At 54.6% G+C, this 57671-nt stretch carries 40 protein-coding genes (1 of these 40 only partly in view); 28 read left to right on the forward strand and 12 right to left on the reverse strand.

Annotation, left to right across the window (positions count from 1 at the left end):
- The 3 genes in view from VMF88_02660 to miaB are tightly spaced (at most 15 nt apart) and all read right to left on the reverse strand, a layout consistent with a single transcriptional unit that may run on beyond the window.
- Positions 1-497, reverse strand: partial view of a sigma-54 dependent transcriptional regulator gene (locus tag VMF88_02660; protein HTY09952.1) — the 5' end (the start) only. 718 nt of this gene lie to the left of the window's left edge; only the first 497 of its 1215 coding nucleotides appear in the window; the start codon lies at positions 495-497; its stop codon lies off the left edge, out of view.
- The gene (locus VMF88_02665) at positions 466-1266 is read right to left on the reverse strand and encodes an SPOR domain-containing protein (GenBank protein HTY09953.1); all 801 of its coding nucleotides are present in this window, start codon (positions 1264-1266) and stop codon (positions 466-468) included. Before VMF88_02665 ends, VMF88_02660 begins: the two co-directional genes overlap by 32 nt.
- Positions 1267-1281: 15 nt before the next feature.
- The gene (gene miaB, locus VMF88_02670; protein ID HTY09954.1) at positions 1282-2631 is read right to left on the reverse strand and encodes a tRNA (N6-isopentenyl adenosine(37)-C2)-methylthiotransferase MiaB; all 1350 of its coding nucleotides are present in this window, start codon (positions 2629-2631) and stop codon (positions 1282-1284) included.
- A 252-nt stretch (positions 2632-2883) separates the two neighbouring features.
- Here miaB and pta point away from each other — a divergent pair, with 252 nt between their 5' ends.
- Complete coding sequence (pta, locus tag VMF88_02675) at positions 2884-3870, forward strand: phosphate acetyltransferase (GenBank protein ID HTY09955.1); 987 nt, start codon at positions 2884-2886, stop codon at positions 3868-3870.
- A 50-nt stretch (positions 3871-3920) separates the two neighbouring features.
- On the opposite strand, the gene VMF88_02680 is transcribed toward pta, so the two are convergent.
- From VMF88_02680 to wecB, 8 genes are all read right to left on the reverse strand, one after another.
- Positions 3921-4766: a DUF2911 domain-containing protein gene (locus VMF88_02680; protein HTY09956.1), complete on the reverse strand. Its 846-nt coding sequence runs from the start codon at positions 4764-4766 to the stop codon at positions 3921-3923.
- A gap of 58 nt (positions 4767-4824) precedes the next feature.
- Positions 4825-5205, reverse strand: a complete 381-nt coding sequence (locus VMF88_02685) for a DUF423 domain-containing protein (GenBank protein HTY09957.1) — start codon at positions 5203-5205, stop codon at positions 4825-4827.
- Positions 5206-5249: 44 nt separating this feature from the next.
- On the reverse strand, positions 5250-7412 hold the full coding sequence (locus VMF88_02690; protein ID HTY09958.1) for a vWA domain-containing protein: 2163 nt from the start codon (positions 7410-7412) through the stop codon (positions 5250-5252).
- A gap of 6 nt (positions 7413-7418) precedes the next feature.
- Positions 7419-9482 carry a S8/S53 family peptidase gene (locus tag VMF88_02695; protein ID HTY09959.1) on the reverse strand — a complete coding sequence of 688 codons (2064 nt, stop codon included), beginning with the start codon at positions 9480-9482 and terminating at the stop codon, positions 7419-7421.
- 108 nt (positions 9483-9590) lie between these two features.
- Positions 9591-10586: a MoxR family ATPase gene (locus tag VMF88_02700; GenBank protein HTY09960.1), complete on the reverse strand. Its 996-nt coding sequence runs from the start codon at positions 10584-10586 to the stop codon at positions 9591-9593.
- Between the two features lie 196 nt (positions 10587-10782).
- Positions 10783-12060: a glycosyltransferase gene (locus tag VMF88_02705; protein ID HTY09961.1), complete on the reverse strand. Its 1278-nt coding sequence runs from the start codon at positions 12058-12060 to the stop codon at positions 10783-10785.
- A gap of 3 nt (positions 12061-12063) precedes the next feature.
- A complete protein-coding gene (locus VMF88_02710; GenBank protein HTY09962.1) occupies positions 12064-16017 on the reverse strand; it encodes a DUF2334 domain-containing protein in 3954 nt (1317 codons plus the stop codon).
- Between the two features lie 3 nt (positions 16018-16020).
- Positions 16021-17181, reverse strand: a complete 1161-nt coding sequence (gene wecB, locus VMF88_02715; protein ID HTY09963.1) for a UDP-N-acetylglucosamine 2-epimerase (non-hydrolyzing) — start codon at positions 17179-17181, stop codon at positions 16021-16023.
- A gap of 234 nt (positions 17182-17415) precedes the next feature.
- Between wecB and VMF88_02720 the strand changes: the two genes are divergently transcribed.
- The 4 genes from VMF88_02720 (at position 17416) to murI (ending at position 26021) form a co-directional block, all read left to right on the forward strand.
- Positions 17416-18951, forward strand: coding sequence for a response regulator (locus VMF88_02720; protein ID HTY09964.1), 1536 nt, complete (start codon positions 17416-17418; stop codon positions 18949-18951).
- Positions 18952-19061: 110 nt separating this feature from the next.
- The gene (locus VMF88_02725) at positions 19062-22418 is read left to right on the forward strand and encodes a lamin tail domain-containing protein (protein ID HTY09965.1); all 3357 of its coding nucleotides are present in this window, start codon (positions 19062-19064) and stop codon (positions 22416-22418) included.
- Positions 22419-22564: 146 nt separating this feature from the next.
- Entirely contained in the window at positions 22565-25210 is a 2646-nt protein-coding gene (gene glnD / locus VMF88_02730; GenBank protein HTY09966.1) for a [protein-PII] uridylyltransferase, read from the forward strand.
- 1 nt (position 25211) lies between these two features.
- Entirely contained in the window at positions 25212-26021 is an 810-nt protein-coding gene (gene murI, locus VMF88_02735; protein HTY09967.1) for a glutamate racemase, read from the forward strand.
- Between the two features lie 26 nt (positions 26022-26047).
- On the opposite strand, the gene VMF88_02740 is transcribed toward murI, so the two are convergent.
- Positions 26048-26635 carry a GNAT family protein gene (locus tag VMF88_02740; GenBank protein HTY09968.1) on the reverse strand — a complete coding sequence of 196 codons (588 nt, stop codon included), beginning with the start codon at positions 26633-26635 and terminating at the stop codon, positions 26048-26050.
- 193 nt (positions 26636-26828) lie between these two features.
- Between VMF88_02740 and VMF88_02745 the strand changes: the two genes are divergently transcribed.
- The 23 genes from VMF88_02745 to ftsA all read left to right on the forward strand — a co-directional run bounded on the left by VMF88_02745 (position 26829) and on the right by ftsA (position 57647).
- Positions 26829-28547: a tetratricopeptide repeat protein gene (locus tag VMF88_02745; protein ID HTY09969.1), complete on the forward strand. Its 1719-nt coding sequence runs from the start codon at positions 26829-26831 to the stop codon at positions 28545-28547.
- A complete protein-coding gene (locus VMF88_02750; protein HTY09970.1) occupies positions 28544-29311 on the forward strand; it encodes a DUF4292 domain-containing protein in 768 nt (255 codons plus the stop codon). The genes VMF88_02745 and VMF88_02750 overlap by 4 nt, the downstream gene beginning before the upstream one ends.
- Positions 29312-30574, forward strand: a complete 1263-nt coding sequence (locus tag VMF88_02755) for a peptidoglycan DD-metalloendopeptidase family protein (GenBank protein HTY09971.1) — start codon at positions 29312-29314, stop codon at positions 30572-30574.
- Between the two features lie 220 nt (positions 30575-30794).
- Entirely contained in the window at positions 30795-33194 is a 2400-nt protein-coding gene (gene lon / locus VMF88_02760; protein HTY09972.1) for an endopeptidase La, read from the forward strand.
- A gap of 73 nt (positions 33195-33267) precedes the next feature.
- On the forward strand, positions 33268-35031 hold the full coding sequence (gene dnaX / locus VMF88_02765) for a DNA polymerase III subunit gamma/tau (protein HTY09973.1): 1764 nt from the start codon (positions 33268-33270) through the stop codon (positions 35029-35031).
- A 33-nt stretch (positions 35032-35064) separates the two neighbouring features.
- Positions 35065-36333, forward strand: coding sequence for an asparagine synthetase B (locus VMF88_02770; protein HTY09974.1), 1269 nt, complete (start codon positions 35065-35067; stop codon positions 36331-36333).
- Positions 36334-36548: 215 nt separating this feature from the next.
- A complete protein-coding gene (gene mfd, locus VMF88_02775) occupies positions 36549-39926 on the forward strand; it encodes a transcription-repair coupling factor (GenBank protein HTY09975.1) in 3378 nt (1125 codons plus the stop codon).
- An 8-nt stretch (positions 39927-39934) separates the two neighbouring features.
- Positions 39935-40537, forward strand: coding sequence for an HAD-IA family hydrolase (locus tag VMF88_02780; protein ID HTY09976.1), 603 nt, complete (start codon positions 39935-39937; stop codon positions 40535-40537).
- A 190-nt stretch (positions 40538-40727) separates the two neighbouring features.
- Positions 40728-41186: a division/cell wall cluster transcriptional repressor MraZ gene (gene mraZ / locus VMF88_02785; GenBank protein HTY09977.1), complete on the forward strand. Its 459-nt coding sequence runs from the start codon at positions 40728-40730 to the stop codon at positions 41184-41186.
- Between the two features lie 14 nt (positions 41187-41200).
- Positions 41201-42130, forward strand: a complete 930-nt coding sequence (gene rsmH / locus VMF88_02790; protein ID HTY09978.1) for a 16S rRNA (cytosine(1402)-N(4))-methyltransferase RsmH — start codon at positions 41201-41203, stop codon at positions 42128-42130.
- On the forward strand, positions 42130-42576 hold the full coding sequence (locus tag VMF88_02795; protein ID HTY09979.1) for an FtsL-like putative cell division protein: 447 nt from the start codon (positions 42130-42132) through the stop codon (positions 42574-42576). Before rsmH ends, VMF88_02795 begins: the two co-directional genes overlap by 1 nt.
- Before the next feature lie 2 nt (positions 42577-42578).
- On the forward strand, positions 42579-44765 hold the full coding sequence (locus VMF88_02800) for a penicillin-binding transpeptidase domain-containing protein (protein ID HTY09980.1): 2187 nt from the start codon (positions 42579-42581) through the stop codon (positions 44763-44765).
- 16 nt (positions 44766-44781) lie between these two features.
- A complete protein-coding gene (locus VMF88_02805) occupies positions 44782-46305 on the forward strand; it encodes a UDP-N-acetylmuramoyl-L-alanyl-D-glutamate--2,6-diaminopimelate ligase (protein HTY09981.1) in 1524 nt (507 codons plus the stop codon).
- Positions 46302-47675, forward strand: a complete 1374-nt coding sequence (murF, locus tag VMF88_02810) for a UDP-N-acetylmuramoyl-tripeptide--D-alanyl-D-alanine ligase (GenBank protein HTY09982.1) — start codon at positions 46302-46304, stop codon at positions 47673-47675. The genes VMF88_02805 and murF overlap by 4 nt, the downstream gene beginning before the upstream one ends.
- Before the next feature lie 40 nt (positions 47676-47715).
- The gene (gene mraY / locus VMF88_02815) at positions 47716-48831 is read left to right on the forward strand and encodes a phospho-N-acetylmuramoyl-pentapeptide-transferase (GenBank protein HTY09983.1); all 1116 of its coding nucleotides are present in this window, start codon (positions 47716-47718) and stop codon (positions 48829-48831) included.
- Between the two features lie 139 nt (positions 48832-48970).
- Positions 48971-50365, forward strand: coding sequence for a UDP-N-acetylmuramoyl-L-alanine--D-glutamate ligase (murD, locus tag VMF88_02820; protein HTY09984.1), 1395 nt, complete (start codon positions 48971-48973; stop codon positions 50363-50365).
- The gene (locus VMF88_02825) at positions 50366-51544 is read left to right on the forward strand and encodes a putative peptidoglycan glycosyltransferase FtsW (GenBank protein HTY09985.1); all 1179 of its coding nucleotides are present in this window, start codon (positions 50366-50368) and stop codon (positions 51542-51544) included.
- A 23-nt stretch (positions 51545-51567) separates the two neighbouring features.
- Positions 51568-52671: an undecaprenyldiphospho-muramoylpentapeptide beta-N-acetylglucosaminyltransferase gene (gene murG, locus VMF88_02830; GenBank protein ID HTY09986.1), complete on the forward strand. Its 1104-nt coding sequence runs from the start codon at positions 51568-51570 to the stop codon at positions 52669-52671.
- A 20-nt stretch (positions 52672-52691) separates the two neighbouring features.
- A complete protein-coding gene (locus VMF88_02835; protein HTY09987.1) occupies positions 52692-53186 on the forward strand; it encodes a hypothetical protein in 495 nt (164 codons plus the stop codon).
- A 29-nt stretch (positions 53187-53215) separates the two neighbouring features.
- The gene (murC, locus tag VMF88_02840) at positions 53216-54601 is read left to right on the forward strand and encodes a UDP-N-acetylmuramate--L-alanine ligase (protein ID HTY09988.1); all 1386 of its coding nucleotides are present in this window, start codon (positions 53216-53218) and stop codon (positions 54599-54601) included.
- 40 nt (positions 54602-54641) lie between these two features.
- Entirely contained in the window at positions 54642-55562 is a 921-nt protein-coding gene (murB, locus tag VMF88_02845; protein ID HTY09989.1) for a UDP-N-acetylmuramate dehydrogenase, read from the forward strand.
- Positions 55559-56374, forward strand: coding sequence for an FtsQ-type POTRA domain-containing protein (locus VMF88_02850; protein ID HTY09990.1), 816 nt, complete (start codon positions 55559-55561; stop codon positions 56372-56374). The genes murB and VMF88_02850 overlap by 4 nt, the downstream gene beginning before the upstream one ends.
- A 34-nt stretch (positions 56375-56408) precedes the next feature.
- A complete protein-coding gene (gene ftsA, locus VMF88_02855) occupies positions 56409-57647 on the forward strand; it encodes a cell division protein FtsA (GenBank protein HTY09991.1) in 1239 nt (412 codons plus the stop codon).
- The last annotated feature ends 24 nt before the right edge of the window (positions 57648-57671 follow it).

Here is a 57671-nt window from a genome sequence, read left to right on the forward strand (position 1 = left end):
ACGCGGACGTCGACCTTCTTTGCCGTCGACGACCCGACGCGCATGAACTCGCCGTTCTCAAGGATGCGGAGAAACTTGACCTGGGTTGAGAGAGGAAGCTCTCCGATCTCGTCCAAAAAAATCGTCCCGCCGTCGGCGATTTCGAAGTAGCCCTTGCGCTGGTCGCTGGCCCCGGTAAACGACCCCTTTTCATGCCCGAACAGTTCGCTCTCCATGATGCCTTCGGGGATCGCACCGCAGTTCACTGTCACGATCGGCTTGTTCGCCCGCTTGCTCGCTGCATGGATCGCCTGGCCGATCACTTCCTTTCCCACGCCGCTCTCGCCGGTGATCAGCACGGTAATATCCGTCGGGGCAACCTGCTGGACCACCTCTACGATCTCCTGCATCTCCAGCGATTTGCCGATGATATTGTATTCGTCCTGGAACGACTTTCTTTCCACGCTTTCGTCTCCGTCTCTCACGTTATCTCGCGACGATGATTGAATCCATGCCATACTTCAATTTCAGCTCCGCAATGAAATCCCGGGCGTCCTGCTCGGTTGAAAATCCCTCCACGGTGACGACATACAGTTTCTTATCGCCGCTTATTTTTTTCGTGATGACCGCACTTCTGTTGATCGATGAAAGGAAATCAACCTGTTTCTGGGCTTTTCTCCGGGTTGAATACGCCCCCGCTTGCACGGCGAACGTATGGGACACGATTGCGGCAGGCGTGACCGCCGTCGAATCCTGTGCGGGTTGTACAGCCGGCTGGGCAACAACAGCCGGTGTTTCGACCGGTTTTTGCGCGGTCGTATCCGGCGGTTTGACTTCCGGGGCAGGTTGCCGCTCGGCCGGCGCCGGCTTTTGTTCCTTTGCCCCTCCCGTAACATACAACGAATTGGGATACTGCTGTTTCAACTGCGCAAATTTTTGATCGGCAGTCTTGTACAGGCCGACCGAATAATAATATTGATAGACCTTATAGAGCGCGGCATCCGCCCACTCGCTTTGCGGGAACAGATCCACGATCGCCTGAAATTTTTTAACGGCCGTTTCGCCGTCAGTGGTCAAAATCGCATCAAGATATGCGACGCCGGCATCGTTCGGGTACTGCTTCTCGAGGCTGGGCAGCTCGATGCGCACGCGTTCGGCCTGGCCGCTGTAGATGAAGTCCAGCCGTTTGCGCACCTCCGTTCCGGGGAGCTGACCGAAGGCGGCCGCTGCGGCGAGAAAATTCAGCGCGAGATAGATGCTTCGAAAATTCTTCAGTGAGGGGGTCATAGGGGTTTGTGTTTATCAACTGTTCACTGCAATGCGGTAGTTGCCTGCCGATCCCGCTTTCGTTGAGATAGTACCAAACAATGTCGCCGAATTGCACCGGTCGACGGCAACAGTGACGAGGTCGCCGACGAGTGCGTTCCCTTTCGGGAAAACGGTGACCTTGTTGGTGTCGGTCCGCCCCATCCACTCATCGCGCGATTTTGCGCTTTCCCGCTCGACGAGGACCTCGACCGCCGACCCGACGAGTTGTTGATTTTTCTTAAGAGAGATGCTTTGCTGCAGCTCGATGATTTCGTTTAAACGCTCGACCTTGACTTCTTCGGGAACGTCGTCGTTCATCTCCCACGCTTTCGTGTGTTCGCGCGGAGAATATTTGAACGTAAATGCCCCGTCGTAGCCGACATGCCGGATGACGTCGAGGGTTGCCCGATGATCGCCGTCCGTTTCCGTGGGGAAACCCGCGATGATATCCGTTGAAAGAGTGACTCCTGGAATTGTCGTCCGGATTTTTTCCGTGAGCGCGTAATATTGTCCGACGGTGTACGTTCTGTTCATCAACTGTAAAATCCTGTCCGACCCGGACTGAAGCGGAAGATGAATTGATTTGCAGGCGTTCTCATTCTCCGCGATGGCATCGATCAGCTTTCCGGACATATCCTGGGGATGAGGCGTCATGAACCGTATCCGGATCGACCGGTCGACGTGACTGGCTCGCCGGATCAAATCCGCAAAATCGAATTCACCATCGTGGTAGGAGTTCACATTCTGTCCGAGGAACGTAATCTCCTTAAACCCTCTTTCGCTCAGCCGCTCCACTTCCGCGACGATGTTCTGCAGCTTCCGGCTTCGCTCCCTTCCGCGGGTAAAGGGAACGACGCAGAACGTACAAAACTTGTCGCAGCCGCGCATCACCGAGATCCATGCGTTGACCCCCTCTGTGCGCAGCGGCAGAATGTCGTCGTAATTTTCAACCCGCGACAGCTTCACCGCAATGCCCCGTTCTCCGTTGAAAGCGTTCTCCACCAGCTCCGGCAGCTTTCTGTATTCGTCGGGGCCGACAACCATGTCCACCACATTCCCTTTGTCAATCAACTCGCTCCGGAGCCGCTCGGCCATACAGCCCAGAACGCCGATGAGGACCCCCGGATTCGACCGTTTGTAATTCTTAAGGGTGCTGATCCGCTGCCGCACCCGCTGCTCCGCATTATCTCGAACGCTGCACGTGTTGACAAAAATGACATCCGCAGCCTCGGGGCTTCCGGTGACACCGAACCCGTTGTCGTTCATGATGCTCAGGACGACCTCCGAATCGGCCACGTTCATTTGGCAGCCGTACGTTTCAATGTAAACTTGTTTCTTCTCCATGGGAACCAATTTTCCGCATCAAATATATTCTTTACCTGACAGATAGTCAACGGAGTCGTCGTTCATTAATGAAAATTAATAAAATAAAGGGGTTTTTTGCTGAAAACCCGCCGATTTTTGTTGACAATTCGTCACACATATATCCCGATCCATTGAATCTAAAGCAATGATGGGCTATATTGAAAATAAAGGGGCCAGGCAATAAAGTCAGGTCACTATTTTTTTTCATCTATTATCAAATTACACAGAACAATGAATCCTAAAAATTTTATATCTGATATCCATCAAAAAGCGAAGCAGCTCCACAAGACAGTCGTTTTACCCGATGCGCTTGACCCGCGGGCAATTAAGGCGGCGAGAATACTCATAGACAAAGAACTTGCCGTTCCGATACTCGTAGGCGACGAAGGCCAGATCCGTTCGAAGGCGGAATCGGAATCGGTATCGCTGCAAGGGGTGCGCGTTGTGGATCCGGCAAAATCGGACAGGCTCTCGGATTTCTCCCATCTCTATTTTAATCTCCGGAAGGAAAAGGGGATACAATTTACCGAAGCGCAGGAGGTGATGAAAAAGCCTCTCTTCTTCGGAGCGATGATGGTTCGGGAAGGACTCGCCGATGGAAGCGTCGCAGGTTCGCTATCGACGACGGGGGATGTATTGCGGGCCGGCCTGCAGATCATCGGAGTGCAAACGGGCATCAGCGTGGTCTCGAGCTTTTTTGTGATGGTGTTCCCGCTTCATATTTATACGTTCGCGGATTGTGCGGTCGTGCCCGATCCCACTCCCGAGCAGCTTGCCGACATTGCATTGACGACCGCTGAGAACCATCGGAAACTGACGGGCGAAGAGCCGCGTGTGGCGATGCTGTCATTCTCCACGAAAGGGAGCGCGTCGCACCCGCTGGTCGAGAAGGTCCAGCGTGCTACCGAGCTTGCGAAGAAAAAAAATCCGGACCTCAAGCTGGACGGAGAGCTTCAACTTGACGCGGCGATCGTCGCATCGGTGGGAAAGCAAAAAGCCCCTCAGAGCGGAGTTGCGGGGACTGCGAATGTTCTTGTCTTTCCGGATTTGAATGCGGGGAACATCGGTTACAAGCTTGCCCAGCGGCTTGGCGGCGCCGAAGCGGTCGGCCCGATCGTTCAAGGGCTGAAGCGGCCTGCGTTCGACCTTTCACGCGGGTGCAGCGTTGACGATATTGTGAACGTGGTCGCCATCAACGCGGTCATCGGAGCGGTCTAATGAAGAAGCGTGCGGCTCATTGATACGTAATGAGCCGCACGCGGAAGCTGCTATCGTCTCTTCCATTGGTCGAGGAGCTCGTCGATCTCACTCGGGTCAAAATGGGGGTTTGCAGCCTTTCCGACGGTGATCGCTTTTTGAGCGGTCGCGATCGCATCGTCGACCTTGCCGCTTTGCGCGAGCAGTTCCGCTTTCATGCGGAGGTTGGAGGCATTTTCGCTGATGGCGATCGACTTCTCAACCGCTTCCAGCCCTTTGTCGAGATTTGATTTTGAGTTGAGACAGAAAAGTCCGTAGTTGTTGTACGCCTGCCACGACATCGAAACGGCGTTCTTGCTCGCCTTCGCAAGAGCCGCCTCGGTGTTCACTTCGATCGGAACCGCGACCGACATTTTTTCCCAGTGCAGCACAAGTTTCACAGAGCTCGCCGTCAGATCGCTGAAGCTGTACGACAGCCATTCCTCATGCCAGGTCGTTTGCGGTTTGACCGAGCAGCGGAGCGCATCTTTTGTGGAATCGTACCGGAATGCCCCCCACTGGGGCTGAGCGTTGAAGATGACCGTCCAGTCTCCGTGAGTCGGAATCACAAAGAAACTGTACGATCCCGCTTTCAAGACAGTACCGGCTACAGTAACGTCATCGCTGAACGTCACCATGGTCGCTTCGTTCGCTCCCGCCCGCCAAACTTTATCGTACGGAACCAATCCTCCCCAGATAACCCTTCCTTTGACTCCGGGACGATGGTACACCACCGTCATGTCCGTTACGCCGACGGTCTGCATCACCGTTGCGGCCGGACTGATTTGAAACGATTTCTGCTGCCCGATGGCGCTTCCGCAGAGAAGAAGAACAGCGGCGGAAACACAGAGACAGAAAGTTCTGAAAGTGTTTTTCATAAGAGACCTCCGTAGATGAATGATGAATGAATAAACCTGCTGTAGGTACGATCGCGATTCACTGGACACTCTTCCACACGCTCCATGCCAGCCAGCCCCAGCCGATGAGAAATGAGAGCCCGCCGAACGGCGTGATCGCTCCGAGCCATCTCACGTCGGTGAGCGCGAGCGCATAGAGGCTTCCTGAAAAGAGAACGATGCCTGCGGTGAACCACCAGCCGGCAGCTCCAGCGCTGGCGACATTCCACGAAGACATCGCCCACGAGACAGCAAACAGCGCGAAGGCATGGTACATCTGATACCTCACGCCGGTCTCAAATACCTGGAGCAATTCAGGTGATAGTTTCTGCTTCAGCGCGTGGGCTCCGAACGCGCCGAATGCGACTCCAAGCAGAGAAAAGATACAACCGAGAAGAAAAAAGGTTTTGGGTGTAGTCATCGCAACGAGTAATTAGAATTAAAGGGTCACTTCGAAGCACGGTATCAGAGCATGCCGCTTCGCTTGCGGACGAACCACTCTGTTCCGAATAGCGCAACAATAACCGAAAGAAGGGATGGAAGGTTCCACACTTCGATCTCGCTCGTGGTTACCGCCTCTTCCGGTGTCATCGATGGACGGGACGCGAGATCACGGACAAGCCGGTCGAACTCCTTTCCGTCGGCATATTCCCCCCCGGAGACCGCGGCGATCTGCTGCAGGAGGGGCTTGTTCATTTTTGTATCGGAAAATTCGATGGACTGTTCCCCCACAGAAAACCGTCCTTCCAAGGTACCGAGGTCTGCGCCTCCGGCTTTTGCCGTCGCGGTAAACGAGTAATCGCTTTCCGGCAGGGATTCAATTTCGCCATCGTAGCGGCCGTTGTCAAGGGGGCGAAGAATTGTTTCAAACCGCTGCCGCGACGGCATGGCGGTGATCTCAACATGAATATCCGCATCGTTGACCGGATCGTAATTGGCATTATAGGCCTGCCCGAGGAACTCGATCGGTTCCCCCTGGGAAAAAATTTCCTTCAGCGGTTCAACCTTCAGCTGTTTGTTGTCCTCGCGGGTAACGAGCCAACGGACAATACGAGAAAACCACGGGTCAAAAAAATCTTCCGTTTCCGGGCTTGCGCCGGCAAGCAGCCTCCACCTCCATACGCCGTACCCGAGGATGGCGAACGACTTGAAGCGGGGGACGCTCCGCGAAGCGAGCAGCGGCGCATTGAGGGGAACGCCCTGGAACGTGACGGTTGCAAGGACAACAGCCTCCGGTTTCGCTTTGAATGTTCCGATCGAGGAATAAATGGGGGGGAGCTTACTCCAGTCGAAAGAAGAATTTTCTGACAATTGCGCAAGAATGTTGTAGCGTTGTTCCGCAGGGATGTTCGGGAACACCGTTCGTTCGTCGATGGTACCGGATGAAATTGTGAAAGGGAGAACCGGCTCGAGTTCTTTCAGTTTGCGAATATCTATGGTCCGGCTTCCGATGAACAACAGCGGTGTTCCGCGAGCGGCTACTGCGTTCGCGATCGCTTGGATCGCACCGGGGGAGGTACGTTCTGTCGGGAAACCAATGAGCACAATGCACTCCGCCGCTGGGAACCCTGCAGCCTGGGCGAGCGGCTGTCCGGCAAATTGCCCCGTCGGCTGCTGGATGGCAACCGTCGTTTCAATATTCGGGTCCGAATGCAAACTTTGCACGACGGCAGCAACGTCGGCACTCGGCGCTCCTGCTACGACGGCCACGCGCGTTTTATTTTTAAGGATCTTGACGAACACGGACCGTGCGTTGTTATTCTTCGTCACCTCACCATCCAGAGCTTGGACGCTGACGGTATATTTTTTTGTCCCGGCTTCGGCGGGACTGAACGTGAAATGGACCGGATATTCGGCGATCCTCTCCGCGCCCGATGGCGGAAGCGTGACGATCTGCCGGGCGATCTGTTTTCCGTCTTCCAGAAGAGAAACGGGGAGCTGCATGTTCTCAAAACCGGAAACTTTAATGACTGCATCGACCGGCACGGAGGACTGAACATACGCGATGGAATTGGTCAGCACTTTTTGCACCGAGACATCCTTCTGTTCCGTTGAATCGCCGATGCCGACGCAGAAAATCGGCGCGCCTGTCCTTCCTGCCTCGTCCAACGGGTTTTCTCCCGCATTATAATCCCCGTCGCTCAAAAGAAGAACTGCCTTCAGGCCGGGGAGCGGTTTCTCTTTCAGTGCGTGAAAGGCCGATGCGATATCGGTACTTGAGCCGTTCAGTCGAAATGAATCTTGCTCTATGCGCCGCAGCGAAGGCGAAAAGCTAAACAACTCAACCTGTGCGGATGAAGAGAGTCGTTTCAATGCATCCCCCGAGATGATGGATCGAAGCTGTTGTTCCCGGTCGCCCGCGCCGTCGGTAAGGGACATGCTCAAGGAATTATCGACAAGGACGGCGACAACGGGCCGAAGCAATGAACGGCGCGCGATATTCAACACCGGCTGACAGAGTGCAAGGATCAGGAGCGTAAGCGCGAGGGAGCGGAGGGAGATCAGAAGATATCGCCTGCCCGATGAGACGGGAGGAACTGTGCGCCGGTAGGTGAGGAATGAAACCGCAGCTGCGGCAGCCGCGGCAGCAAGAAAAACATACCATGGGATTTGAAATGAGAGGAACAAGAGCTTCTATTTCAACAAAACAAGTTTTTTCACGGAACTAAACTCCCCCGACTTTAATCGGTAGAAGTAGACTCCGCTTGCGAGGGGAGAACCGTCGAATCTTACGGGGGACTTTAAGCCTGCCGTTTGATACTCATTGACCAATGTTGCGACCTCGCGTCCGAGCACGTCATAGATCTTCAGCGTCGTAAAGTTGGATTTCTCCAGGTAATATTGAATGGCCGTTGAGCTGTTGAACGGGTTCGGATAATTCTGATAGAGGGCAAAGGTCGACGGCAGGGACGTCGTGCCGACGCTTGTATCCTCGCCGTTAAACGTGAACAGATGTTGCGGAGCGTGGTACGGCATTGTATAGGGTGTGTTGGTGGTGTCGACGGCGAAAATGTAGAACTGAATCTTCACCCCCGCAAAACGCGGGATCGTACCAGAATAGCTTCCCGAATTTGTGGATGCATCGATCGTATCCGTCAACGTCATCGGGGCCATGGAAAACGACGCCCCCCCGTCGGCCGAATAGAATAATTTGACAGAATCCTTTTTGATGAGGGCGTTCGATGCTGCGCATGCAACGACATTGATCGTGCCGTCCTGCTGGACCGAAACGGCAGGGTCGGTGCTGAGCACAAGGCCGGTGGAAAGGAGCGCTTTGTAGACATCGATGACCCCCCACCCGAGCGAGTCGTTCGGCGACCCAGCTCTGCTCGCAGTGTTGCGCAGAGCGTCGCGGACCTGGATCGGCGTCAATCCGGGATGGGCAGAAAGGATGAGCGCCGAGGAGCCTGCGACGAGCGGCGTTGAAAGCGAAGTCCCCTGAAAGCCGGTAGAATACTTTGAGAATGCCCGCATGGTGCAATAGTCGCCGACGCCGTCCGCCGACACGTCGGGCTTTGTCCTTCCGTCGGCGGTCGGACCGACGGAGCTGAAGCTTGCGTACACACCGTTGATGTTCACCGCCCCGACCGATATGATACTGTCGGCATCTGCCGGCGATATCATGATGTGCCAGCTTGTTTCCGCTTCGTTTCCCATCGCGTTGCACACCACAACACCGAGCCGTGCCGCCATCACCGCCGCTTTCGTCGTCGTAGCCGTACGTCCGTTCATATCCGCGGTCGTGTAGCTGTGCTGCGGCACGCCGTTCGCGTCCAAGGAATCAAACTGGCTGTAGCCGAGCGAACTGCTGACGACATCGGCTCCATTCTGTTCTTCCCATTCGATCCCGGCGACCCAGTTGTCTTCTTCGATGTTCGTCTCCGACGGCACATATTCCGTTTTCGCGAGAATAAAACTCGATTCAAACGCAGGACTCACCAATTGCCCCTCTTTGTACCCCCCGACAAGGGAAAGCGTCAACGTTCCATGCTCGTCCTGGTCGGACTCATCGATGGGTGTATTTCCGGGCTGGTTGGCGGTGACCGAATCATGTTGAACGAAGTCGTACTCTTTGATCACATCCATATTCATTTCGGATTCCGGGACTCGCCAATCAAAACCCGAATCCAGCATCCCGATCAGGATCCCCCGGCCGGTGATCCTGAGATTGTGAACGGCGACCACGTCGATCTGGGCGACCTGGGCCAGCGACGGACCGTAGTCGTGAAGGTCCTGAGTCGTCGGTGTAGAAAGCTTTTTGATGGGAGCGGAAATGGGTGGAAGTTCTTTTCGCACAAATGTGCGGACAAGTTCGATCCGGTCGACGAAGGGGAGCGCTTCAACCTGGTTAGCCTGGGCTGGCGTCAGCATTGCCGAGACGGCATTGAACCACCGCGACGTGTTGATCGCCGCGATGCCGTTTGCATTCAGCCGGTCGATATACGATTGGGTGACGGGGAGGTCCGACGCTGAGGCAAGCTGCGCTGGGGGGAGGACTTTTGCGCGCCGTTGAAGCGCGCGCTCCGTGAGGCCTGTGGCGAGAGAAAGTTCGTGTACCGTTCCGGCAGCCGACAAAGCGCGGAGCGCTGACTCGTCCTTGTCGCGGAAGTAGATCCAGTATTTTTGCGGCTTGTCTTGCGGATGCGTCGCAGAGACTACAAACAGCAGAAGGGCAAAAATTGTTTTTCTGGCATCCATCAACGTCGTGAGCCACGAAGTCTTGAAGGGACGAAACAATAGATGACATTGAGGACCATAGCTTTTCACCTTGATTGCTTAGTGACTTTGCATCCGTCTGGCGATACCCTAGACGCTTGCGAGCAGTTTCTCGACAATGGAAACAGCCGAAACACCGTCCGCCTCGGCATTGAAATTCGGAATGATGCGGTGTCTCAACACGGGGACCGCCATCGAACGGACATCGTCAACGTCCGGGGTGTAGCGTCCGGCAAGGATCGCGCGGGTTTTTGCCCCGAGGATCAGGTACTGCGATGCCCGCGGACCGGCTCCCCATGTGAGCCAGTCTTTGATGAATTTTGGAGCCTGTTCATCCTTCGGGCGAGTCCGCGCGGCAAGCTGGACAGCGTACTGGATGACCGCGTCGGCGACCGGAACGCGGCGGATCAATTCCTGAAATACAACGATCTGTTCCGCGGCGAGCACGCGGCGGAGCGACGGAGCGTACGGGCTCGTCGTCGATTTCACGATGTCGATCTCTTCCTTGAACGAAGGATAGTCCAGCCACAGGTTGAACATGAAACGGTCGAGCTGCGCCTCGGGGAGAGGGTACGTTCCCTCCTGCTCGATCGGGTTTTGCGTGGCTAGGACGAAAAAGGGCTCGTCGAGCGTGTACGTCTGCCCGGCGGCGGTCACTTTATGCTCCTGCATCGCTTCAAGAAGCGCAGCCTGCGTTTTCGGCGGGGTCCGGTTGATCTCGTCGGCAAGGATGATATTGCCGAAGATCGGCCCGCGGACGAATTTGAACGCCTTTTGACCGGTAGAGACGTTTTCCTCGATGATCTCGGTGCCGCTGATGTCGCTCGGCATCAGGTCTGGAGTGAATTGGATGCGGCTGAATTTGAGGTCGAGGACGTCGGCCAGCGTTTTGATGAGGAGCGTTTTCGCAAGACCCGGCACGCCGATCAGCAAACAATGGCCGCGCGCGAGGAGCGAGACGATCAGCTGTTCAACAACGGCATCCTGCCCGATGATGACCTTGGCGATCTCTTTTTTAATTGCGGCGTATGCAGCAGCCAGCTCACGGGCGGCTTCGACGTCGTCGGCCTTCTTTACAGGACTCATGGTGACCACGGTATTCGGCACTTTCACGTAGTGGGATGGAAAAATACTGAATGCAATTAGCGGAAAGAAAAGAAAAGAATCAAGAATGAGGCAGCGCGGGGAGTGTTACAGTTCGAGAATTTCCACTCTCGCTCCCGAACTCCGATCGGGTGGGGAGAGAAGGTCGCGCGCGGTACATTTCAACACTCTGCATTATCTAGCGCTTCGCATCGGCGGCTGTCACATCGAACCGGACAGTTTTTTCCCAGAACCGCTTATCTTTTTTGACATATTCGGTGTATGCAGCTTTCACGACGATGTAGATCCACAGTTGACAGTACGTGAAATACATCAGCACAAGAAGGGCGATCTTTCCGAAGCCGTCCTCGTTGTCGTAAGAGATGGCGAGCATGATCTCTATGAGGAAGAGAAAAAACGCCATGATCCAAACAACAGTGTATGGTCCGGGAAGCGAGATGGCGACAAGACTGAGCCCGCTGAGGAGAAAGAGAAGGTCGGAGATGATGATGGCGGCGAAGAAGATGTAATAGAGTGCGAGCGTGTACAAAAGGTCGAACGCAAGCCATTTGTTTTTGAAGTTCGGGATGTGCTTCAGAAATTTCGAAACGACATAATTGTTCCCGCGGACCCACCGCATCCGCTGCTTGATCCATACTTTCCACTCCTGCGGTTCCTGCTCATACGTGATCGCGTACGGAATGAACTTGATCTTATAGCCCGCCTCATAGATTCGGATGCTCAGTTCGGAATCTTCGGTCAGCGCCTCCTCGTCCCAGCCGTTCAGCTGCCGGATGAGCGATGTCCACATGACGAAATTCGTACCCGGAAGCGTCGCGATGCCGTGCATCTGCCAGCGGCCGGCCTGCAGCATCGATTGAAAGCTCAGCGTCTCGACGTTGATGAACTGCGTCAGGATGTTGTGGTTCTTGTTGACGGTGCGGAATTTTCCGATGACCCCGCCGAGGTCCTTGTGCAGCAAGAGCTGCGCGACAAGGTAGCGAAGCGCGTGCGGGTCGGGGGTATTGTCGGCATCGTAGATGGCAATGATGTCCGCTGCGGCTCGCTTGACGCCGAGGTTGAGCGCCCGCGATTTGCCTTTGCCCCCTTCGCCTTGGGGAATGTCGAACAGTTCCACACGCTTGTCGCGTTTGGCGTATCCCTGAATGATCTCCTTCGTCGAGTCGGTCGATCCGTCGTTGATCACAAGGATGCGCAATTTGTCTTTCGGGTACTCCAGCGCAAGCATCGAAGCGATCGTTGCCCCGATCACTTTTTCCTCGTTATGGGCCGGGATGAGGATCGCGCACGTCGGATAATCGAGCGTCAGACCGTCGACATCATTCCTCTCTTTCATCGACCGGACGTAATTTACGAACCCGTAGACCGTCAGCACGAACTGGTACGCGATCATGAACCAGATCAGGATAACGGCGATGACGAACAGAAAACTCAGATCGACTTCGAGCACGGTCATGGGTCAGGATACCTTTCGCGGGGCATAACCTCGTTTAACGACTTTAAGAGCGACGTACATCAGAAAAAGCGCGCTCACGGCAAGGACGCCGAAGATCGCAATAGCGGTCGTCGACCAGAGGCTTGTAACGTTGACGCCGAAGGAGAATTGATCCCCCGCAATGAGGTCGACCTCATGATGCCCTGCCGGAAGAAAGATGCTGAAGCAGTCGTTCCCCTTCATCACCGTAAACTGGTATTGCTCGTGATCCACCTTCACGGAGGAGGGGGCGACGTTGAACGAAGCGACCGACCGCGTCGACGATTCGTACGTGAAATCGATCGTCCGCAATCCGTGCGTTACCGACAGCAAATTGCCCGCGATCGACATGATCTTTGCCTGCAGTTCGTGCGTCGAGAAGGTGTTCACCGCCTCGCGGTTGAGCGTCACCACATGCCTGCCCGCCGGGATGAGGAACAAATTATCCCTGAACGGCGACATCGGCACGTTATCGATGTTGATCTCGGAGACGGCCTTCGGAAGCTTGCAGACGAAGGAGTACGGCGAGTTCAACTGAACTCCGTTGTCGGTGTAGCGGTACCTCACATCCGCCGCAAGAGCGTTCGAAAGAAACGCCATGTCCTGCGGGTTAATGCTCGATTCCGAATAGATCGTGAAGCGCGGCGCGCCGATCGCAGCAGCCTTCACGAGATAAAAACTCTCCGTTCCGGTCTGGATCAGCGTCGGGAACGGAGTGATCGCCTCCTTCTTCCTGAAGTTGACGATGTTGAGGTCGAGCGCAAGTTTTGCGCTGTCTCCGAGGATCCGTTCATAACGTTTTCCGATATCGATGTACCGCCCCGGATCGGTCGACCATGACGTCTCCGGGTCCTCCACTTGCAGGACGAAATGGTACTTTTTTTGCAGCGCGATGATCTGGTTCATGTCCACGCCGAGGTACTCGCGAAGCTCCGGAGAACCATACGCGTCCATCGCCGTCACCATGATCTGGAACCCCGGCTTCTCGTTCGCGATCCGGGTGAACGAAGAGAGGAATGCCTCATACGCGAGCGTGAGCTGGCCGACCCTGTAGTCGATGACGGCGTTCGTCACCGCCGGGTTCGTTTTCCAGTAATACGGCGATTGCGGGCTGAAGATCGAATCAAGGTCGAATCCGTATTTTCTTTTCACTTCCCGCTGCGCCGAAGGATGCATCGGAGCAAAAATTCCCGGATTCTCAAACCCTTTTCCCGCTTCAAAATAGACCTCGGCGAGATTCACGCCATCCCAATCGTAGCCGTTCAGGATCTTGGCATACTCGTCTGTCATCACCGCAAGGCAGCTGTCGTCTTCCAGTGCGACGGCGTATCGCCACATGGGAGGGATGTCCTCTCCTTTATAATTTTTCTCGCGCCACCAGGGATGCTCATCCCAGAATTTTTTGCTCACCTGGGGCGGTTCCAGCCACGCGTAGACCAGGATGCCGTTGGCGTGCGCGAGGGAGATGAGCCGTTTATAGTCGTAGGTGTACTTGGGGAATTGATTCCAGCCCGCGACGTGCACGATACGGATGCCCTGGTTCACCCATTGCTTGACGAGGGATTCGATGCTGTACGTCTTTCGGTAACCGGGGTCGAAGTACATCTCCAAGTTCTCGCGGCGGACGATGGGCCGGAGATGGAAATATTTCCGGATGTATTCAAGAGCGAACGGGTACTGGCTGTAACCGTGCTGCGAATAGGAATCGAACGACGAATTAAAATAGATGACCTTCCCCTTCCCGAATTTCTTCCCGATCACCATCGGCGATTCCGTGACGTCGTCGACGCAGAACACCTCGTCGACCCCCTCGGTCTCAAATTTGCTGACCAGCTCGGCATAACGCCAAGCGATCCGCTCCTCGGGGAAATAATTGTCGTGGATCCTGCCGACGCGGATCCGCGTTTGGGTGAACGTAATGCCGAGCTCTTCGGCAAGGTCGTTCTTCGTGTCGGTAATGATGTTGCCGCCGTTTTCGACAAAATCATTGATGATGTCGTAGTCCGTCTGCTTCAGCGAATCAATGAAGGCATACGGCGCGATGAGAAGATTGTACCGCGACAGGTTCAGCGGCTGGCCGATAAAGAACGTGTCGACCTGCACGTTGACGTTGCGCAGCAGCGCCGCGAGCGACGATTGGTCGTGGAACGCCGCTCCTTTCACGTGATGGTTCCACAAAATTGCCGCCCGGATGTCTCCCCATTCCTCTTCCTTCGAGAAAACATTGTCGTACAGTTTCTGGACGCTGTATTCCGTTTTCTGGATGAAAGAAAGAGGGCGTTCGCGGAATTCTGTCGGCTCGGCCTTGTACAGTTCCCCCGGCTCCAGCTCGATCGATTTTGTGATCGGTCCTTTTAACCGTTTTTCGGAGATGCTTTTGCTCTTGATCTCCCCCGTGTGGTCGTAGTACGATTCGAATAAATATTGGTCTTCAAGGCGGATGGTATAATTCTGGCTTCCCGTAAGAATTATTCTGTCCTTGGTCTTCACCCAGTTCTTTTGTTCGCGCAGATCGATGTACGTGTAGCCGAGTTTTTCGATTCCGTCCACCAGTTCTTTCAGCAGGTCGAGGTCCAGGAATGGATGGAAAAAGACCGACGCGAAACCGTCGCGCACATAAAGGTTCGTCTTGGCGTTCTTGATGATGGTCTGGATGTATGCTTCGCTTTCGGCCTTGTTCGGGTTGAGCGGAACATAGCCGAGGTTCTCCGGATAGATTTTCTGCCCGAAAAGATCTTTGTTGATGATGTACGGGAAGTACTGACTGTAATCGGCGTCCTCGATGGCCAGGCGCTGCTCCATCGCCGAACTGAAATATTTCGAGATCGTATTATAGAGAGTGAAGGATGCCGTGTAATGGGGCGTCTCCCAGATGAGCGGCGACAATCCGTTCTTCATGAACTCTTGCAGCCCCATCTCGATCTTCTTCGCATCGCCTTCCGCCGTCTCGTCCTTGATCGGCTTGTTCGTATTCCCGTCCCAGAATTCGAAATCGACCGCGGTCGTCCCTTTATACTGATGCGTGATACCGTGCATCACGATCGTGCCGCCGTTCTTCACCATGTACTTGATGGCATCGACAAAGTCGGGCTTGTCCGAGAGACTGACACGGATTCCTTCCTCAGGGTCGACATAGAACGGGATCACCCCGACGAGAAACGGGATCCCGCGGGCGGACAAGATATCGGCAATGTCGCGCAGCCGGTCGGGATTTTGCAGCGGATCGACGTCCTCGATCCGGATGAGCGCCGAATGCGACTCCTCATGCTGCTCGTGAAGGATGTCGTGGAGCATATCGGCGAAAAGAAGGTACCGGTCGTTTTCCGTCGCCGAGGCGAAGGGAGAATCGGCGAAATAAAGGAGGTTCTTTGTCCGGATGATGTACGGGATCTCCCTCCGTTTTTTTGTCGAGTATGCCGTCGCAACGACCGTCACAAGCCGCCGGTTTGCAATCTCGATGATGTTCGCATTCGGCTCCCCCTTGGTGAAAACCTTGCTGTTCGATTTCACCATGTCGAAATCGTCGAGCGAATCGATGAGGGAGACGCTGAAGCCGTACTTTTTCCGCAGGTTGTATTTCTGCGAAAACTCGATCATCCCGGTATTCATCCAGATCACCGGCTTGCTCGTTGCCAGCACGTCGTCGAGAAATCTTGCCGGGACAACGTTGCGTGCGTTGAAGCCGATGTAAAAGATGAAATCAAAGCTGTTGATCTCTCCCGGATTGTACTTGTTCACTCCTTTGATCGTCACGGCGGTATTGAAGTGGCCGAGCAGCTCCGCGAGCTGGCGCCCGTCGCCGATCGCGTAGTTCTTCAGGTCGGTGTTCCCTTCGACGACGATCAGGATTTTCTTCTGGGGATATTCCTGGCCAAGCGCAGGGTACTGGAGCACGACGGCCGCCGCTGCGAGCCAGAACAGTTGGAAAATATTTTTCATCACCTACCGTGGTCTGAATTCGTGAATGGCGCCGCCGGGCATGCCGAAATATTTTTTCATGATCAGCACCGTTCGTTCGGCAGCGCGGCCGTCTCCGTACGGGTTCGTCGCGGTCGCCATCTTGTTGTACGCCCCCTTGTTCTCAATGAGCCGTTCTGCGGACGCGATGATCTTCTTTTCATCCAGCCCGACAAGCTTGACGGTGCCATATCGGACCGCTTCGGGACGCTCCGTCACCTCCCGGAGAACAAGGATCGGCTTGCCGAGGGACGGACCTTCTTCCTGCACGCCCCCCGAATCTGTAATGATCAAATACGACCGGGCCATGAGGTTGACGAAATCAAGATAGTCGAGCGGTTCGATGAGAAAAACGTTGGCGAGCGAACCGAGCGTGCTGTAAACAACTTCGCGCACAACGGGATTGAGATGGACGGGGAAAATAAAATTCATGTCGCGGTATTGTTCAGCGAGGACTCCGACGGCGCTGCATGCGTCGCGCATCGGCTCCCCCCAGTTTTCCCTGCGGTGCATCGTCAGCAGGACGATGCGTTTGTTCTCCGACGCGAGCTGGTTGAGCGTGTGGATGCCGAACGCGTAATGTTTCTTCACGGAAATGTTCAGCGCGTCGATCACCGAGTTGCCGGTGACGAAAATTCGCTTGCGGTCGACGTGTTCGTGCAGCAACGCCTTTTTTGCCGTCGAGGTCGGCGCAAAATGAAGGTCCGCGATGCAGCTCGTCAGCCGGCGGTTGATCTCCTCGGGGAAGGGATTGTTTTTGTCGTTCGTCCGGAGGCCCGCTTCAACATGGCCGACGGGAATGCGGCGGTAGAACGCCCCCAGGCTTCCGACAAACGTCGATGTCGTGTCCCCCTGAACGAGCACCATGTCGGGCATTTCCTTTTCGAGAACGGTATCGAGGGCGGCGATCGTGTTCTGCGTCAGCGTCGCGAGCGTTTGCTTCGGCTGCATCAGGTTGAGGTCGTAGTCCGGAACGATCTTGAAGACATCGAGCACCTGGTCCAGCATTTGCCGGTGCTGCGCCGTTGCGATCGCGATGGTCTCGAAGTATTTCTTTTCCTTCTTAAGCTCGGTGATAATAGGGGCGAGCTTGATGGTATCGGGGCGCGTGCCGAAGATAACCGCTATTTTTTTCAACAACCTCACCTTAGAAATGGCACATCAAAAGAATTTATCCGGACATAAAATATGAATAATTCCGCTCTATTGCTGTTAAAAAATCTTAAGAAAGGCCCGTAAACCCGTCTGTTTGAACACGGAACGGACATCGGGAAGAAGTTGAAATTGTTCGATTGAAATGCTACCTTACAGCGTAATTCAATTGCTGCAGCCTTTGACAAGTTTTATTGAAGTACCCCGCGCCGAGAAACGCTACCGGTTATGAATCCAGCGCTCGAAAAAATCGCCAAGCATCTCCGTAATGCAGAGGACTTTGCACGTTCGAAGCGCTATTCCGAAGCGTTGCTGGAAGTCGATTATATTTTTCAGATCGACCCCAAAAATTATCAGGGGCGCACCCTGCAGGAGAGGATCCGCTCTCTTCAGAAGAAGGAAGAGGAAGCCGCCCGCAATCCCGTCGTCGCGCCGCTGTCGAAAGAAGGAGTCTTCCGGCATCTCCGGATCGCCGAAGAGCATTTTCTTGCCAACCGGTTCGATGAAGCGCTGATCGAGACCGAACGCGTGCTTCAAGCCGACCCGGATAATTATCAGGGCCGCTCGCTGCTGGACCGGATTCACACCATGCAGAAAAGAGCCGAGACCGTTTCTCAGGCCCGGACATTTACAAAAAATCTTACGCTCGAAAAGAAGATCGAGCTGATCTCCCAATATTTACGAGAGGCGGACAGATTAATTCAACTTCAGCAGTATGACCGCGCGCTTGAACAGGTGGCAAAGGTCTTCGGTCTTGATCCGACCAATCATTTTGCTCAGGCGTATTCTCAGAGCATCGAGATGCTGATGAAAAAAGGAGCGACGCCGATTCCCGCTCCCGTTACTCCTGCTGTAAAAAAACCGGCAGCGGTGCCGGTGCCCGTGCCGGCCCCGGCAGCCCCCGTGGCCGCTCCCGCGCCGCCTCCAGCGCCCGTTCCTCCTCCGCGCCCGCATGTTCCCCCGGTGGCAGCCCCATCGGCACCGGCGCATCCGGCCCCCGCGCATGTTCCAGCACAACCGCCGAAACCGGCACCGCAGCCGGCCAAGCCCGTTCCGGCTGAGGCGTCGCGTAAGCTGGAAGGCAGGCTGAAAATGTACCGCGAGATACTCGACGAGATGTGGTTTGACGGCATTCTCACAGAAAAGGAGGCCGCCGAGCTGGTCAAGATCCGCGACATGTTCAACATCTCCGACGAAGAACATGCCCGCCTGGAAAAAGAGATCAAAACTGAAGCCTACGTGCAGGCGCTCCGCATCGTCCTCCACGACGGTGTTGTGAGCGAGAACGAAGAGCGCGTGCTGGAATTGATGCGGCGGCGCTACGGTATTTCGATGGAAGAGCATAAGGATGCCGAGGCGAAAATTCTCGAAGCGCGGCATTCTCCCCCTTCGCTCGGAACGATTCTTATCGTTGACGACGAAAAGACGATCCTCCTTACCTATTCAGCGATTCTCCGCAGGCATGGGTACACCGTGCTGATCGCCGAATCGGTCGAGGCGGCGCTGGTGATCCTGGAAAAGCAAACGCCCGACCTGATTCTCTCGGATGTGATGTTTCCGTCTCCGAAGGAGGGGGGGTTTGAGTTCTATAACCAGGTGCGCAATAACCGGCGCTTTGACGGCGTTCCGTTCCTGCTGATGTCCGGCGTCAGCGACGAGTACGTCGTTCGCGCAGGAATGAGGCTTGGCGTTGACGGATATCTTTTGAAGCCGTTCGATAACGAAATGCTGCTGGCGACGCTCGAAGGGAAATTAAAGCGTTAACCCTTCATCTCCCCGCTGTAAAAATCTCCCCATGGTACTTGGATAGTTAAACACCGATGCGATGATCCGCATCGGATGGTTCTTTTCATTCTGCATCATTGGGGGGCTCCATGATTCCGACATTGCCGTATCGCGCCGCGTTATTCTTCTTTCTTTTGCAGCCGATCCTCAGGGCTCAGTCGCTATTTCCATTCAATGAAAAATTCGACACGGTCGCCGCGCCGAAGCTTCCGGCCGGATGGCTGACAAGCAGGAACAAATCTTCTTCGGGAGATTTTTCCACATCGACGTCGTCGCCGTTCAGCGGACCGAACGCTGTTGTCTCGTCGGATGCAAAGATCTCTCAAACATTGATTTCGCCGCCGGTAGATTTTACGGGAAAAATCGCAGGCACACTGCAGTTCTACGAACGCCGCACGTCGTCGCACAATTCAGGACTGTGCATCAATGCGATGCTCGATGAGGACACTGCATCTGCTGTTGGTATCGGCGACACCCTCAGGAATGCCGGGACAACAAATTATGTGCTCCGTACCTTGTTGCTCCCTTCTGTGTTGAGCGGAAAGCGCGATGTGCGGTTTCGATGGCATGTCGTCGGCGATGGTTCCGGAGCCACTGGAACGCTGAGAATTGACAATGTGACCGTAACGGTTCAGAAAAAAATTGACCTCGCAATTACCGGCCTGACCTGCACCCCCTCACGAGCGAGAGTAGGAGACCCTGTTGTTGTCCGCGCGACCGTTGCCAATAAAGCCTTGGCCGGCACACTGTCATTTACTCTTCAGTTGTTCGACGAAAGCAATTCCGACTCCCTGATATTGCCGGCCGCCAAGGTGGATGAAAGGGGGACGAAGCAGTTCTTTAACGCGGGGGATTCTGTCCTATGCACATTTGTCGGCTCCGCGTTTTCCCCGGGAAACAGGCGGATTTTCATCCGGCTGCTTCTCGAAGGGGATGAGGATTCAACAAACAATACGATGTCGAAGGTCATGAGTATCGGCTACCCATTACGCACGATGCTTATCAACGAAATTATGTTCGCCCCTTTCCGGGGACCGGAGTGGATCGAGTGCGTCAATAATTCGGCCGATACAATTTCGCCTTCGGGATGGAAGATAGGGGATAATACGTTATCCCGCGCGGCGATAAGATCTCAGGCAACCGGGATTGCACCCGGAGCGCTCTTCGTCATCGCAAAAGATTCTTCACTCCGTGGCGCTTATCCGTCAATCCGCGCGCCCATCATGACCTCCGATTTTCCGACACTGAACAACGACTTCGATGCTGTCGTTGTGTGCGATCCGGCGGGGTTTGCGGTTGACAGCGTGGCGTACAGTTCGTCGTGGGGCGGAACCGCCGGAAGGTCTCTTGAGCGGATTGACACAGCGGGGGACTCGAACCAGCAGACAAATTGGGGAAGTTCGTGCGATCCTCTCGGCGCTACGCCGGGCGCAGTGAATAGTCTTACGAAGAAAGAATACGATGCGGCAATTGCGGAATTTTTTCCATCAACACCTTTTCCCGTTGCGCGAGAATCTTTCGAGCTTGAAGCGGTAGTGAAAAACTGCGGCCGCCAGGTCCTGTCGAACATTGCTGTAAAGTTTTTTATCGATGCAAATAAAGACTCGATCCCCCAGCCGAATGAACTTATCGGTGAAGAGTTCGTCGGTTCGCTCGCGCCGGCGGATTCTCAAACCGTTTCGCATGCCCTTCTCATTGACTCCCAGGGAGACGAACGCTCATTGGTTACCGTGACGGCTCAGCAGGATGATGACTCGACGAACAATACGCTGAGCACCCGGTTCTCTGTCGGTGTTGAGCGTCATTCCATTGTCATCAACGAGATCATGTACGCCCCTCCGGACAACATGCCGGAGTGGATCGAATTTTACAATGGAAGCGCACAGGCAATCGACATGAACGGGTGGAAGGTGTCGAACTCGAACATAAGGTCGAAAGCGGTTCTTGCGGCATCATCATTCATTGTCCGTCCGGGGGAATATTTCTTGGCGTCGTCTGATTCCACAGTGAGAAATTACTTCACGGTCACTGGTCCCATATGTGTGACACCATTTTCATCATTAAAGAATACGGCCCCCGATGCCGTGGTCTTGTATGATGACCGCGGTGTCACGATGGACAGCGTCTGGTACAAACCGTCGTGGGGAGGCGCGAACGGGAAAACCCTTGAAAGAGTAGATTACCTTGCTTCCTCGGTGGATTCGTCAAATTGGAAAAGTTCTCCGCCGACACCGGGAGCAGAAAATATCTCGGCGAAAAAAAATTACGACCTCGCCGTTTCATCAGCATCCGGGGTCTCTGCAAATGGCGGCTTCGATCTCACGGCGATCATCCGCAATATCGGGAGAAATGCCGCCAACGGATTTGCCGTCCGATTTTATCATGACGCTAACGGTGACAGCATTGCATCCTCCGGCGAACTGATCGGAACTGCGAATTACTCATCGCTGGCTGCGGGGGATTCACTCCCGGTGCGATGCGCATGGAGAACTCAGGTGCGTGGCATTGTTCCCGTCATTTGCTCCGTCGATTTTTCTTTGGATCAACGAAGTTCGAACAATTCACTCATTTTTCAAACAACGGCCGCGTTCGAACCGCAGTCGGTCGTCATCAATGAAATAATGTACGACCCTCTGCCCGGTCGTTCGGAATTTGTCGAACTGTTCAATCGCAGCGTGGATACCGTCGATCTCCATGGCTGGTCGATGATGGACGCACCGTCAGGTTCAGGGAACAGGGCCGTGGTCAACATTTCGAATCGTCCTCTCTTGCTCTCCCCGAATAATTACCTGGTTATCGGAGCGGATTCATCGATGATTCTGCAATTTTCGAGCTTTCTTCCCCCGGGATCAAGCAATTTGATCATTGCGAATAAGGACCTATCGCTGAATAACTCCGGCGATGATGTCATCCTCCTCGACGAAACGAAAGCACAAATCGACAGCGTTCGGTATTCTCCGTCATGGCACAATCCCATGCTCAACACATCAACGTCGGGAAAATCGCTTGAGCGGATCAATCCTTCCCTTGCGAGCAACAACAGAAACAACTGGAGCACCTCGATTGCGCCGGAAGGGGGGACCCCGGGGGAACGGAACAGCATCTTCACGGCTTCGATACCCTCCGCTGCGGGTCTCACGCTTTCGCCGAATCCATTTTCCCCCGACAACGACGGCTTTCAGGACTATCTTGCCATCGGGTATTCCTTGCCGGCGGCGACGTCGATGATTCGAGTCCGGTGTTTCGACGTTCAGGGAAGGTTGGTGAGGACCCTTGCGAACAATGAACCGGCGGCTGCATCCGGCACACTCTTATGGAACGGCCTCGACGACAACAACAAGCGGGTGAGAGTCGGGATGTATATCATCTTGTTCGAAGCGCTTGATGCCGGCGGCGGAGTCGTCCACGTGATGAAGGACGTCGCCGTTGTGGCTACGAAATTGTGAACGCGGAAGAAACGCAGTTCATGATCGCGGTTGTGGTCCATCGTGTCCCGGTATCCCCGCCGGGAACACGGCCGACGGCGCGGTTCATTTGTAAATCGGTGCGCTCTTCTTTATATTAGTTCTTTTGTGATTCTCCTTCGCCTTCGGTGACAATCAAAGATCGCTACACTTCAGAATCTGCCGAAATTTTTCAACTGCACCGCAGCGGCGCGGACGGCTTTGCCGTCAGCGCGCGGCTGACGTCTCTGGTGGATACCACCCTTGCGGAGATCTGGAAGCTGAACCCGGCCGCCGGTGAGTTCGCCGTCGTTGCGCTTGGAGGATACGGCCGCTCCGAGCTTTGTCCCCATTCGGACTTCGACCTGATGATCCTTGCCGAGAACGAGAAGTCAAAACTCTCCGGCACCGAGCCGATCCAGCAATTTCTTCGCGCGCTCTGGGATGCCGGGTTCAACGTCGGGCATAGCGTGCGGACGGTCGAAGACTGCGTGAATCTGTATGAGACCGATGTCGACTCGTGGGCTTCGATTCTTGAGAGCAGATACGTCTGCGGAAGCCGGCGCGTACTCGATCATTATGCCGATGCTGTTTTCCGCCAGATCCACAAGAAATTCGACCTTGTGTTTGTGAAGGCGATCGTCGTCGGCATGGACGAGCGCCACGAAAAGTACGGCAACTCGGTAAAGCTGCTCGAACCGAACCTGAAGAACAGCGCCGGAGGGTTGCGCGACCTTCACAATCTCCTCTGGGTGTACCGTTCAACGGACAGTGAATATTTCACCGAATCCCCCTTCCTGAACGGCGAGTCCTCATGCAAGCTGATGATCGACACGCTGTACCGGAAGAGCGTCATCTCCCGCGAAGAGCGGGATGCGGTGATTGACGCCCTGAACTTTTTGCTCCGCACGCGGCACGAGACCCACTACTTTGCGAAAACGATCCACGACTCGCTCGATTTTTCCATTCAGCGGGAGATCGCCAAAGGACTCGGGTTCGGCGAGGACCCGGAGCTGAAGTATGTGGAGAAATTTATGCGCGAGTATTTCCTTCACGCGCGAAGCATCTTCCGCCTGAACCAGCGCCTGATCAATCATTTCAGAAAAAGCGTCGAACCGTCCCCATGGCGCAAGCAAAAGGAACAGTCCCTGGACGCGCATTTTATCGCGCGCGGCGATGAATTGCTGCAGCGGAATACCGCCGTCGAAATTTCAACGCCGGCGGAGATCCTCAAGGCGTTCTACTGGTGCGGCAGGCATTCGCTGGTGCTGGGGCATTCTCTGCAGGGAAGGATCGCGTCCATCGGACGGTCGTCGTATGTCTTCAACGCGCAGAATATCGCATCGGACGAGGCGGCAAAAATATTTCTCGACATTCTCCGCCTGCCGGCCAACGTTGCGTCGACATTGATGCTGATGAACGACTTCGACGTTCTCGGCAAATACATTCCCGAATGGGGAGAACTCGTCGCGTTCTTTCAGCACAGCGTCTACCACTATTATACTGCCGATGCGCACACGCTGATCGCGATCGAGCACGCGGAGCGGCTTGCGGACGGGAAAGGGGTTCTCGCCGCGGCATACAAGAGACTGGAGAAGAAGGAAATTCTCTACCTTGGGCTTCTCTTCCATGACATCGAGAAGCCGCACGGCATCGAGGATCACGAGATTCGCGGAGTGGAGATCGCCCGCCGGATCCTTGAGCGGCTGCACTACGACGATGCGGACGGCGACATCGCGTTTCTGATCCGCAACCATCTGCTGATGGAGCAGATAGCGTTCCGCCGGAACATCAGCGACCCGAAGACCGTCGCGGAATTTGCCGAGATGTTTCACAAACCCGAACAGCTCGACCTTCTCTTCCTTGTGACGTACTGCGATCTCTCCGCCGTGAACAAGAATGTCTGGACGTCGTGGAAAGAGATGCTCCTGCAGGAGCTCTACCTTCAGACGCGCGGAGTGCTGGAGCGGAAACTTCCGTTCAAAGAAGCGGTCTCGTTCCAGCAGGAACAGCACGGAAAATTGGTCCGTTCGGTCGTTCAAAAGGTTTCCGAGCGGTTTCCCCGGGAAGAGGTCGAGCGGCACGTCCTGTCGATTCACAACGAGGCGTACGTCAAGCTTTTTTCCCCGGACGATATCGCCGACCATCTTGCCGGCATCCGCGGATTGGAGACCGTTTCGCCGATCGTTCGTCACGAGGACTCGCACAGCGCGGTCACGGCGATCACCCGCGACGCGCCGTTTCTTCTTTCCAGTCTGTGCGGCGTCCTGTCGGCGAACGATGCGAATATTTTCGACGCGCAGATTTTTACCCGCGACGACGGCATCGTGATCGACCAGTTCCGCGTCGTCAACGTCGCGACGAAGGGGCGGCTGCTCGACGACCAGGCGGAGAAGATCAAGCAGGATTTCGACGACGTGCTCCGCGGCAAGGTCACGCTCGAGCACCTTTTTGAGCGGCACCACCGGCGCTGGAAACGGAGGCCCAAGCCCCTCTTCCATCCGAATATCCGTATCGACGTGACGTTCGAGGACGCGCAGGATTTCACGATCATCGACGTCTATGCGCCGGACACGGTCGGGTTTTTGTACAAAGTGACATGGACCTTCTCGCAGCTGGGGCTGAACATTCATTTTGCGAAGATCGCGACGCGCATCGACGGCATCGTCGATTCATTCTACGTGCTCGACGGAGACAATGCCCGAATTCTCAACGGCGAACGAAAGAAGCAAATCAAGGAACGGCTGTTGCACAGAATTTATCAGCTCATCAACATGCAGCTTTCATCCCAATAATATGAACACGAGCAAACCTATCGGCGTTTTCGATTCCGGCATCGGAGGGCTGACGGTCGTCCGGGCCCTCCTCCGGCGGCTTCCCCAGGAGAACATCGTGTACTTCGGCGACACCGCGCGCGTTCCGTACGGCCCGAAATCGCCGCAGGTCGTCCGCGAGTACGCGGAAGAGGACACGGATTTTCTTCTTTCAAAGAACGTGAAGATGATCGTCGTCGCCTGCAACACCGTCTCGGCGGTCGCGCTCGATGTCGTGCAGAAGCGGGCGAAGATCCCGGTCGTCGGCGTCATTATACCCGGGGCAAAATCGGCGGCGGCGGCATCCAAGAATAAAAGAGTCGGCATCATCGGAACCATCGGCACAATTTCCAGCAACGCGTACGCAAATGCGATCCGGCAGATCGATGCCTCCGTTTCCGTCTTCAGCCGGCCGTGCCCGCTCTTCGTGCCGCTTGTCGAGGAGGGATGGATCGGGCACAAGGCCACGGAGATGATCGCCAAGGAATATCTTTTCCCCTTCACGCAGGAAAAAATCGATACGCTCGTGCTCGGATGCACGCATTACCCGCTGCTGAAAGAAGTGATCTCGAGTGCTTTGAAAGGGAGTGCGATGCTGATCGATTCGGGCGACGCGGCCGCCGTTGAAGTGGAGCAAGCGCTGGAGGAACAACGCCTGAAGAATGCCAGCAAGGAAAAGCCGAACCTTCAATTCTTTGTAAGCGACATTCCCGCCAAATTCACCGAAATCGGGGAGCGGTTCCTCGGAGCGAAGATGGGAGTTGTGAAGAAGGTGGGAGTAGGAAGAGCATAACGAGGGATGGATGGGAACATAGCACATCAAACCGCCGCCAGCTTTTTCTCCAGTTCCTTTTTGACCTCCCCCCACTCTGAATCGATGATGCTGAAATAGACCGAATGGCGGATCCGTCCCCCGGGGACGATCATATGGTTGCGGAAGATGCCTTCTTCTTGCGCGCCGATGCGTTTCAACGCGGCGCGTGAGCGGTTGTTGGTCGAATCCGTCTTGAATTCAACGCGCATACACCCGAGCGTTTCAAAGGCATGCGAGAGGAGAAGATATTTTGTCTCAGTGTTGATGAATGTCCGCTGCCATTGCCGCGCGATCCACGTCCATCCGATCTCAACCCGCCGGTGGACTGTTTCGATGTTGCCGAACCGCGTGCTGCCGACGGCCTTGTTGGAATTTTTTTCGATGATGGCGAACGGCAACGCTTTTCCGTCCGAAAGATCTTTGAGCGCGGCGTCGATGTACTTTCTCATGTCGTCGGGAGAGCGGATGATCGTGGTTGTCAGCCTCCACAGATCATCGTCCAGCCCGATTTCACAGAGCTGTGAGAGGTGAGCGTGGGACAACGGCTCCAGCCGAACCCGTTCCCCGTCCAATGTTACCGGTTGAATTTTCACAAGCGTAGATTTGTTCTTAAAAATGCGGGCGCTTCTTGTTCAGGGCCGCTTTTACTTATTGGTGAGATCGGTTGTCTAATACGAAAGATAGGATAGCAGCAGATAATAATCCAATGCGGGGACTCGTTGGCCGTATTGTAACTCATTCGCGGAAGTGATATATTTTCAAAGGATACGGGAAGGAAGCCACAGTATGAACACAAAGATTTACGGCGCTGCAGTGTTGCTGATGATGGTTGTCGCAGCAGGGTGTTCTTCGCAAAAGGAAACCCAGGTAGCGAAGAAGCTGACCGAGGCCGAAGAGCAGGCACGCAGTGATCAGAAATCTCTCGCGTTGCAGCATTTCATTGACGGCTCGCTGCTTGAGAGCAAGAATCAATACGCCGAAGCGATCATCGAATTTCAGGATGCGCTCCGCTACGACAACGACCCGGCGATCTACTACGCGATGGCAAAGGATTACTCCGCTTTGAATAAACCTGCCCTCGCGGCCGAGATGGCGTTGCAGGCGGTGAACCTTGATTCGGCCAACATCACCTACCGCGAAACGCTGGCAGACATTTACGTAAAGGCCCTCCAGGTCGACTCCGCGATCGCAGAGTACAAGCTGATCCTGAAGATCGATTCTACCCATGTCCAGAGCATGTTCAATCTCGCGCAGCTGCTGGCGCCGAAATATCCTCTGCAAGCGCTCGACATGTACGACAAGATCATCCAGCGCAACGGCCCGGAGTGGGAAGTCCTCTTCAAAGTTGCCGAGCTGAATTCGCTCCTTCATCGTTACGACAAAGCCGCCGCCGCCTTCGAGCAGATGGCGAAACTCGACCCGAGCAATGTCTCGCTCAAACAAAACCTCGGCGAGATGTACATCCGCTCCGGCCAATTCGACAAAGCGCTTGCGTTGTACAGCGATCTCCTGGAATTGGACCCCCGCAACATTGAACTGCGGGGAGCCGTCGCGGAAATCTATTTGCAGCAGAGTAAATGGGACAGCGCTCGCACGCAATTTGAAACGATCCTGAAGAGCGATTCGATCTCAGCCGATACCCGCTTCAGGATCGCCGTTGCGTATCTCGAACAAAGCCAAAAGGATTCCACGCTTCTTACCGACGCGAAAGAACAATTCGAGGAGTTTCTTAAGAAATATCCGGACGATTGGCGCCCGATGTTTTACCTCGGCCGGATGGCCATTCTTGAAAAAAATGACAGCGCCGCATACGGGTATTTCGACAAGGTCACCAAAGTTGCCAACTGGAATGCGGAAGCCTGGTGGTACCTCGGATCGATCCTGTTCGACAAGAAGGATTTTAATCAGGCGGTGAGCATCCTTGAAAAAGCGCAGAAGATCGTGCCCAACGACGGCGGAATAAATTTTCTGCTCGGATACGGGTACACGCGCGTTGACCGGAACGAGGATGCGGTTGCACCGCTGCAGCGCGCCATCGAGATCAACCCGAAGGACATCAACGCGCTTTCGTCGCTGGCGTCGACGTACGATGCCCTGAAACGGTATCCCGAAGCGGACAAGACCTTCGAAGCGGCCCTGAAAGTCGATTCAGCCAATGCGATGGTGCTCAACAATTACGCGTACAGCCTGTCGGAACGGGGAGAGCAGCTCGACCGCGCCTACGCGATGTCGAAGGAATCGCTCGCGAAGGATTCTGCGAACGGTTCGTATCTCGACACGTTCGGCTGGATCTATTTCAAGCTCGGCAACTATGTCGAGGCAGAAAAGTATGTGAAGCAGGCGATCGACGCTGGGGAGACAAGTTCCGTTGTCTACGAACATCTCGGCGATATCTATGCGAAACTGAGCCAGACCGACAAGGCGAAAGAATACTGGGCGAAGGCGCTGGAGCAGGATTCGAAGAACATGCAGCTCAAGGAAAAATTGGCGCGCGGCTCGTTATGAAAAAAGCGCTGGTTGTCTGGTCGCTGATCGCACTCTCGGGCTGTGCACCGACCAGAGAGCTTCGCAGGACGCCGGCGAATGAGTCGGCGCAGCAGGTCATCGACGCCGTCAACTCCCGCCGGTCCGCCATCACCACACTCGAAGCGAAAGGGTCCATTTCGGTCGAGTCCCCGTCATTCATCAATTCAGGTTCTTTCGAGCTCCGGTTGAAACGGCCGGACTCCGTTCTCGTCGATGTCGAAGGGCCGTTCGGCATCCACGTCGCATCCGCTTTGTTTGCCAAAGGGCATTACAAATTCTACAACAGTTTCAAGAACGAGGTGATGGAAGGGGAAGTGGACAAAGGGCATTTGCCCGAGTTCATGAACATCCGCATCGACCCGAAGGATGTGGTTGATATGTTCTGCGGCACGCGGGCGTTCCTGCCGGAAGAAACGTCGCCCGACAGTTTCACCGTGGCCGACGATTCGTATATTCTCTTCTTCCGGCAGAAAGACGGGGCGACGCGCTACACGATCGACGATCAGTCGCTGTGCATCACCGGCATCGAGCATGTTGATTCTGCAGGCGACGTCTGGAGCGAAGAGCATTTTGACTACGACAGGCGCGACGACGGGACCATGGTGCTGCAATCCATCAGGCTGGTCGAAGATAAAATGCAGTCTTCAATCTCGCTCTTTTACGACAAGCTCCACCTTAATGCCCCTGTCGGCCCCTTGACCATTCAAGTTCCGGACGATGCCCGCCGTGTGACAAAGGAATAAATGCTGCGCCTTGATGCCGTAAAATATGCCGTTAAACGTCTGCCGATGATCATTCTCCTGGCCGCGTTGATCTGCCCCGCTGTGAACGGCGGCGAGCAGGACATTAAAAAGAAAGAGCGGGCGCTGGAGAAGCTCCGGAAAGAAATCGACGACTACGAACAGCGCATCCAGGCAAGCGAGAAAAGAGAGAAGGTCACCCTCGAACGGCTCGATAATTACGAGAAACAGAGCAACCTCGTTCGCACGCTTCTCTCGGAGCTTCTTGACGAGGAAGAACAGATCCAGGCGTCGATCGCTCTTGCATCGGACAACATCAGTTTCCTTGAAAAGCAGCTCTCCTTTCTGAAACTCCACTACGCCAAGTACATTACGGCGGTCTATAAATTTGGACGGGTCTACGACCTCGAAACGCTCCTCTCCTCGAATTCCATCAACCAGCTCTACATCCGCATCGAGTACCTGAAGCGATTTTCCGAGCAGCGCAAAAGGGATCTGGAAAAGATCCAAGAGAAACGGACGGTCCTGGAAACCGAGAAGGCCGACCTGCAGGAAAAGCTCGACGAGCAGCAGGAGATCATCGCGAACAAAGAGAAGGAAGAGCAGTTTTTGCAGAACAAAAGGCATAAACGGGCGCAGGCGCTGAAAGAGATCCGGAAAGACAAAGCGGCGATGAAGAAAGAGCTGGTGAGAAAAACGCAGGCGGCCCAGGAACTGGAAGGTCTGATCGCCGACCTTGTGGAAAAGGAGCGCATCCGGAAGGAGCACGAAGAAACCCTTGCCCGCGAGCGGGCGGCCGAACGGCAACGGATGAAGGAGAAAGCCGTTGAAGAAACGCCGGCTGAAACGGGGACGCCGTTCTTGTCGTTGAAAGGAAAATTGCCGTGGCCCGTTTCCGCGGGAGCTGTCGTTGCCCACTTTGGCAACCATATTCATCCGGTGATGAAAACCGTCACGCAGAACACCGGCATCGATATCTCGATCGAAAGCGGGTCGCCGGTGAAATCGGTCGCCGACGGAGAGGTTGCAATGATTCACTGGCTGCCGTCGTACGGCAATCTGGTGATCCTTAAGCACGCCGGCGGATTCCATACGGTCTATGCGCATCTCTCCGACATTGCGGTGACGGAAGGGGAGCAGGTGTCGCACGGCACCGTCATCGCGCACAGCGGCGATTCCGTTTCAGGAAGCATCCTTCATTTTGAAGTGTGGAAGGAAAAGGAAAAGCAGAATCCGGAAGCGTGGCTGGCGAAGAGACGAAGATAGGTATAGAGCGGGATGGAATCCGGAGCAAAAATCTGTAGGGCGATTTGAAAAATCGCCCTGGCGCGAGAAGAATTCCCGCACTGCAAATCCCTTACCTTGACATCCCTTCAATTTATCAGTACCTTTTAACCACACAACAGAATCAAGACCAAAACCAAGCGGATCGTTTTCCCGCTTTTTCTGTCTATATTCATGGTCATCGAGACAAAACGAATTTGAAATGGCGATTGAAAAGGTAAAAGAAAAAGAGTCAAAGACCGTCAGCGTTGATTCCATTCCGACGACGCTTCCCGTTCTCCCGCTGCGCGATGTCGTCATCTTCCCGTATATGATCTTTCCGGTCCTGGTCGGACGTGAATCGTCCCTTCGCGCCGCGAATTTTGCGCTGGAGAATGAAAAATTTATTTTTCTCTCTGCACAGCAGGATCCGTCCACCGACGAGCCGGGGGCCGACGACATCTACAAAGAGGGAGTCGTCGCAAAAATTGTTCAGATCCTCAAACTTCCCAACGGCTTGTTGAAGATCCTCGTGGACGGCATTGTGCAGGCGACGATCAAACAATTTCTGCCGAACGAAAAATATCTTCAGGCGGAAATAGAAATTCACGCCGGCGTTCCGGAAGAGAACAATGAAATGGAAGCGATCATCCGGCACGCCTCGACCCTTTTTTCGGAGTATGTCCGCGCCAATAGGGCCATTCCGCCGGAGGTGCTTGCGGCGTACGAAAACATCAAAGACGGGCAGCGCCGCCTCTATTATATCGCGGCGAACATCGTGCAGAGCGTCGAAGTGAAACAAAAGGTGCTGCGCATCCACAACACCCGCGAGCAGTTCATGGAGCTGATCCGCATCCTCAACGGCGAGATCAGCATGCTGAAGATCGAACGGGAGATCGATTCAAAGGTCCACGACAACATTCAGAAATCGCAGCGAAAATTCTTCATCCAGGAGCAGATAAAGATCTTGCAGGACGAACTCGGGGAAGACGAAGCGTCCCCCGAGATGGCAAAGCTGAAGCAGGATATTGAAAAAGCGCAGATGCCGAAGGAAGTCCATGCGAAGGCGATCGAAGAATTCAACAAGCTGAAGAAGACTCCGGCAATGTCCCCGGAGTTCACCGTTACGCGGAATTACCTTGACTGGCTCACGGGCGTTCCGTGGCACAAGAGGACAAAGGACAACCTCAAGGTCGACCACGTCAAGGGAATCCTCGACGAAGATCACTTTGGATTGGAGAAACCGAAAGAGCGGATCCTCGAGCACATCGCCGTTCTGAACCTCGTGAAAGAAATGAAGGGACAGATCCTCTGCCTCGTCGGGCCGCCGGGAGTCGGAAAGACTTCCCTGGCCAAGTCGATCGCACGCGCGCTCGGAAGAAAATTCGTTCGCATTTCCCTCGGGGGGATTCGGGATGAAGCCGAGATCAGAGGGCATCGAAGGACGTACATCGGGTCGATGCCGGGAAAAATCATCCAATCGATGAAGCGGGCCGGCGTCATCAACCCCGTGCTGCTGATGGACGAAGTGGATAAGATGAGCATGGACTTCCACGGCGACCCGGCGTCGGCGCTGCTTGAAGTTCTTGACCCGGAACAGAACAGCACATTCAACGATCACTATCTCGACGTCGACTACGACCTCTCGCATGTCATGTTCATTACGACGGCGAACGTGCGCTTCACGATCCCGCTTCCGCTTCAGGACAGGATGGAGATCATCGAGCTTTCGAGCTACCTCGATTTCGAGAAGCGCGAGATCGCGAAGAGACATATCATCCCCAAACAGCTTGCCGAACACGGCCTGAAAGAAAAGCAGGTGACGATCGGCGAGAAAGCGATCGATAAAATTGTTCAGGAATATACGCGTGAAGCCGGAGTACGAAACCTGGAGCGGGAGATCGCATCGGTGTGCAGAAAAGCCGCAAAAGAGCTTGTCCTGAGCAAACAGAAGAACGGACACAAACACGGCACGCCCGCGAAAAAGAAATCGCCGCCGATCATTGTCGACGGGGAAAAGATCGAGAAATATCTGGGCGTTCCGAAATTCCGCTCCCGGGCCGCGGAACGAAAACCCCGCATCGGGTCCGTGACCGGGCTTGCCTGGACGAGCGTCGGCGGCGAGATTCTCGAGGTCGATGTCACCATGATGCGCGGACCGGAGCGGCTGACGCTGACTGGCCAGCTCGGCGAAGTGATGAAAGAATCGGCCCACGCCGCGCTGAGCTACATCCGCTCGAACGCGAGGGCATTGAAGCTGAAGCCCGATTTCTTTTCAAAAAAAGAGATTCATATCCACCTTCCGGAAGGGGCGATCCCAAAGGACGGCCCTTCCGCCGGCATTACCATGGCGATGGCGATGGTCTCCGCGATCAGCGGGAAGGCCGCACGAAGCGATGTTGCAATGACGGGAGAGATCACGCTCCGGGGCAACGTTCTGGCCATCGGCGGATTGAACGAGAAATTGCTCGCCGCCAAACGGAGCGGCATCAAGACCGTTCTGATTCCGAAAGAGAATGTCAAAGACCTGACTGAAATTCAGGACGCAGTGAAGAACGGACTGAAGATCGTACCGATCGAGAAGATTGTGGATGCAGTGGAGTACGTCTTCGGTAAACAGTAGCCGGTACACAACAAGGATGTTAGAAGAAGCAGTTGGTTCTATTTTCTTAATTTTTCATTTTTAATATTTTTTCATGTCTTATCAGGTGACGGCGCGGAAATGGCGTCCGATGGTGTTCGAGGATGTCATCGGACAGTCGCATGTGACCAACACGTTGAAGAACGCGCTGGCGACGAACCGGCTTGCGCACGCGTTCATTTTTTGCGGCGGACGCGGCTGCGGCAAGACGACGACGGCCCGCATTCTTGCGAAAGCGATCAACTGCCTCCATCCGAAAGAGTCAAACCCCTGCAACGAATGCGAAGTGTGCGCCGAGATCACAAGCGGACGGAGCCTCGATGTCGTTGAGATCGACGGAGCGTCCAACCGGGGCGTGGATGAGATCCGCAACCTGCGCGAATCGGTCCGCTACGCACCGGCGCGCGGGAAGTACAAAGTTTATATCATCGACGAAGTCCACATGTTGACGAAGGAAGCGTTCAACGCGCTTCTGAAGACGCTCGAGGAGCCGCCGCCGCACGTGCTGTTTATTTTCGCGACGACCGAGGTGCATAAAGTACCGGCGACGATCCTTTCGCGGTGCCAGCGGTACGATTTCCGCCGCATCACGGTCGAGGATATCATGTCCCGCCTGCGGTTCATCGCCGGCGAAGAGAAGATCGCGATCGACGACGACTCGCTGATGATCATCGCTAAAAAGGGGGACGGGTCGATGCGCGATTCGCAGAGCATCTTCGACCAAGTGGTTTCGTACTGCGGCGCCACCATTACGGCGCAGCAAATCATCAGCCTGCTGAACGTTGTCGACCAGGAATTTTTCTTCAGGGTGAGCGAGTGCATCAAGGCGCACGATGTGCGCACGGCGCTCTCGCTGGTGGATGAGATCGTCCGCAACGGGTTCGACATCAAGGAATTTCTCTCCGGGCTCGCAGAACATTTCCGCAACATGCTCATTGCGCGCACCACGGGATCGGGCCATTTGATCGAGGCGCCTGAAGTCTACCGGACGCGTTATATCAACGCCGTCTCGGCATTCGATGAACAGGACATTCTCAGACTGATAAAACTGACGACCGATTTAGAATCGTCGATACGGTACAGCTCGCAGCCGAGGTTCAAGCTGGAGGTCGGCATCATCCAGATGACGAAAATGGAGCAGTCGGTGAAGATCGACCTCCTTCTTCAACAGCTTGACGACCTGAAAAAAAAACTTCATTCCGATAACCGCTCATCCCAACCCTCTTTTCCCGCTAAGAGCGGACCCGCAGTTCTAAACCCGATCGCGTCAGGAAAAGACGAGGAAGTACCGGCCGTTCTCCATCCGCCCGCACAGGGAAGAAGGATCTCGGAGATGCCGAAGCTCTCTCTTGTCAATCCGAAGATCGATTCGGAGGCTCCGGCTCCTGCGGGAGTCGTCCCCAGCGAGGAGAAGCTTTCGTCCGACGAAGATCTCTTCACGCGAGTTAAACAGGAATGGGGAAAAATTGTCGACGAGGTCAGGAGAAAGAAAATTTCCGTCGGGACAATTTTGGGCGAAAGCACGCCGATGAGCGTCGTTCATGAAACGCTGCACATTGCCTCCGCCGACGATTTCCACTATTCCTCCCTCAAAAGAAACCAGATGTTTCTTACCGAAACCGTCAACGGCCTTTTGGGAACGAAGCTCCGCATCGAGCCCATGCTCGTGCCGAACGCAGCGATCGCCCCTCCCGCCCAAAATACGGCCCGGGAAAAAAACAACCCGCCGGCTCAATCTCCTCAGGCAAAAGAACCATCCTCAAAGGAACATCCCCTTATCGAAACGCTTTACCGGGATTTTGGCGCTGAACGGGTGTGACAGATGCATTTATAAGAGCTTTGACCTCTAACGATGAAAGCATTCCGCCTTATAGTATTTTTTCTGATCGCTGCTTGCCATCTTCACGCGCAGCAAAAGCTTTTGATCCCGATGGATTTGAAGCAGACCGATCATTTGAAAGCATACGGCATTGCGTTCTGGGCGCTGCAGCACGGCATTCAGGTCGACTGGCTGCTGAATTACCGGGGGGGATCGTTCATGTTCGATTACGTTTCCAGCGAGGAGACCGAATGCCGGATCCGCGGCGTTGCTTTCGAGGCCATCAGCGGTTCGGATGCCGCAAAGATCTACGCGGAAATAGGGGATGAGAATACGAACATGGATGCCGTACGGCTGGAGAAGGTTCCGAAGATCGCCGTCTACGTCCCGCCCGATTTCAAGCCGTGGGATGATGCCGTCACGCTGGCGCTTGAGTATGCGGAGATTCCATACAAGAAAGTGTGGGATGATGAAGTCCTTCAGGGAAAGCTCTCGGAGTACGACTGGCTGCATTTGCACCATGAAGATTTCACCGGTCAGTACGGAAAATTTTATGCCACGCACCGGAACGCTCCATGGTACATCGAACAGCAGGTTCTTTACGAACGGAAAGCGAAGGAGCTCGGGTTTCGGAAAGTCTCCGAGGAAAAAAAAGCGGTTGCTCGCGCGATCAAGGATTTTGTGGGGAGCGGAGGGTTCATGTTTTCGATGTGCGCTGCGACCGATACCTACGACATCGCGCTGGCGGCCGAGAATACCGACATCTGCGACGTAATGTTCGACGGCGATCCGCCGGACCGCGATGCGCAGAAAAAACTCGATTTCTCCAAGACCTTTGCATTTCAGAACTTCACCCTGGAGATGAATCCGCTGCGGTACGAGTATTCGGACATTGACATCCCGCCGAGCGACCCCGTTCCGCTGCGCGATCCGAACACCGACTATTTCACGCTCTTTGAATTTTCTGCGAAATACGATCCCGTGCCGACGATGCTGACACAGAACCACGTGAACGTCATCAAAGGATTCATGGGGCAGACGACGGCATTCAAGAAGAGTCTGATCAAACCAAGCGTCACAATTTTGGCAGAGCGTGAAGGCACCGAAGAGGTAAAATATCTTCACGGCAACTATGGACGCGGGACGTTCACATTTTACGGCGGCCACGATCCCGAAGACTACCAGCATGCCGTCGGTGCGCCTCCGACCGATCTGAGCCTTCATAAAAATTCCCCCGGGTACCGGCTTATCCTCAACAACGTTCTCTTCCCCGCCGCAAAGAAGAAGCAGCAAAAGACGTAAACTCCGAAGATTCGATCGATCCAATGCCGGATCGATCTCATCCCAACACCGGCAGCGATCACCGGGTGAATGACGACGCTTCCTTTCTCTTGCCATCCCGGTCCGGGCCAGGCCTCTTTTGAAATCCTAAAAATTTTCCGTACCTTGTATGACCTTGCTGATGAATTTATTTCTAATTCGCCGGCAGGGGTTTCTGCGTTTATAATTGACCGAGCATGCTTGCAGAGCTTAAAAAGAAAATAGTTTCGTCCGAGGAATTTCGACGGCTGACCGCTGCGGAGCCAAGCCCATCCGCACCGGCGCATCTGCGCGGAATCGCCGGCTCCCTCTGGGCGTTCATCGCGGCATATCTCTATGAGGAATTCCAGGGACAGGTCCTGCTTGTCGTATCGGAAAAGGATTCAGCCGAAAAATTACGCGATGACTGCGCCCAATTGGTTTCCGAAACGGACGTGCATCTCTATTCCGTCGAATCGGCTCATGCGGCGCGGCCGCTCGATATGACCGCGACGATCAGCCAGGTCGAATCGTTGAAGGCATTGACGGCTCAACTCCCCGGGATCTATGTCACGCACGCCGCGGCTCTTGCGTTCGCCGTTCCCCCGCGCGAGAAGTTTATCCGCTCGACGATCGAGGTTTCTTCAAACACTGAGACGGGATTCGAGGCGCTTCTCGCAAAGCTTGCCGGACTCGGATTCGAGCGAAAGCCGCTCGTCGAAACGTACGGCGATGTCGCCGTCCGCGGAGGCATCGTGGATATATTTCCTTTTGTGGGAGAGAATCCCGTCCGGCTTGAGTTCTGGGGGGATACGATCGAATCGATCCGGGAGTTCGACCCTCTCTCACAGCGATCAATCCGCGAGCTTCAGAGCGCCAGCATCGTTCCGAATATTTCGGAGATCGTTAGGGAGCAAGTTGGTGAAGCCGGTTCGGCGAATGGAACCGATGCGATCACGTTCATCGATCTCTTTTCTTCGCGCGCCATTCTTCTTCTGGACGATCTCTCGTTGATCGAAAAGGAAATGCAGGAGCTGGAAACTGAAGGGGTGGCATTGCCGATTCCGTTCAAGACGATCGAAACGAAATTTCAGAACTATCCGCGTTATATCCATACCGTCATCAACAAAACTTCAAACGCTCCTTCTGTTGATTTTCAGGCGTCGCCGCAGCCGCCGACGAACGGCAGTGTTAAGATTCTTCTGCAACAGGTAAGAAAGCTCTCCGGGAAGGGATTTGAAATAGCCGTTGCATCGGATACTGCCGAAGAGTCCGACCGTATTAAGGAGCTGATGAACGAGGCAGCAGGGACGGAAGACGGGAGTGAAGCTAAAGAGCCTGATGAAGGGGGCGGAGAACCCCGGACGTCGGGTTTGCCGCCGATCGTCTACATTCCCGAAACCGTGCATTCGGGCTTCCTTTTTCCGTCGGCGCAAGTCGCGCTGTTCACAGAGCATGAGATCTTCGGACGCATCAAACGAAGGGGGGGCTCTAAACGCCGCCGCTTCAGAGGGATCTCCCAGAAGGAGCTTCATTCGCTCCGCCGGGGGGATTTTGTCGTCCATGTCGACCACGGCATCGGAAAATTTCTGGGGCTGGAAAAAATTTCGATTCGGGGGACGGAACAGGAAGCGGCAAAACTTGAGTACGATGAAAAAGGGGTCCTCTTTGTCAACCTGAATTACATCAACCGGGTTCAAAAGTACTCCTCGGCGGAGGGACATACGCCGAAGCTCAACAAACTCGGCGGCGGTGAATGGGAAAGGCTGAAGGCGCGTGCGAAGAAGAAGATCAAAGATATTGCGCGCGATCTCATCCTTCTCTATGCCAAAAGGAAAAGCGAGGCTGGAGTTTCGTTCTCTCCCGATTCGCATTGGCAAAAAGAAATGGAGGCGTCGTTCATGTTTGAAGACACGCCCGACCAGGCCGCCGCAACCGCCGACGTGAAGAAGGACATGGAAAACCCGAGCCCGATGGACAGGCTGGTGTGCGGCGATGTCGGATTCGGAAAGACCGAAGTTGCCGTTCGCGCAGCGTTCAAGGCAGTCCAAAACAACAAGCAGGTCGCCGTTCTCGTCCCGACGACGATCCTGACGCAGCAGCATTTCACGACATTTTCCGACCGGCTCGGACGATACCCTGTGCGCATTGCCTCGCTTTCCCGTTTCAAGAGCGCGAAGGAACAAAGCGGAATTGTGGAGGGGTTGAAGGCTGGGTCGGTCGACATCATCATCGGTACGCACCGATTGTTGTCGAAGGATATCAAGTTCAAGGATCTCGGACTCCTGATCATCGATGAAGAACAGCGGTTCGGCGTGGCGGCGAAGGAAAAGCTGCGGGCTCTTCGGTCGAACGTCGACACGTTGACGCTCACGGCGACGCCGATTCCGCGCACCCTTCATTTTTCGCTGATGGGGGCTCGCGATCTTTCGATCATCAACACGCCCCCTCGAAACAGACTTCCGATCTATACGGAGATCGCACAATATGACAAAAAAGTGATCCGTGAGGCGGTCCTGAAAGAGATGCACCGAGGCGGGCAGGTCTACATTGTGAACGACCGGGTCGAGAACATCGAGCTGTTCGCGTCGACGCTGCAGGAAACGGTCCCGGAAGCGCGGTTCCGGATCGCGCACGGCCAGCTCAAAGGACATGAACTTGAAAAAGTGATGCTCGACTTTCTTGAAAAGAAATGCGACGTTCTCGTTGCGACAAAGATCATCGAGTCCGGGCTGGATATTCCTAACGTGAATACGATCATCATCAACAGGGCGGACAGGTTCGGGCTCGCGGAACTCTATCAGCTGCGGGGACGTGTCGGCCGGTCGAACGTGCAGGCGTATTCGTATCTGCTTGTTCCCCCGATTTCCGTCCTGCCGAAAACGACGTTGCGGCGCCTGCAGGCGATCGAAGAGTTCACGGAGCTGGGTTCCGGCTTTAACCTGGCCATGCGCGACCTCGAGATTCGCGGGGCCGGAAACATGCTCGGGGGAGAGCAGAGCGGGTTCATCATGGAAATGGGGTTCGAGATGTACACGAAAACTCTTGAAGAAGCGGTGAACGAATTAAAGAGTCAGGAATTCTCCCAATTATTCTCTTCCGACCAAAAGGGGATCCCCGTGTCCCGCGCTGACATTATTGTCGAAGCGGATCTTGATGCATACATTCCGGAATTCTACGTTGAAGACGATACGGAGCGTTTAGATATTTACCGCCGGTTGTATAAAACGGAAACGATGGAAGCGGTGGATGAGATCCGGCTGGAATTGATCGACCGGTTCGGCGCTCCGGTGGAAGAGGTCGAAAATCTATTCAAACTTTCAACGCTTCGGGTTGTTGCCGCCAATTCCGGATTCCGGAAAATTGAGATCAACAAACGGACACTGCGGCTTCATTTTCCGCCGGAGTCTGAAAAAGGATTTTACGAGAACGGCCCTTTCCAAACCATCATGGCCAAGGCGGGAGAAATACGGACGCACAAAGTTCATCTAAAGCAGGAAGGGAAGCAGCTCTTGCTGCACACCGTCCTCGCGGACGAAACCGGCAGCGAACGGGTCGCCGAAACCCACAAGCTGATCGAACAACTGCAAAAATAGGACCCTCTGTGAGCAAGATAACCACCGTCATTTTTGATATGGGACGCGTGCTGGTTGATATAGACTTCGACGCCTTCCCGCGCCTGCTTGGCATCGACAAAAAGCGTATCAACCGTGCAGATGAAGAGGCCGTCCAGGATATGGCGAGAGAGTATGAAACCGGCCGGATCGGCACCGATCATTTTTTTAAAGAACTGGATCGGATCTTCAAGGGAAAATACAGCCGCCAAGAATTGGAGACCGCATGGAACGCAATTATCGTAAAAGAAAATTCAGCGATCGTTCCTCTTGTCGATGCTGTTCGAACAAGGTATCAAATTGCGGTGTTGAGCAACACAAGCTCCACTCACTTCCGAAGGTCGTGTGACGTCGCTCCGGTCCTGCAGAAATTTTCGAAGAAGTATTTGTCGTATCAACTCGGCGCAGCCAAGCCGGACCCGGCGGTGTACCGGCATGCCATACGTGACTTGTCAGCCGACCCGGCCTCTCTCCTTTTCATCGACGATGTTGTCGAAAATATCAATGCTGCCGTCCAATGCGGGATGAACGGAATCGTTTTCACAGGCGTCGCCAGCCTCAATACTGCCCTTATTTTACAGCACGTTTTATAACTTTCCCTATTGGTGGGGAAGCAGGACTTATCCACATTTTCACCCCTCAAAAAACCCCCATTTTTCCTAAGTTTTCACTTGACTTTAAGTCTTTATTCCCTAAATTTCTGCTTCATAGTGGGTAAAAGTGGGGAATTTTACTTGTGAAATTTCTTAGTATTTAAGGCATTTTTGAAAGCAGTGGGTTCTTATGTCGTCATTTAAGGGTTCATACTCATACTCCGTTGACAGCAAAGGGAGGATAAATATTCCAGCGAAAATGAGGAAAAATCTTTCGCCGGAAGCCAATAATCTTTTCATCGTCACTCGCGGTTATGAATCGTGCCTTTTCTTATACCCAAACGACGAATGGATCAAGGTTGAACATTCGCTGCGCCAGCTTTCGCCGGCAGACCCCCGTCACCGGTACGTCACCCGAACCCTTCTGCAGTATGCCACGGAAAGCCAGCTTGACGGACAGTTCAGGATCATTATTCCAAAGGAACTCCTGCAGTTCGCGAAAATCGAAGACGAGGTCTTGATCCTCGGCATGCTCGAGCGCATCGAGGTATGGAATCCGAAAGTCTACAACGAGTACATGACGGCTCAATCGCAGAACGAAAGTTACGAGAACGTTGCTGCGACGGTCTTTAAGCCGTCGCCGGAATAATTTCGCAGAAACATGTGAGCAGTCCCTACCATCTTCCGGTGCTGCGGGATGAGGTCGTCGAGTTCCTCGTTACCGGACGCCGCGGGGTTTATGTCGACGGCACGCTCGGAGGCGGAGGGCATGCCGAAAGTATTTTAGAAAAGATCTTTCCGCTCGGCATCTTGGTCGGCATCGACGCGGATGCCGATGCCCAGACCGAAGCCGTGAAGCGCCTCCAGCGGTTTTCCGGCAATGTGATTTTTGTCCACGATAATAATGCCAACATCCGGTCCATTCTTCAGTCGCAAAATTTTCCCTCGATTCAGGGCGTTCTGCTCGACCTTGGCGTCTCCTCATTTCAGCTTGACGAAGGGAGCAAGGGGTTCTCGTTTCGCGGGAACGATGCCTTGGATATGAGGATGGACAAGCGGCAGCCGCTGACCGCAACGGAAATTGTCAACACCTATTCAGCCGAGGATCTTGCGGGTATTTTTTGGAATTTCGGCGAGGAAAAGAATTCGCGGAAGATCGCCCGGGCGATCGTCGAACGGCGGGAAACAAAGAAGATAGCGACGACCGGTGATTTGGCAGGGATCGTGGAACAAAGAGTTCCCGGTCAATTCGCGACCAAAACACTGGCCCGGATCTTCCAGGCGTTGAGGATTGAAGTCAACCATGAGCTCGATTCCCTTTCCCGCACGCTGAAGGAAGCGGTCGATCTTCTGGCGAGCGGCGGCCGCATCGTGGTGATTTCGTACCATTCACTCGAAGACAGGATAGTGAAAAATTTTTTTACGGAACAAGCTGCATTCATTATCCCATCCGGGCACAAGCTTGTGCCAGACACGCCGGTAACTCCGGCGCTCCGGGTGCTGACGAAAAAACCGATCGTCCCCTCCCGGAATGAGCAATTGTCGAACCCGCGGTCGCGCAGCGCTAAAATGAGAGTTGCGGAGAAAATGTGATGGCACGAGCCTACGACGGACATGCTTCTTCGATCAACACCTCGACGGTGTCTGACGGACGGTATATCTACAATGGAGACGTTGTTGCCGACCACCCCGTTTCCGGTCCGCAGCGCGAAATTCGTGCAAACAGGAAGGCGGTCCGCCGGAAGCACTCGACCTTCAACATTGTCAGCGGCCTCTTTCTGCTTGCCGCCCTGAGCCTGCTCTACACCGGAAACGTGATCACAGTAAATCAATTGATGAAGGAAGTCAACGATCTCAACAACCGCTACAGCACCATTGTCAGCAACACCGAAGTGTTGAAGGCCGAGATCGCCCGGAAGTCAAGCCTCGACCGGATCAGTTTGACGGCGAAAGAAGAGCTTGGTCTTACGAACCCGAAAGAACCCCCGGTCTGGTTTGAAGTCGACCAGGACAAAGTTGACGAGGTAGCCAAGAAATAGGTATGCCAGGTTTTGGCGTTGAAGAAATGTCCGGGGGGACTGCAGCATCGCCGGTTGTCGGAGCGCCGAGCCATTCTGCGCGGCTGCTGACGACGAAGATCGTTCTCTTGCTGATGTTCGTCGTTGCCGCGGCGCGCCTGGTGCAGATCCAGGTCATCGATTCGGGGAAATATCAGGCGATCGCCCGGAAGCAGTACGAAGTGAAAATTGTGCTGCCGTCGACCCGCGGAAATATTTACGACCGCCAGGGGAATATCTTGGTCTCGAATTCGATGTTCTTTTCCTACGCTGCGGACCCGAAGATCGTCGGGGACGGAGCGGAGGCGATCGCGAGGAAATTCTCGAGAGTATTCGGAAAGCCGGAGCAGTTCTATTTGCAGAAATTGCAGGATGAAAAACGTTTCGTCTGGCTCGAACGGCATGTGAGTCCCGAAGTTGCCAAGCGTCTCCAGGCGAACGCGCTCGAAGGAGTTGCGGAATTGAATGAACCGAAGCGGCTCTATCACTACGACAATATCGGCGGCCAGGTCATTGGCTGCACAAACATCGACAACGTCGGCATCAGCGGGATAGAATATTCTTCGGACAGAGCGCTGCGCGGGGCGGATGGGTTTGTCGTGATGCAGCGCGACGGAATGGGGCGCAAAAGGCCCTCCGCCGATTATCCCCGCCAGGAGCCGGTGCACGGCCACTCGATAGGGCTGACGATCGACATCGGATATCAGTCCATTGTCGAGGATGCGTTGAAGAAAGGGGTAGAACACTCGAAAGCCACCGCCGGCCTCGCGATGATCCTGAACCCGAATACCGGCGAGGTGCTGGCGATGGCGCACATTCCCAGCGTGAATCCGTACGACGTTTCCCACACGGACGTGCAGACCCTGCGGACGCGGGCTGTTTCGGATATGTTCGAGCCGGGTTCGGTATTTAAGATTGTCACGGTGTCGGCCGCACTCGAGAATAAGCTTATTGCTCCCGACCGGATGTTTTTTGCCGAGCACGGCAGATACAAAGTGCCGCTCAACGGGGGGAAGTTCCGGCTGATCACCGACACTCACGAAAACGGGATGATCACGTTCCAGCAGGGACTGGAGTTGTCGAGCAATATCGTGATGGCGAAGGCGAGTGATATCATCGGTGCGGAGCGGCTTTACACGCAGGCGCGCGATTACGGTTTCGGCATGCCGACCGGGATCGACCTCCCGGGAGAAGCGAACGGAGAGTTGAAGAAACCGGTCGAGTGGTCCGGCGCAACGCTTAACTCGATCGCGTACGGGTACGAAGTTGCCGTCACGCCGCTGCAGATTGCGATGGCATACTGTGCAGTTGCGAACGGCGGCGTGCTCGTGAAGCCGTACATCGTTGCGAAGGAAATGGACGAGACCGGCAATGTCGTCTACACAGGGCACCCGGAAAAGATCCGGCGCGTGATTTCCGAAGAAACGGCAAAAATGATGAGGGATCTTTTTGTCGGCGTCGTGGAACGGGGGACCGGCCAACCGGCAAAAATTCCCGGCATCACGATCGCGGGAAAAACCGGGACGTCCCGCAATTATGTCGACGGCAAGTATGCATCGGGAAACTATAATGCGACATTCGTCGGTTTTTTCCCCGCCGAAAAACCGGAGCTCGTGTGCCTGGTGATCATGGAAAACCCGACGGCGGGCGGGTACACCGGCGCTCTTGCGAGCGCGCCGGTCTTCAAGGCGATCGCGCAGCAGATCATCAACAACAACGGACTATTCTCCCGTGCCGCGTTCGCTGAAAATGAAAATGACGGATCACAGCCGCTCGTTCAAGTGCCGGACGTTTCTCATCTTCAACGCGCTGCGGCGGAGCAGCTCATCGCTGCGAGCGGTCTGCACACAACGGCTGTCGGCGAAGGAGATGCTGTCGTGCGGCAGGTCCCCGAAGCAGGAAAGAAAATTTCGCGGGGAGAAATTGTTCAGCTGGTGCTCGGACAGACGAATACAACGGTTGCCGGCGGAGGTCCTGTTGTTCCGGACCTTCACGGCATGAGCGTCCGAAGCGCGATCAACAGATTGACCGCGGAAAAATTCGACGTTGCGGTTGTCGGCTCGGGCGTTGTTGTCCATCAATCCCCCGAAGCAACCACTCCCGCGAAACAGGGAGAGAAAATAGTTTTGATTTGCGAGCCGAGACCTTTGGCGTCAGCTCAGCTCTATTGATCCGGTTACAGGAAACATGACACTATCATCGTTGCTTGAAGGCGTGAAGGTCTCGAAACTGTTTCAAACGACGTACGGCGGAATGGTGGTCACGCACGATGTTGAGATCAGCGGGCTTCAGTACGACTCACGGAAGGTCCGCCAGGGGAACATGTTCGTCGCGATCAAAGGGGCGTTGACCGACGGCCACAATCACATCGATGCGGCGGTTGCGAACGGCGCGAAAGCGGTTGTCATGGAAAACGATGCGCTGCTCCCAGATTCATATTTTATGCATGCCGGCGTCGTGAAGATCGTCGTCGGCAGCACGCGGCGGGCGCTGGCGGTGATGTCGGCAAACTATTTCGGACATCCGGCAAAGCGGCTCCGCCTGATCGGCGTGACCGGAACGAACGGCAAAACGACCACAACGTACCTCATCAGGCAATTGCTTGAATCGAGCTCGCCGTCGATGCGGGGCAAAGTCGGAATGGTCGGCACGATCGAATACGTGGTAGGAAAAGAACGGTATCCGGCGACGCACACGACGCCGGAATCTCTCGAATTACACAGGCTTTTCGCGGAAATGGTCGGGAAAGGATGCACGCATGCCGTGATGGAGGTTTCGTCGCATTCGCTGCACCAGGACCGCGTCTACGGGCTTGAATTCGCCGCGGCCGTGTTCACAAACCTGACCCAGGATCATCTCGATTATCACGGCACGATGGAACATTACTTTCAGGCGAAGAAAATTCTTTTTGACGGCCTTCCGTCGACGAGCTGGGCCGTCGTCAACACCGATGACGATTCCGGAAAGAGGATCACGGAAGGAACGAAGGCATCCGTGCTCACATACAGCGCCAACACCAGGGCCGACGTCAGCGCCGACAACGTCTCTCTTTCGATGAACGGAACATCATTGACGCTCCGCCATGGTTCCGAAGAGATGGCGTTGAACGCTCGCCTGGTCGGTCGTTTCAATGTGTATAATATCCTTGCAGCATGTTCTGCCGGGATAGCCCTTGGCATATCCGCGTCATCCATCACTGCGGGAGTCGCGGCGTTCCAGTCCGTTCCGGGGCGGTTCGAGCGCATTCTTTCGCCGGCGGGCTGGTCTGCCATTATCGACTATGCTCACACACCCGACGCGCTGGAAAAATGCCTTCACACTATCAAAGATATTCTTCCGGCAAAAGGTCCGTACAAGATCATCACTGTTTTTGGCGCCGGCGGCGACCGGGATAAAACGAAACGTCCGGTGATGGGAACGGTTGTGGATTCGTTGAGCGACGTTGCGGTGGTAACGTCCGATAATCCGCGAACAGAAGACCCGGAAGCCATCATCAGGGATATCCTCGCCGGCGTTCATCGGAAGAAGGATCTGGTGGTCGAGCCGGACAGACGACGCGCGATCATGAACGCTCTCTCGATGGCACACGCCGGAGATGCCGTTCTTGTTGCGGGCAAAGGGCACGAAGACTATCAGATCATCGGCACAACGAAGCATCATTTCAGCGACAGGGAAATTGTCCAGGAATTTATTGCGTCGCACGTCTCATGAAGTTGTCATTGAAAGATCTCGAAAAGCTCAAGCCGATCGAGATCATCAACAAAGAGCTGTTGAAGAATACAAAGATCACAGGCGTATCGACAGATTCGAGGACCATTCAGCCGGGAGACGTTTTTGTCGCTCTGCGAGGAGAGAAGTTCGACGGGCACCAGTTTATCGATGCCGTGGTCAAAAACGGAGCCGCAGCGGTGATCGTGGATGAAACGTGGAAGAAGGAAAACCCTGAATCGGCGCAGCGATTGGCGAGCGCGGTGACAGTCGTTCCCGACACGACAACGGCTCTTGGCAAGCTCGCCAATATCTATCGGAGAAAATTTTCAACGCCGATCGTGGCGGTCGGCGGAAGCAACGGAAAAACAACAACAAAGGAAATGGTGAGCGCAGTGCTGAGGACGACGTTCGACGTCTTGAGCACCGAAGGGAATCTCAATAACCATATCGGAGTACCGCAGACGCTTTTCCGATTGAGGCCGAAACACGATGTCGCGGTGATCGAACTGGGCACGAACCATTTTGGCGAGCTGAAATACTTGTGCGGCCTGGTCGAGCCGACGCACGCGCTTATTACGAACATCGGCAGGGAACATCTGGAGTTTTTTGGCGATGAAAACGGGGTTGCAAAAGAAGAAACCGAGCTGTTCAAAAGCGTGGCGGCAAAAGGATTCGCTTTTGTCAACGCCGACGACGTGCGCCTTTCGAAAGCGGGAAATAAAGTCAGGCGGACATTGAAATTCGGGACGGCACGCACGGCAGACATCCGGGCTCGTCACGTCCGATCGAACGAATTCGGTCAGCCGGCATTCGACCTCATGGTCAACAAAAAATCGAGCCCGGTACAGCTTTCGGTTTCGGGAATGCACAATGTTTCGAACGCCCTGGCTGCTGCTGCGGTCGGTGTGAAATTCAAGGTTCCACAGAAAGAAATTATCTCAGCGGTGGAACATTACATCGGAGCGAACAAGAGGATGGAAGTACTCAAGCGGAACAATATAACGATCCTGAACGATACATATAACGCCAACCCCGATTCGGTTCTTGCCGCGCTGAAAACCCTTCAGTCCCTGAAGACCGCCGGAAAAAAAATTGTTGTCCTTGCAGACATGCTTGAGCTTGGCGAACAAGCAGAACACGAGCATGCAAAGATCGGCCTCGCCGTGAGCGACATGGAATTTGAATATTTGCTCACGTTCGGCCCCCTCTCGCGGTTCACTCACGAGGCGTCGAAACTGGCTTTCGCAGAACATTTTGAGACAAAAGAAGCGTTGATCGCTTCGCTGAAAAGTCAAATCACAGCCGGCGATGCCGTTCTTATCAAGGGCTCGCGCGGAATGAAAATGGAAGAAGTGACGTCGCAAATTTAAGGATCAGGAGCGGAGATGCATCCGCTCCGACGAAAGAACCATGCTTTATTACTTTTTGAACCTTCTTGAGAGACTTTATCATCCTCCGGGTTTTGGGATCGTTCGGTATCTAACGTTCCGGTCGGCGGCTGCGGCTGTCACGGCGCTCATCATCAGCTTCTGGACGGGGCCGAAGATCATTGCCGCGTTGAAGAAACATCAGATCGGCGAGGCGGCAAAGCTTGAAGCTCCGAAAACCCATCTGAGCAAAGCTGGGACTCCGACGATGGGAGGATTGATCGTGCTCGGTGCCGTGCTGATCCCGACAGTGCTGTGGGGGGATCTGAAGAACATGTACGTGCTGCTCATCGTTTTCGTCACAATGGGTCTCGGGCTTGTCGGATTCTTGGACGATTACCTGAAGGTGGTGAAGAAGAAGCGGAAAGGCCTCATCGGCTGGTATAAAATTGTCGGACAGGTCACGGTCGGACTCGTGCTAGGCGCGGCGATGTACTTTTCTCCGGAACTGAAAGCCGTGCACGCCAACACGATCACTACGGTTCCGTTCTTCAAGAATCTGAATTTTGATTTCTTTTTCATGTATATCCCGGTCGTCATTTTCATCATCGTGGCGACGTCGAATGCGGTGAACCTCACCGACGGTCTCGACGGCCTTGCCATCGGCACGGTCGGCATCGTTGCCCTGACCCTTGCCGTCATCAGCTATATCTCGGGAAACATCGAATTCAGCCGTTACCTCAACATCATCTACATCCGGGGAAACGGCGAGCTCGTGATCTATTGTGCGGCGCTGGTGGGAGGAGCGCTCGGCTTTCTCTGGTTCAATTCGTACCCCGCGCAGGTGTTCATGGGGGACACCGGTTCGCTTGCGCTCGGAGGCGCGATCGGCGCGATCACCGTCATGATCAAGAAAGAACTGATCCTTCCGATCCTTGGCGGAATTTTTTTTGTCGAAACGGTCTCGGTGATCCTTCAAAGGCTGTATTTCAAGTACACGAAAAGAAAATACGGCGAAGGGCGCCGCGTGTTCCGGATGGCCCCGATCCATCATCATTTTGAAATGATGGGGATCGCGGAGCCGAAAATCGTTACCCGTTTTTACATTATTGCCGTCATGCTGATGATCGTCAGCCTGGCGACATTCAAGGTCCGGTGATGATTTCGCTGATGGCGCAGATTTAAACGCTGATGCCGCGTCGCGCAGATCAGCGGCGAAAATATCCAATAAATTCACTGATGAAAGAATCTGAGACATCTGCAATCAGCGTACCATCAGCGTCATCTGAGCGATCACTATGGAAATATCGAAGCTGCGTTCAAAACAAATATCGGTCATCGGGGCCGCACGCAGCGGTGTCGGAGTAGCGCGGTTGCTCACGCAGAACGGCGCGCGCGTGTTCGTCAGCGACGCCGGGGACGCAACGAAGCTGGCGAAGAACATTGCAGAGCTGAAGAAGGAAAATATCTCGTACGAAGCCGGTAGCCATTCCGGGCGAGTTTTTGATTGTTCATTGATGGTCCTAAGTCCGGGAGTGCCGAGTGATGCTCCCGTTGTCCTCGAAGCGAAAAAGCGCGGCATCGACGTTGTCAGCGAGCTGGAAGTCGCAAGCTGGTTTTGTAAGGCTCCGATTGTTGCCATTACCGGCAGCAACGGCAAAACGACAACAACCACACTGCTGGGAAGGATCTTCAGCGATGCAAAGAAAAAACATGCTGTTGCGGGCAACATTGGCGAGGCATTCTCAAATATCGTTCTGGCTCTGGCTGAGACAGATGTTGCTGTTTTGGAGGTGAGCAGTTTTCAGCTCGACCATATCGGGTCGTTTCACCCGAGGATCTCGGTCATCCTCAACATTACGCGGAATCACATGGACCGGTACGGGAATTCGATGGAACAATATGCGGATTCGAAAGCGCGGATCTTCATGAACCAGACCGCGGACGACCTCCTCATCTATAACCAGGACGACGAGCTGACAACGGGTAAGGCCAAAAATGCAAAATGCCGGACGCTGGCGTTCAGCACGGCAACAAAGGTGAACGAGGGAGCATTCGTCGATCATGGTCTTTTGAAAACACAAATGAACGGCAAGGGGCGGGATATCATCAACACTTCAGAGATCAGCATACGCGGAGAGCATAATCTGCAGAATGCAATGGCCGCGACGCTTGCAGCCCAGGCGATGGGAGTCGGCCCGGCGTACATCCGTTCTACGCTGAGAAATTTTAAAGGGGTCGAGCACCGGCAGGAATTTGTCCGGGAAATGAACGGCATTCGATACGTGAACGATTCCAAAGCGACGACAGTGGAAGCCGTCCTCAGAGCGCTCAGCGCTTTTTCGGAGCCGATCGTTTTGATCCTCGGCGGAAAAGACAAGGGAAACGACTACTCGACAATGGCCGATGCGGTCAAAAAGAAGGTCAGAGCGATCGTGGCCGTCGGATATTCGGCGGAGAAAATAGTCAAAAATTTTGAGAAAGTGGTCCCTGTAGAGCGCGTTGATACGATCGGAAATGAAATCCCAAACGTCGTTTCAATGGAACGGACGATCGAGGTGGCGACGGCGCTCGCCCGCCGCGGCGACGTGGTTCTCCTTTCCCCCGCCTGCACTTCGTTCGATTGGTTCACGGATTACGAGGAGCGGGGACGTGTTTTTAAGTCGGCAGTACTTTCGCTACGATCGCATTAGATGGCAGCACAGCGCAACCATATCGACAGGGTCGTTCTCATCGTCGTCCTCTTTTTGATGGTGGCGAGCACGGTCGTGGTGTACAGCGCGTCGTCGACGTGGGCGCTCCAAAAATATGGAGCGACGAACGGGCTGGTGAACAAGCACATCATCAAAGTGCTGGTCGGTCTCGCGACGATGTTTGTGGCGATGAGCGTCGACTATAAATATTACAAGAAGCTGACGAAGGTTGCGCTCATTGCGTGCGTAGTGCTTTTGTTCTTTACGCTTGCCGTCGGCGGTGAAATAAAAGGGGCATCGCGATGGCTCAGTCTCGGAGGGTTCAATCTTCAGCCCTCGGAGGCGGCGAAGTTTGCGCTCGTGTTTCATCTGAGCGTGCTGCTGGCGACGAAAGGGACGAAGATCCATGATTTCAAAACAGGGTTTCTCCCGTTGATGCTTTGGATCGGGGGCGTCGTCACGCTTGTCATGCTTCAGCCGAATTTCAGCACCGGCGCGATGATCTTCCTGCTTGGTATGGTGATGATCTTCACCGGCGGCGCGCGGCTCAAGCATATCGTTCTATCGATGTCGGCCCTGATCCCCGCTGTGCTCGTGTATATGGTGAGCGCAGAATACCGGATGCGGCGCATCCTCTCATTTATCGGGCATGAAAGCGGCACCGCGGCGCCCAGTAAAGCGAACTATCAATTGTGGCAGGGAATTATCGGTTTCGGCAACGGCGGATTGTTCGGCGTCGGCATGGGAGCGAGCAAACAGCGCGATCTCTTTTTGCCCGAATCGTACGGAGATTTTGTTTTCTCCATCGTCGGCGAGGAATACGGGCTCATCGGCACCATTATTTTTATGGCGCTGTTCCTGACGATCCTTTTGCGCGGGTTCAAAATCGCCAAGAATGCCCCCGACGATTTCGGAAAATATCTTGCGATCGGCATCACCTCAACGATCGTTGTTTATGCGCTCGGCAACGCGCTCGTGACGCTCGGCGTTTTTCCGACGACCGGACTGCCGATGCCCTTCGTCAGTTACGGCGGGTCGGCCATCGTCTTCTCATCATTTGCGATGGGCGTACTGTTGAATATTTCCGCCCATACGGACCTGCATCCGCGGCAGGCGAAGGAGGCGGCGATGCCGCCTTCCGTTGAAACCAACGAACCGGCAGTCGGGAAAGTGTATTGAGAGGATGATTTGGAAACCAGCATATGTCCGATAAGCCGAGACCGGATTCAGTTCTTTTCGCTGCCGGCGGAACCGGCGGACATCTTTTTCCCGCGATCGCGATCGCGGAGGAAATAAAAAAAATACGCCCCGATGCTCGCATTGATTTTGCCGGCACAAGAAATAAGATCGAAGCGCGGGTCGTTCCAGAAAAAGGATTTGCGTTTCACACGATCTGGATCAGCGGATTCCATCGCCGGCTGACGGTCGAGAACCTGCTCCTCCCGGTCAAAATCGTCGTTGCATTGTTTCAGTCGTTCTTTCTCATTCGGAAATTAGCACCGACCGTTGTCGTCGGCACCGGAGGCTACATTTGCTGGCCGGTACTTACCTTGGCATCGTGGATGAAGATTCCGACCGTCGTTCATGAAAGCAACAGTTATCCCGGGATGGCGACGCGGGCCTTGGCGCCAAGGGTTTCAAAGGTCTTCCTGACATTCGAAGCGACGACGCAATGGCTGCCGAAACTCGACGCATCCAAGATCGAGCTTGTGGGAACTCCGACCCGGGAATCGCTCGGAACGGTATCACGCGAAGAGGGGGCAAGATTTTTCAATCTTCATCCCGGGAAGAAAACCCTTCTGGTGTTCGGAGGGAGCCTTGGCGCCGCGGCGATCAATTCAGCGGTGGAAAAGATCGCCGGAGAGCTGTCAGTTTCGGATATCCAAATAATCTGGCAGACCGGCGAAAAAGATCTTCAGCGGTATGAAGCGAAAAGATCTTCCACCGTCTGGATCGGAAAATTTATCGATAGAATGGAATGTGCATATGCGGCGGCCGATGCGGTCCTTTGCCGCTCGGGCGCGACGACGCTCGCCGAGCTGACGCGGCTCGGGAAAGCGGCTATCCTGGCGCCGTATCCGCAGGCGGCGGCGAACCATCAGGAGTTCAACGCGCAAGCTCTCGTCGATGCCGGCGCGGCAGTCATGATCAAAGATGATGAGCTGCAGATCAAAGCGCTCCCGGCTATCAAAGAAATTCTTTTGAATGCTGGAATACAAAAAACGATGGCCGAAAACAGCTTACGCCTGGGAAGACCGGAAGCCGGAAAGGATATTGCGATGAAAGTGCTAGCATTACGTTCCTGAATATCGAAAATAAAAAGGCAATGCCCCCGAAAGAATTCAAATACAAACTCGACTTTTATTACCAACAGGCGCTGATTTACCTGGTGACGCTCATTCTGTACGCGGGAGTAAAAGGCAGCTTTATCGAAAACGAGTTCACGCTCGTGTTCAGGGACCCGATTCTTTATATCATCGGTTTTTTCGTTGTGATTGCCTTTGTCACGCTCTCGCTCAATAAAATGCGGGACCGAAAGCTTATCGTTGAGCAGGATTCGATCGTCTTCCAGCATAAGTTCACAAAAAGAGAGATCCTGTTCTCAGAGATTGAATGGTTCCATATCGGACGCGAACGGAGCGTGCAGACGGCCGGGAGATTCCAGGTGATCGTGTTCAAAGTTCACGGCCGGCGGCGATTGTACAGGATCCGCGTCGGAAGGTACGAACGGCAAAAGGAATTGATCGCGGAAATGGAACGCGTCGCCTCGAAGGTCCCGAAAGGGGAACGGTCGAGGTTCAGAGTGAGAAGCAAGACGTAAGCAAGGACCAAGGACCATTTAATGAGGTTATGTTCAGTTCAATAAAGAAAATTCATTTTGTCGGCATCGGCGGCATCGGCATGAGCGGCATTGCGGAAATACTGATGGACCAGGGATTCAGCGTGAGCGGGTCGGACAGGTCGCTGAGCGAGGTGACGGAGCATCTCCAGTCGCTCGGCGCGAAGATCTTTGAAGGACACAAGGCGGAAAATCTCTCGGCGGACGTCGATACGCTGGTGTATTCATCCGCCGTTGCGCCGGAGAACCCCGAGCTTGTCGAAGCGGGACGGCGGAAAATTCCGATCGTCCGCCGCGCGGAAATGCTTGCCGAGGTCATGCGGCTGAAATACGGCATCGGCATCGCGGGAACGCACGGCAAGACGACAACGACATCCATGGTGAGCCTCGTGCTGCTGGAAGGGGGATTCGACCCGACGGTCATCGTGGGGGGAAAATTAAGCGGGCTTGGCGGGACGAACGCGCGCCTGGGCAAAGGAGATTTTATCGTCGTCGAAGCGGATGAATTCGACCGTTCGTTCCTCTCGATCACTCCAACGGTCGCTGTTTTAACGACGCTTGAGACGGACCACCTTGACTGCTATCGCGACCTCGAGGACATCAAAGGGGCGTTCATCCAGTTTGCAAACAAGGTCCCCTTTTACGGCTTCATCGTTCTTTGCCTTGACGAGCCTGCGCTGCAGGACATTATGCCGCAGATCAGCAAGAAGAAGCTCTTCACGTACGGACTGACGCCGCAGGCAGACATCCAGGCGATCGACATTCATCATAAAGAAAATACCAGCACGTTCACCGTCGCGCGCGGCTTCGAGGACCTTGGACAGATCACGCTGCAGATACCGGGAAATCACAACATCCAGAACGCGCTTGCCGCGATCGCTGTCGGATTGCAGCTTGGAGTCCCGTTTTCGAAGGTGAAGGCCGGGATTGAAAAATTCACTGGAGTCTACCGCCGATGGGAAAAGAAAGGCGAGGCGAACGGAATCACCGTTTATGACGATTATGCGCATCATCCGACGGAATGCAGAGCGACGCTTTCCGGAGTGAAAGCCGGATGGCGAAGAAGAGTGGTGTGCGTGTTCCAGCCGCATCTCTATTCGCGCACGCGGGATTTTTACGAGGAATTCGGCAAGGCGTTTCTCCTCGCCGACATGCTGGTGGTGACCGACGTTTATCCGGCGCGCGAAGAGCCGATCCAGGGCGTCACTGGCGAATTGATCGCCAACGCCGCCAAACAGTTCGGGCACAAAGATGTCCACTATGTTCAGGACAAAAAGCAGCTGCCGGGATACCTGAAAAAGAATACGCGTTCCGGAGACATCATCGTGACGATGGGCGCCGGCGATATCTGGAAGTACGGTGAAGAACTTTTGAAACAATTAAAAATGAAGAATTAGAAACCTGGCACGCAACTTTTTAATTCTTGACTATTGACAAATGGTCTCAGTCGAAGACATACGGAAAGTTTTTCGCGGACATGTAGCCGTTGCAGAGCCGCTCGGAAAGTACACATCGTTCCGGATCGGCGGCCCCGCGGATTTCTATCTCGAGCCGGTCGACAAGTTCGACCTGATCGAGATCATCCGCTTTTTCAAAAAATTCGACTATCGGTTTATGATCATCGGAAAGGGTTCCAACCTCCTCATCAGCGACAACGGGTTTCGAGGAGCGGCGATCAATCTTGAAGAGGGATTGGGTTCCGTCAGCATCGAGCGCAACATCATTACGGCCGACGCCGGCGTCCGGCTGAGCAAGTTCGTCGACTTTTGCATTCAGCATGAGAAAGCGGGCGTGGAAATGCTCGCCGGAATTCCCGGTACGATCGGCGGGGCGGTGATCATGAACGCCGGGGCGTACGGCGGAGAGATTTCCGACCACCTTGCCGAGGTGGAAATTTACCGGGACGATGCCATCCAGAAAATTCGAAAAGCGGAGGCCGGGTTTTCATACCGGCGCTCGGGCTTTGCACGGGACGTGGTGCTGAACGCATCCTTCGCCCTGCCGGAGGGAAATTTAGCGGAACTCGTCAAGCGGCGCCGGGAACTGCTCTTGAAACGGAATCAATCGCAGCCCTTGAACCTGCCGAATTCGGGAAGCATGTTCAAGAATCCGCAGGGAACGTTTGCGGCGAAGTTGGTCGAAGAGGCCGGGTTGAAAGGGAAAAGAATCGGCGAAGCGCAAATTTCCGACAAACACGGAAATTTCATTGTGAACCACGGAAATGCAACGGCACGCAACGTTTTCGACCTGGTACGGCTCGCGCAGAAAAAAGTGTTCGAGCAGACCGGAATCAAGCTTGAGCTCGAGGTCAAATTGATCGGCTTTGAGGAAGAAGAGATCACCGAGGCGGCTGCATGAGTGAAGAAGGCAATATCGAGCAGACGGCAGTTCCGGCGCACGGAAAGAAAGTGTACGGAGTGTTCGCGTTGCTCACTCTTACGGGGCTTGTCATGTGGTTCGGGACGATGCAATGGAAGGAACATCTCACCGTCAGCGGCATCATCGTCGAAGGCGAGCATATCGTCACACAGGAAGAGGTGGTCTCCCTTGCACACGTTTCTCTGAAGACCAAAATGTACGACGTCGATCTCCTCTCGATAAAGAAAAATATCGAGCAAAATCATTTTGTGAAGAACGTGATCGTGTCGAGAGACGCACCGGGAACGATACGAATTGCGGTGGAAGAACGGACTCCGATCGCGCTTCTCGCTCTTCCGGGAAAGGCCGAAATGCTGTATATCGATGAAGAAGGCTACGTTCTTCCACACGTTTCATCCCAGGCGATCTTCGACCTTCCCGTCATCAGCGGCATCGATTCGCTGGCGGATGTTGCCGTCGGGCAGCGCACGACGCATACCGACGTGCTCGGGGCTCTGGACGCTCTGGAAACCGCGCAGCGGGTCGGGAGCGAGCTGTTCCGCCTCATCTCGGAGGTCCGGATTCACAGCGGCCACGATATGGTGCTCTATTCAGCCGATACGGGAGTGCCGATCATTTTCGGGCGGGGCGATGCGGCGAAGAAAATGGTGAAGCTCGATGCGTTTTGGAAAAAATTCGTCGCAGAGCAGAGCTCGCAGGATATCCGGTACATCGATATCCGTTTTGACGACCAGGTCGTTGTGTCGTCGGCAAAAGCAACGGATGCTCATTCTATAAAAAAATCGTCATAGCAAGCAGGATTCATTCGAAGAAAAAGGAAGCAGCATGGAAAATATTTACGTTGGATTGGACATCGGTACAACAAAGGTTTGCGCGATCGTCGCATCGTTGAGCGAGAACAACGAGGTGAACATCCTCGGGATCGGCAAGAGCAAGTCCGAGGGACTGACGCGCGGAGTCATCACGCATATTGAAAAAACGATCGCATCGATCCAGGCGGCCGTGCGCGAAGCGGAGCTTCAGTCCGGCGCCAAGATCCAGACGGTCGTTGCGGGGATCGCGGGAGACCACGTGCAGAGCTTTCAGAGCCGGGGCGTCATCGCCATCAGCGGTCCGGAGCAGGAGATCACGCAGGCAGACGTCGACCGCCTCATCGAGGACACAAAAAAGGTGGCATTGCCGTCCGACAGAAAGATCATCCATGTCATACCGCAGGAGTTTATCGTCGATGGACAGGATGGTGTTTACGACCCGGTCGGGATGTCCGGCGTCCGGATGGAAGCGAACGTGCATATCATCACCGGTCTCGTGTCTGCCGCCCAGAATATTTTGAAGTGCGTTCAGCGCGCCGGTGTGTCGGTGAGCGACATCGTCCTTGAACCGATCGCGTCGAGCGACGCCGTTCTTGATAAGGAGGAAAAAGAGGTCGGCGTGGCGCTTGTCGACATCGGCGGTGGGACGACCGACCTCGCGGTGTTCGAAGACCGCACGATCCGCCATACCGCGGTCATCGGCATCGCCGGAAAAAAAGTGACCGACGATATCCGCCGCGGCCTTGGAATTCTTTCCGACCAGGCCGAACAGTTGAAGATCACGCACGGCCACGCGCATCTGCCTTCGATCATGGAGAACGCGCCGATCACGGTTCCGGGCATCGGCGGGCGCCCGCCGCTCGACATCGACCAGCGCCTTCTATGCCAGATCATTCAGCCGCGCATGGAAGAAATTCTGGAGATCGCGGCGATGGAGATCAAACGCTCGGGGTATCAAAAGCATCTGTCGGCGGGAGTCGTGCTGACCGGAGGAGGGTCTCTTATCAAAGGGACGGCCGACCTGGCCCGCGACGTTCTCGGCATGCCCGTCAAGATCGGCATCCCCCAGGGATTCCGCGGCGGCCTTGTCCGTGAAATTGAAAATCCGATGTACGCGACGGGCGTCGGCCTTGTCCACCACGCCATCAAGCATCGTCAGCGGCCGAATATTGAGAATATCCGGGGAACGAAGATGGACGGAAAATTCCCGACGATTTTCAAGAGGATGAAGGGATGGTTTGATGAGTTGTGATCAAGAAGACAGAATGCAGAAGTC

It is taken from the genome of Bacteroidota bacterium (assembly GCA_035506275.1).
GTDB lineage: Bacteria > Bacteroidota > Ignavibacteria > UBA10030 > UBA8401 > JAGVPT01.

Coding starts and splice junctions, on each gene's coding strand:
- VMF88_02685 (HTY09957.1), bottom strand. CDS start 5,205: ATGACTACACCCAAAACCTTTTTTCTTCTCGGTTGTATCTTTTCTCTG.
- VMF88_02700 (HTY09960.1), bottom strand. CDS start 10,586: ATGAGTCCTGTAAAGAAGGCCGACGACGTCGAAGCCGCCCGTGAGCTG.
- lon (HTY09972.1), top strand. CDS start 30,795: ATGGCGATTGAAAAGGTAAAAGAAAAAGAGTCAAAGACCGTCAGCGTT.
- VMF88_02725 (HTY09965.1), top strand. CDS start 19,062: ATGATTCCGACATTGCCGTATCGCGCCGCGTTATTCTTCTTTCTTTTG.
- murD (HTY09984.1), top strand. CDS start 48,971: ATGGAAATATCGAAGCTGCGTTCAAAACAAATATCGGTCATCGGGGCC.
- VMF88_02835 (HTY09987.1), top strand. CDS start 52,692: ATGCCCCCGAAAGAATTCAAATACAAACTCGACTTTTATTACCAACAG.
- VMF88_02800 (HTY09980.1), top strand. CDS start 42,579: ATGCCAGGTTTTGGCGTTGAAGAAATGTCCGGGGGGACTGCAGCATCG.
- murG (HTY09986.1), top strand. CDS start 51,568: ATGTCCGATAAGCCGAGACCGGATTCAGTTCTTTTCGCTGCCGGCGGA.
- VMF88_02665 (HTY09953.1), bottom strand. CDS start 1,266: ATGACCCCCTCACTGAAGAATTTTCGAAGCATCTATCTCGCGCTGAAT.
- mraY (HTY09983.1), top strand. CDS start 47,716: ATGCTTTATTACTTTTTGAACCTTCTTGAGAGACTTTATCATCCTCCG.
- VMF88_02720 (HTY09964.1), top strand. CDS start 17,416: ATGAATCCAGCGCTCGAAAAAATCGCCAAGCATCTCCGTAATGCAGAG.
- murF (HTY09982.1), top strand. CDS start 46,302: ATGAAGTTGTCATTGAAAGATCTCGAAAAGCTCAAGCCGATCGAGATC.
- VMF88_02680 (HTY09956.1), bottom strand. CDS start 4,766: ATGAAAAACACTTTCAGAACTTTCTGTCTCTGTGTTTCCGCCGCTGTT.
- mraZ (HTY09977.1), top strand. CDS start 40,728: ATGTCGTCATTTAAGGGTTCATACTCATACTCCGTTGACAGCAAAGGG.
- VMF88_02770 (HTY09974.1), top strand. CDS start 35,065: ATGAAAGCATTCCGCCTTATAGTATTTTTTCTGATCGCTGCTTGCCAT.
- VMF88_02705 (HTY09961.1), bottom strand. CDS start 12,060: ATGACCGTGCTCGAAGTCGATCTGAGTTTTCTGTTCGTCATCGCCGTT.
- pta (HTY09955.1), top strand. CDS start 2,884: ATGAATCCTAAAAATTTTATATCTGATATCCATCAAAAAGCGAAGCAG.
- VMF88_02795 (HTY09979.1), top strand. CDS start 42,130: ATGGCACGAGCCTACGACGGACATGCTTCTTCGATCAACACCTCGACG.
- VMF88_02850 (HTY09990.1), top strand. CDS start 55,559: ATGAGTGAAGAAGGCAATATCGAGCAGACGGCAGTTCCGGCGCACGGA.
- dnaX (HTY09973.1), top strand. CDS start 33,268: ATGTCTTATCAGGTGACGGCGCGGAAATGGCGTCCGATGGTGTTCGAG.
- VMF88_02805 (HTY09981.1), top strand. CDS start 44,782: ATGACACTATCATCGTTGCTTGAAGGCGTGAAGGTCTCGAAACTGTTT.
- VMF88_02755 (HTY09971.1), top strand. CDS start 29,312: ATGCTGCGCCTTGATGCCGTAAAATATGCCGTTAAACGTCTGCCGATG.
- VMF88_02710 (HTY09962.1), bottom strand. CDS start 16,017: ATGAAAAATATTTTCCAACTGTTCTGGCTCGCAGCGGCGGCCGTCGTG.
- mfd (HTY09975.1), top strand. CDS start 36,549: ATGCTTGCAGAGCTTAAAAAGAAAATAGTTTCGTCCGAGGAATTTCGA.
- VMF88_02750 (HTY09970.1), top strand. CDS start 28,544: ATGAAAAAAGCGCTGGTTGTCTGGTCGCTGATCGCACTCTCGGGCTGT.
- murB (HTY09989.1), top strand. CDS start 54,642: ATGGTCTCAGTCGAAGACATACGGAAAGTTTTTCGCGGACATGTAGCC.
- ftsA (HTY09991.1), top strand. CDS start 56,409: ATGGAAAATATTTACGTTGGATTGGACATCGGTACAACAAAGGTTTGC.
- VMF88_02695 (HTY09959.1), bottom strand. CDS start 9,482: ATGGATGCCAGAAAAACAATTTTTGCCCTTCTGCTGTTTGTAGTCTCT.
- murI (HTY09967.1), top strand. CDS start 25,212: ATGAACACGAGCAAACCTATCGGCGTTTTCGATTCCGGCATCGGAGGG.
- miaB (HTY09954.1), bottom strand. CDS start 2,631: ATGGAGAAGAAACAAGTTTACATTGAAACGTACGGCTGCCAAATGAAC.
- VMF88_02745 (HTY09969.1), top strand. CDS start 26,829: ATGAACACAAAGATTTACGGCGCTGCAGTGTTGCTGATGATGGTTGTC.
- murC (HTY09988.1), top strand. CDS start 53,216: ATGTTCAGTTCAATAAAGAAAATTCATTTTGTCGGCATCGGCGGCATC.
- VMF88_02825 (HTY09985.1), top strand. CDS start 50,366: ATGGCAGCACAGCGCAACCATATCGACAGGGTCGTTCTCATCGTCGTC.